Origin of the sequence: Ignatzschineria cameli (assembly GCF_003121895.1) — a bacterium.
Classification (GTDB): domain Bacteria; phylum Pseudomonadota; class Gammaproteobacteria; order Cardiobacteriales; family Wohlfahrtiimonadaceae; genus Ignatzschineria; species Ignatzschineria cameli.
The window spans coordinates 1-57,671 of the sequence record NZ_QEWW01000007.1 but is presented as its reverse complement, the minus strand read 5'-3'; the positions used below and the strand labels follow the sequence as shown (position 1 = coordinate 57,671).

The 57,671-nt window shown below is 41.4% G+C and carries 44 protein-coding genes, 6 tRNA genes and 1 pseudogene (1 of these 51 running past the window's edge); 42 read left to right on the top strand and 9 right to left on the bottom strand.

What is annotated here, in order from left to right:
* A protein-coding gene (locus tag DC077_RS08695; protein WP_109217967.1) for an AAA family ATPase crosses the window boundary here: on the bottom strand, positions 1–483 show its start. Its footprint begins 2,763 nt before the window's first position; the window shows 483 of its 3,246 coding nt (coding positions 1–483); the start codon lies at positions 481–483; the stop codon falls past the left edge of the window.
* A 12-nt stretch (positions 484–495) separates the two neighbouring features.
* A complete protein-coding gene (locus tag DC077_RS08690; RefSeq protein ID WP_109217966.1) occupies positions 496–1,641 on the bottom strand; it encodes an exonuclease SbcCD subunit D in 1,146 nt (381 codons plus the stop codon).
* Between the two features lie 413 nt (positions 1,642–2,054).
* Here DC077_RS08690 and DC077_RS08685 point away from each other — a divergent pair, with 413 nt between their 5' ends.
* Together DC077_RS08685 and DC077_RS08680 are read left to right on the top strand one after the other, a co-directional pair.
* Entirely contained in the window at positions 2,055–2,600 is a 546-nt protein-coding gene (locus DC077_RS08685; protein ID WP_109202065.1) for a hypothetical protein, read from the top strand.
* 259 nt (positions 2,601–2,859) lie between these two features.
* The gene (locus DC077_RS08680; RefSeq protein WP_109217965.1) at positions 2,860–3,357 is read left to right on the top strand and encodes a GNAT family N-acetyltransferase; all 498 of its coding nucleotides are present in this window, start codon (positions 2,860–2,862) and stop codon (positions 3,355–3,357) included.
* 62 nt (positions 3,358–3,419) lie between these two features.
* On the opposite strand, the gene DC077_RS08675 is transcribed toward DC077_RS08680, so the two are convergent.
* The gene (locus DC077_RS08675; RefSeq protein WP_109202067.1) at positions 3,420–3,977 is read right to left on the bottom strand and encodes a MarR family winged helix-turn-helix transcriptional regulator; all 558 of its coding nucleotides are present in this window, start codon (positions 3,975–3,977) and stop codon (positions 3,420–3,422) included.
* 330 nt (positions 3,978–4,307) lie between these two features.
* On the opposite strand from DC077_RS08675, the gene guaD reads away from it, so the two are divergent.
* From guaD to DC077_RS08575, 22 genes are all read left to right on the top strand, one after another.
* Positions 4,308–5,633, top strand: a complete 1,326-nt coding sequence (gene guaD, locus DC077_RS08670; protein WP_109202100.1) for a guanine deaminase — start codon at positions 4,308–4,310, stop codon at positions 5,631–5,633.
* A 169-nt stretch (positions 5,634–5,802) separates the two neighbouring features.
* Positions 5,803–5,961 carry a hypothetical protein gene (locus DC077_RS10885; RefSeq protein WP_157953522.1) on the top strand — a complete coding sequence of 53 codons (159 nt, stop codon included), beginning with the start codon at positions 5,803–5,805 and terminating at the stop codon, positions 5,959–5,961.
* A 491-nt stretch (positions 5,962–6,452) separates the two neighbouring features.
* Positions 6,453–7,742: an O-acetylhomoserine aminocarboxypropyltransferase/cysteine synthase family protein gene (locus tag DC077_RS08665; RefSeq protein ID WP_109202068.1), complete on the top strand. Its 1,290-nt coding sequence runs from the start codon at positions 6,453–6,455 to the stop codon at positions 7,740–7,742.
* 237 nt (positions 7,743–7,979) lie between these two features.
* Positions 7,980–8,909, top strand: coding sequence for a homoserine O-acetyltransferase MetA (gene metA, locus DC077_RS08660; protein WP_109202069.1), 930 nt, complete (start codon positions 7,980–7,982; stop codon positions 8,907–8,909).
* Positions 8,910–9,179: 270 nt separating this feature from the next.
* Entirely contained in the window at positions 9,180–11,123 is a 1,944-nt protein-coding gene (locus tag DC077_RS08655) for a L,D-transpeptidase family protein (protein ID WP_109217964.1), read from the top strand.
* 132 nt (positions 11,124–11,255) lie between these two features.
* Positions 11,256–11,340, top strand: a tRNA-Tyr gene (locus tag DC077_RS08650).
* Between the two features lie 25 nt (positions 11,341–11,365).
* Positions 11,366–11,439 (top strand) — tRNA-Gly (locus tag DC077_RS08645).
* A gap of 5 nt (positions 11,440–11,444) precedes the next feature.
* Positions 11,445–11,520 (top strand) — tRNA-Thr (locus DC077_RS08640).
* Between the two features lie 43 nt (positions 11,521–11,563).
* Positions 11,564–12,754, top strand: a complete 1,191-nt coding sequence (tuf, locus tag DC077_RS08635; RefSeq protein WP_109202071.1) for an elongation factor Tu — start codon at positions 11,564–11,566, stop codon at positions 12,752–12,754.
* A gap of 18 nt (positions 12,755–12,772) precedes the next feature.
* Positions 12,773–12,848, top strand: a tRNA-Trp gene (locus DC077_RS08630).
* A gap of 102 nt (positions 12,849–12,950) precedes the next feature.
* Positions 12,951–13,379 (top strand): preprotein translocase subunit SecE, encoded by a 429-nt coding sequence (gene secE / locus DC077_RS10965; protein ID WP_109202072.1) that lies wholly within the window; start codon positions 12,951–12,953, stop codon positions 13,377–13,379.
* Positions 13,380–13,388: 9 nt separating this feature from the next.
* On the top strand, positions 13,389–13,916 hold the full coding sequence (gene nusG, locus DC077_RS10960) for a transcription termination/antitermination protein NusG (protein ID WP_109202073.1): 528 nt from the start codon (positions 13,389–13,391) through the stop codon (positions 13,914–13,916).
* A 375-nt stretch (positions 13,917–14,291) separates the two neighbouring features.
* On the top strand, positions 14,292–14,723 hold the full coding sequence (gene rplK / locus DC077_RS08620) for a 50S ribosomal protein L11 (protein ID WP_109202074.1): 432 nt from the start codon (positions 14,292–14,294) through the stop codon (positions 14,721–14,723).
* Between the two features lies 1 nt (position 14,724).
* Positions 14,725–15,414, top strand: coding sequence for a 50S ribosomal protein L1 (gene rplA / locus DC077_RS08615; protein ID WP_109202075.1), 690 nt, complete (start codon positions 14,725–14,727; stop codon positions 15,412–15,414).
* Between the two features lie 307 nt (positions 15,415–15,721).
* Positions 15,722–16,231 carry a 50S ribosomal protein L10 gene (gene rplJ, locus DC077_RS08610; RefSeq protein WP_109202076.1) on the top strand — a complete coding sequence of 170 codons (510 nt, stop codon included), beginning with the start codon at positions 15,722–15,724 and terminating at the stop codon, positions 16,229–16,231.
* Positions 16,232–16,304: 73 nt separating this feature from the next.
* The gene (rplL, locus tag DC077_RS08605) at positions 16,305–16,676 is read left to right on the top strand and encodes a 50S ribosomal protein L7/L12 (RefSeq protein ID WP_109202077.1); all 372 of its coding nucleotides are present in this window, start codon (positions 16,305–16,307) and stop codon (positions 16,674–16,676) included.
* Between the two features lie 205 nt (positions 16,677–16,881).
* Positions 16,882–21,012 (top strand): DNA-directed RNA polymerase subunit beta, encoded by a 4,131-nt coding sequence (gene rpoB / locus DC077_RS08600; RefSeq protein ID WP_109217963.1) that lies wholly within the window; start codon positions 16,882–16,884, stop codon positions 21,010–21,012.
* Positions 21,013–21,078: 66 nt separating this feature from the next.
* On the top strand, positions 21,079–25,188 hold the full coding sequence (gene rpoC / locus DC077_RS08595; RefSeq protein WP_109202079.1) for a DNA-directed RNA polymerase subunit beta': 4,110 nt from the start codon (positions 21,079–21,081) through the stop codon (positions 25,186–25,188).
* An 85-nt stretch (positions 25,189–25,273) separates the two neighbouring features.
* The gene (gene nusB, locus DC077_RS08590; protein WP_109202080.1) at positions 25,274–25,720 is read left to right on the top strand and encodes a transcription antitermination factor NusB; all 447 of its coding nucleotides are present in this window, start codon (positions 25,274–25,276) and stop codon (positions 25,718–25,720) included.
* A 422-nt stretch (positions 25,721–26,142) separates the two neighbouring features.
* Complete coding sequence (locus DC077_RS08585; RefSeq protein ID WP_109202081.1) at positions 26,143–26,721, top strand: superoxide dismutase; 579 nt, start codon at positions 26,143–26,145, stop codon at positions 26,719–26,721.
* 158 nt (positions 26,722–26,879) lie between these two features.
* A complete protein-coding gene (locus DC077_RS08580; protein ID WP_109217962.1) occupies positions 26,880–27,629 on the top strand; it encodes a tRNA threonylcarbamoyladenosine dehydratase in 750 nt (249 codons plus the stop codon).
* Positions 27,630–27,754: 125 nt separating this feature from the next.
* On the top strand, positions 27,755–28,267 hold the full coding sequence (locus DC077_RS08575) for a chorismate--pyruvate lyase family protein (RefSeq protein WP_109202083.1): 513 nt from the start codon (positions 27,755–27,757) through the stop codon (positions 28,265–28,267).
* Positions 28,268–28,443: 176 nt separating this feature from the next.
* Here DC077_RS08575 and DC077_RS08570 read toward each other — a convergent pair whose 3' ends face one another.
* Together DC077_RS08570 and DC077_RS08565 are read right to left on the bottom strand one after the other, a co-directional pair.
* Positions 28,444–29,163, bottom strand: a complete 720-nt coding sequence (locus DC077_RS08570; protein WP_109217961.1) for a hypothetical protein — start codon at positions 29,161–29,163, stop codon at positions 28,444–28,446.
* Between the two features lie 144 nt (positions 29,164–29,307).
* Positions 29,308–29,859, bottom strand: a complete 552-nt coding sequence (locus DC077_RS08565; RefSeq protein ID WP_109202085.1) for an adenylate kinase — start codon at positions 29,857–29,859, stop codon at positions 29,308–29,310.
* Between the two features lie 461 nt (positions 29,860–30,320).
* Here DC077_RS08565 and DC077_RS08560 point away from each other — a divergent pair, with 461 nt between their 5' ends.
* Entirely contained in the window at positions 30,321–30,860 is a 540-nt protein-coding gene (locus tag DC077_RS08560) for a carboxymuconolactone decarboxylase family protein (protein ID WP_109202086.1), read from the top strand.
* Positions 30,861–31,273: 413 nt separating this feature from the next.
* Here DC077_RS08560 and guaA read toward each other — a convergent pair whose 3' ends face one another.
* Entirely contained in the window at positions 31,274–32,518 is a 1,245-nt protein-coding gene (guaA, locus tag DC077_RS08555) for a glutamine-hydrolyzing GMP synthase (RefSeq protein WP_109202087.1), read from the bottom strand.
* A 163-nt stretch (positions 32,519–32,681) separates the two neighbouring features.
* On the opposite strand from guaA, the gene DC077_RS08550 reads away from it, so the two are divergent.
* The 6 genes from DC077_RS08550 to rph all read left to right on the top strand — a co-directional run bounded on the left by DC077_RS08550 (position 32,682) and on the right by rph (position 36,772).
* The gene (locus tag DC077_RS08550; RefSeq protein ID WP_162297645.1) at positions 32,682–33,155 is read left to right on the top strand and encodes a C40 family peptidase; all 474 of its coding nucleotides are present in this window, start codon (positions 32,682–32,684) and stop codon (positions 33,153–33,155) included.
* A gap of 152 nt (positions 33,156–33,307) precedes the next feature.
* The gene (locus DC077_RS11095; RefSeq protein WP_275663932.1) at positions 33,308–33,430 is read left to right on the top strand and encodes a hypothetical protein; all 123 of its coding nucleotides are present in this window, start codon (positions 33,308–33,310) and stop codon (positions 33,428–33,430) included.
* Between the two features lie 73 nt (positions 33,431–33,503).
* A complete protein-coding gene (locus tag DC077_RS08545; protein ID WP_109217959.1) occupies positions 33,504–35,087 on the top strand; it encodes an efflux transporter outer membrane subunit in 1,584 nt (527 codons plus the stop codon).
* Positions 35,088–35,200: 113 nt separating this feature from the next.
* A tRNA-Pro gene (locus tag DC077_RS08540) sits at positions 35,201–35,277 on the top strand.
* A gap of 26 nt (positions 35,278–35,303) precedes the next feature.
* Entirely contained in the window at positions 35,304–35,522 is a 219-nt protein-coding gene (gene infA / locus DC077_RS08535; protein ID WP_094567422.1) for a translation initiation factor IF-1, read from the top strand.
* A 521-nt stretch (positions 35,523–36,043) separates the two neighbouring features.
* On the top strand, positions 36,044–36,772 hold the full coding sequence (rph, locus tag DC077_RS08530; protein WP_109202089.1) for a ribonuclease PH: 729 nt from the start codon (positions 36,044–36,046) through the stop codon (positions 36,770–36,772).
* Between the two features lie 245 nt (positions 36,773–37,017).
* On the opposite strand, the gene dxs is transcribed toward rph, so the two are convergent.
* From dxs to xseB, 3 genes are all read right to left on the bottom strand, one after another.
* Positions 37,018–38,946, bottom strand: coding sequence for a 1-deoxy-D-xylulose-5-phosphate synthase (gene dxs, locus DC077_RS08525; protein WP_109202090.1), 1,929 nt, complete (start codon positions 38,944–38,946; stop codon positions 37,018–37,020).
* 9 nt (positions 38,947–38,955) lie between these two features.
* Positions 38,956–39,831: a polyprenyl synthetase family protein gene (locus DC077_RS08520; protein WP_109202091.1), complete on the bottom strand. Its 876-nt coding sequence runs from the start codon at positions 39,829–39,831 to the stop codon at positions 38,956–38,958.
* A gap of 84 nt (positions 39,832–39,915) precedes the next feature.
* The gene (gene xseB, locus DC077_RS08515; protein ID WP_239990271.1) at positions 39,916–40,140 is read right to left on the bottom strand and encodes an exodeoxyribonuclease VII small subunit; all 225 of its coding nucleotides are present in this window, start codon (positions 40,138–40,140) and stop codon (positions 39,916–39,918) included.
* A gap of 261 nt (positions 40,141–40,401) precedes the next feature.
* Here xseB and DC077_RS08510 point away from each other — a divergent pair, with 261 nt between their 5' ends.
* From DC077_RS08510 to DC077_RS10955, 11 genes and pseudogenes are all read left to right on the top strand, one after another.
* Entirely contained in the window at positions 40,402–42,687 is a 2,286-nt protein-coding gene (locus DC077_RS08510; protein WP_109202092.1) for a mechanosensitive ion channel domain-containing protein, read from the top strand.
* A gap of 201 nt (positions 42,688–42,888) precedes the next feature.
* Positions 42,889–43,785 carry a glycine--tRNA ligase subunit alpha gene (gene glyQ / locus DC077_RS08505; RefSeq protein WP_109202093.1) on the top strand — a complete coding sequence of 299 codons (897 nt, stop codon included), beginning with the start codon at positions 42,889–42,891 and terminating at the stop codon, positions 43,783–43,785.
* A 292-nt stretch (positions 43,786–44,077) separates the two neighbouring features.
* Positions 44,078–44,863 carry an inositol monophosphatase family protein gene (locus DC077_RS08500; RefSeq protein WP_239990365.1) on the top strand — a complete coding sequence of 262 codons (786 nt, stop codon included), beginning with the start codon at positions 44,078–44,080 and terminating at the stop codon, positions 44,861–44,863.
* A gap of 19 nt (positions 44,864–44,882) precedes the next feature.
* A complete protein-coding gene (locus tag DC077_RS08495; protein ID WP_109202094.1) occupies positions 44,883–45,611 on the top strand; it encodes a L,D-transpeptidase family protein in 729 nt (242 codons plus the stop codon).
* A 70-nt stretch (positions 45,612–45,681) separates the two neighbouring features.
* Positions 45,682–45,772: transfer RNA gene (locus tag DC077_RS08490), tRNA-Ser, on the top strand.
* A 419-nt stretch (positions 45,773–46,191) separates the two neighbouring features.
* Positions 46,192–46,416: a hypothetical protein gene (locus DC077_RS08485; RefSeq protein ID WP_109202095.1), complete on the top strand. Its 225-nt coding sequence runs from the start codon at positions 46,192–46,194 to the stop codon at positions 46,414–46,416.
* A 235-nt stretch (positions 46,417–46,651) separates the two neighbouring features.
* Positions 46,652–48,328, top strand: coding sequence for a Mur ligase (locus DC077_RS08480; RefSeq protein WP_109202096.1), 1,677 nt, complete (start codon positions 46,652–46,654; stop codon positions 48,326–48,328).
* A 384-nt stretch (positions 48,329–48,712) separates the two neighbouring features.
* Positions 48,713–51,859 (top strand): CapA family protein, encoded by a 3,147-nt coding sequence (locus DC077_RS08475; protein WP_133243434.1) that lies wholly within the window; start codon positions 48,713–48,715, stop codon positions 51,857–51,859.
* Positions 51,860–52,257: 398 nt separating this feature from the next.
* Positions 52,258–53,661: an ATP-grasp domain-containing protein gene (locus DC077_RS08470; protein WP_109217958.1), complete on the top strand. Its 1,404-nt coding sequence runs from the start codon at positions 52,258–52,260 to the stop codon at positions 53,659–53,661.
* 151 nt (positions 53,662–53,812) lie between these two features.
* Positions 53,813–54,546, top strand: a pseudogene (locus tag DC077_RS08465) (transposase).
* A 259-nt stretch (positions 54,547–54,805) separates the two neighbouring features.
* On the top strand, positions 54,806–57,671 hold a 2,866-nt coding region (locus DC077_RS10955), incomplete at its 3' end, for a BapA/Bap/LapF family prefix-like domain-containing protein (protein ID WP_193450582.1).

The window sequence follows — 57,671 nt, the reverse complement described above, 5'->3', positions numbered from 1 at the left end:
CACAAGTTGATTGAATTGATCCCGATTGAGCCCTAAGAGCTCTTCGATTTTGGGGTTAACCATATTGGGAATCTGCCGTTCAACAAGCGGCGTCTCTGCAAAGAGATCAGCTTGAAGTGCATCATCATTGAGCTGATAGAGCTCCGCTTTCCCCGGTGTTTGTGTCTTATTACCCCTTTTTAGGTAGGGAAGCTGCCGGAAGATACGATAGCGCTGACCCCGTAATTCAAAGATCAGCTCCGCGGTTGTCGGCTGATCATCGGTTACAAAATCACTGCGAAGTGAAGAGACCGCCTCTTTCCGATCGGTTCCGCTAGGTTCTCCATAGAGCGCATAGGCGATGCCATCAAAGATCGTTGTTTTGCCGGCACCTGTTTTTCCTGAGATCACAAAGAGGTTATGTGGCGCAAGTTGACGAAAATCGATCACTTCTGTTTGATGATAGGGGCCAAATGCGGTGAGGGTTAATTGAATAGGGCGCATCGTGATTCTCCTTTATTCTCTCTCTGCTTGCTCGATGGCATCGGTAAATATTTTTAAGGTCTCGGCATCGGGCTCTCTATTAAGTAGAGTGCGATAGAAGCCGGTAAAGAGCGAAAGATCATCCTCCTGCTTCTTTTTAGGGGTGCTTAAATGTTCCTTGTGAAACATTGGCGTATTGAGAGGTAAGCGCTGAACATGCATCGCATTGGGGAAAACAGTGCGGATCTGCGCCATCGGCTGCAAAACGGGGGTCTCATCTAGGAGGGTGACAAAGCAGTAATCTTCACTCTGTGGCATCTGGAGAATCTCTTTTAAGTATCCTTTAACCTCCCGGAGATCTCGCCTTGGAGTAAAGTGGATCTTCTCAATAGAGAGCTCCCCTTTAGGGCCTAACTCAATCTCTAAAATCGCTTTCCGATGATTTGCCTCCGATTGGGAGTACTTGAGGAGAGAGCCAGAGTATTGAATACGCTCATCTTTAATATAGTGCGCTTGATGGAGGTGTCCTAGGGCGACATAATCGAAGATCTCAAAATGTTCGGCAGAGACATATTCACTTCCACCAATGGAGAGGGGGCGCTCAGAATCGGAGGTGAGTTTTTCGCTCGAAGAGGAGTGGGTCACAAAAGCATGGAGAATCAAAATATTGCGCACATCGGGGTTATATCGTTTTTCGATCCGCTGAATGATCGCCTTTAGGGCGCTATCGTGATCGGTGATCTGCTCATCTTGCAAGAGATAGCGCACCATAGAGGGCTCAAGATAGGGAATAGGGTAGCAGTGAACCTCGCCCCATGAATCAGAGAGCACAATCGGCGTAAAGGTTGGATCTAATTCAGTGACTAAGTAGCATGCTTGGCTCTGGAGAAATTCATTGCCAAATTGAAGACGCTTAGGACTATCGTGATTCCCGGTAATTGCGATAATGGGAATCCCCGCTTTGAGCGCAATCTCTCGGAGAAATTGATCAAGGAGCTCAATCGCTTCAACAGGGGGAATCGCTCGATCATAGAGATCGCCGGCAATGATGATAAGATCCGGGCGCTCTTGCTCGATGTAAGCGGTTAGTTGCTCCAAAATAACGCGCTGATCTTCTGTCATATAGATGCCGTGAATCAGCTTTCCAAGATGCCAATCGGCAGTATGTAAAATTTTCATATAACTCCTAATGGATACGCCTAATCGCTGAAATCTTCTTTGATCTTGTGGTAACTCCTCTTTTAGTCGCTCATTTTGAGGATCAGTTTGAGCTCTCCATCTTAAAAAACCATTTGTAAGAATCGTCATCAATTAGATTATCAGTTTGATTATAAAAATTGAGACTAAATTTGATTATAACGATCTTAATAATGGGTCAATATGTTAGAATGATTCCATTGAAATTAAATCATTATCGATACATTATCGGCTGGCAGGTTTTTGTAAGTATGCTCTTTTGCAAGAATCTTTCGCTTAATGGTATCGGTCATCTCTATCGGTTATCGCGATTAGGGTGAACAATGGGATTGTGCTTCTATTGACGCTCTATGGCAATGACTCAAGCTTAGCATATTTGTGGGAAGGAGTTTGTTATGACAACACGGCCGGATCAAGTCTATCAGCAGAATCAGAGTGGTAGAATTACCTTAACCTTTTTTTTCATCTTTAATCTATTTGCATTAATCTCCTATATTCTCGGCTTTACCATTCTCAATAAGTTGGTAGCTGATGGCAATAATGCGGCGATGGAGCTGAGTAAGATCGTTCCCTTCTCAACTATCACCTTCTCTGCGATTTTACCATTGGGACTGATCTTAGGATTTTGGATGAGCAGCTTTGCGAAACAGGATCTCGGAGGGCTTTTCCGCCTGACAGCCTTAAAGCGTGGATTTATCTTAAGCTTCTTCTATCTCCTAGTGATCGTAGGTATTATCTTCTTTATCGATGAGCCGATTGCGCAGATGTTGGGAATTAGCTCCTTCTCCTATCGGATCTTTATCATTGTTCCGATCGGTGCAGTTTTAGGGGCGATCTTTGCCTATATCTGTGCGGTTGTGGCAATTAAATTCTCTAAAGTGGCAAAAGCCTATGATGAGAATCCTAACCGTAAGCCAGGTCGTATTGAGGAGCCTAATTAAGCAATCTCATACAGGTCAAGTGATTAAGGGTAGGAAGGGCAAGATCCTACCTAATCAGTAATAGTAATCAGTAATAGGCAATAGTAACAGCAATAGCAATAGCAATAGTAATAGAGCTGCCCACCAATTAAAGGTGGCATTTTTTTGTCTATGATGGTTTATGGTCATCAAGATTTGTGTAAGATAGGCGCCGTAGTGCTGAATCAGACGGGTGAGTTCAGCCAGTTTAGTTAGTTTAATGAGATAAAGGGAGCGCGTGATGAATGTTGTAAAAAATGGTGAAGAAGAGCGTAATAAAGTGGATAAGGAATCTTTCTCATATCGTATTGCGCCGGTGCCGGAAAAAGAGATAGCCTCTGCGGCAACACTGCTTTATCAGCGATTAGAGGAGATCAATAACGCGGTTCAAAAGCCGCTCTATCCTGCAACTGAGGCAGAGACAATCGCGCTTTTGAGTGAAATATCCATATTACTAGGCGCCTATTGTGATGGTGAATTAATTGGCGTTGTCGCTATCGAAGAGGATGCTGTTGAGCGTATTGCGGTGGATAAAGAGTGGATTCGATTAGGTGTTGGTACTGCTTTGATGCAAGCGGCAGAAGCAAAGGGCGCAAGTTATATCGATCTCTATCGTGAGAATAAGGGCGCGGTGCAATTTATCGAGGCGCTAGGATATGGCATCTATGATATTACAGAGCCAGAAGCTGGGGATCTCTTAGCGAAAGATCCCGCTCCATTGCTTCATTTTAAGAAGTAGAGAGTCGAAAATAGAGAAAAGAGGGTGAGGTATTATTCGGTCTTTTTGAAGATTGATCGTTATTAACTCATCTTCTCTGCATGATATAGGGTCTTTTTAAGAAGCTTAATAAAGATATGGCGCTCTTCATCGGAGAGATGAGTGATTAGAGAGTTCTCTAGCGCAATATGGGTCGGGGCGACCTTTTCAATAAGCGCTTTTCCCTCTTCGGTGAGGGTTACGATTACGCCACGGCGATCTTTGGGATCCGTTGAGCGTTTAATAAGACCCTTTGCTTCTAAGCGAATCATGCGATTAGAGAGGCCGCCAGAGGAGACAAAGATCAGCTCTTGGATCCGCCCCGGCGTAAGTTGATGATTCTCCTCTCTTAGAAGAACCGCTAAGATATTGAAATCCCCAAAATTGATGCGATAGCGCGATAAGTTTTCATCGATCATCTTGCTGATAAATGAGTCCATTCTGACAATTCGACCAATGATCTCAGTCCCGGTAAAGTCGAGATCGCGGAGCGGCGTTGCTTGCCACTTCTCAATTACTTGATCTACAAGATCAGGCGCTAGAGAGGTATCACTTTCGATCAGTATGCCGTCATCGGCAGGCTTTTGGGTTTCGTTGGGCATTATTCCGCTCCTTATATAACTGTTATAGTTGCTAATTATAACGCTTTTTTCCCACTTTTAGCAGAGGGATGGCTAAGAGGGTGCATTATCGCTCGAAGATTATTCGAGCGCTGTTGCAATCCTATTGCGTGACTGCGTTTTATCGTTCTACTGTTTAAGATATCGTTTTTTGTAAAAATATGGTATCTTTCTACAAAGATTCTTCCGACAAAGAGATTTGCGGAAGTTTTTTTATGATTGTAGATGATGCACAGATCATGATGCAGAGATCATTTGCAAGGAAATTGAGCGAGGGTAGATAAGATGAGTCGAGTGGTAGAAGCGGCAGCAATGCAGCAGGCAGATCAACGTAGTGGTGAAAAACGTGCGATTCGTGGCGCGTTATTAACATTCCATCAAGATCCTTTTCTCTTACCTATTGCTGAGTGTTACAGCTATCTAGCAGATGCGATCATTGTGATGGAAGAGGGAATCATTACGGCAGTAGGCCCCGCTGATCAATTGCTTCCCACTTTAGAAAATATCGCTATTACCCACTATCGAGATCATCTTATTTTGCCAGGTTTTATCGATAGCCATGTTCACTATCCTCAGACAGAGATTATCGCTTCTTATGGAGAGCAACTGATCGATTGGCTCAATCAATATACCTTTATTGCCGAGCAGAAATTTAGAGATCGCAGTTATGCCGATCAAGTGGCAAAGCGCTTTTTAAAAGAGCAACATCGAAATGGAGTAACCGCTTCAACTATCTTCTGTACCGTTTTTCCTGAATCGGTTGAGGCGATCTTTACCGAGGCAGCACGTCACAATATGCGCATTATGGCGGGGAAGGTCTGTATGGATCGCAATGCCCCGGAAGCTCTCTTAGATACAGCGCAAAGCGCCTATGATGAGTCAAAAGCATTGATTGAGAAGTGGCATGGAAAAGGGCGTGCGGAGTATGTGATTACTCCTCGATTTGCACCAACTTCAACCGTTGAGCAGTTAGAGATGGTGGGAGCTTTAGCGGCAGAGTATCCCGATACATTGATTCAATCCCACATTTCAGAGAATCTTGATGAGATTGAGTGGGTTCGTAGCCTCTTTCCAAAAGCGCGTGATTATGCTGATGTCTATGATCAATATGGTCTTTTGCGTGATCGGGCGATCTATGGCCATGGGGTTCATTTAACAGAGCGGGAGCTCTCAATCCTTCATGAGCGCGGGGCTGCTGTTGCCCATTGCCCAACTTCCAACTTCTTCTTAGGAAGTGGCGCGTTTAATCTGCAAGCAGCGAAAGGGGAGGGGCGAGCGATCAAGGTCGGATTAGGAACTGACCTAGGTGCCGGCACAAGTTTCTCTATTTTGCAGACAATGAATGAAGCGTATAAAGCAGCACAGCTCAATGGAGCGCCTTACTCCTCACTACATGCCTTCTATCTAGCAACGCGAGGCACAGCTGAAGCACTCAACCTTGAGACAAAAATAGGGGCTGTTGCGGTGGGAATGGAGGCTGATTTAGCTATTCTTGATCTCAAATCAACCCCTATTATTGAATACCGTATGCAATATGCCGACTCTTTAGAGGAGGCGCTCTTTATCCAGATGATGATGGGAGATGATCGAGCGATTGCGGCAACCTATATTGCGGGAGAACCAGTTTACACTGCCTAATCTCTTATTGAGGTGCGATGATCTCTCTCCAAAATTGAATCGACACCTCTTTCGAAAGTGGGCTGTAAAGTGCCGGTAGTTTATGATTAGCTACCGGCTTTTTTTGTGGGGCTATTTTCTGTTCTGTATTTTTATCCTTAAATTATCCCCCAATTATCCCTAGAAGAGAATGAGTAGGGAGAGAAGAGAAGGTAAAGAAAGGGGGAAGAAAGAAGGAAGAAAAGGCAAAAAAGGAGAAGAAAAAGGGAGAAGAAAAAGATTGTCTATTTTTCGCTCGCTTCTTTTAAAAAGAAGATATTGCTCACTCTTTTTTAAAAATATATTTTGAGCAAGCTGAAGGAGGTATCCGCAAGATATCGCTTAGATCTATCTCTCTTTATAAAAGAGGGAAGGATCAGTTTTTAGTTTTTGTCATATCTCTGTGATAGTGGGAGAGAATCAAGGGATTAGCGCCAATCTCTTTTAGTGATGACTCTTCTATTTTTAGGGGAGAGCGAGGAGGGTCTCCTATTTTTATAGCGGTTTAATAGCAGTTTAATAGTGGTTTGATAGCGGAGATGATCTCGCTTTTCGATATAAGGAAGAGCGGCTTGAAAAGACGCTGAGGAAGCATTGAGAAAAAACATTTTAGTTGCATTCTCTTTTTCTGTGCGATATAGCTATCTCTTAAGCGCCTAAGTTTATGTTTCTAATTTTTTGGACTTAGCGTGATTACTTTTTCATATATCGATCCTGTGATTTGTGCGCTTCTACCTATAAGAGAGCGCTTTTTTAGAGCGGATCGAATATGCAACCAATAAAATTTAGGAGTTCTTTTAAATGACTACCCAAAACTGGAGTTTCGATACTCTACAAGTTCATGCCGGCCAAGTGGTTGATGAAACCAAATCAAGAGCCGTTCCGATCTACCAAACCTCAAGTTATGTCTTTGATGATTCGCAACATGCGGCGGATCTTTTCGGGCTTGCAAAGCCGGGGAATATCTATACGCGGATTATGAATCCTACGACGGATGTGCTCGAAAAGCGCGTTGCGGCGTTAGAAGGAGGAGTGGGAGCATTAGCAACAAGCTCGGGCATGGCAGCTATTCTTTATGCTGTTTTGAATGTGGCAACCCCGGGTGATGAAATTATCACTCTCAGCACCATCTATGGGGGAACCTACACCCTCTTTAATAATCGCTTGCAATCTCAATTTGGAATTAAAGTGCATTTTGTTGCGCCTGAAGATTTTGAGGGATTAGAGCGTTTAATCAATGAGAAGACGAAAGCGATCTTCTTTGAGAGTATCGGTAACCCAGATATCAATATTCCTAATATTGAGAAGATTGTTGAGATCGCAGAGAAGCATCAGATTGTCACCATTGTGGATAATACCTTTGGGACCCCTTATCTCATCAATCTTAAGTCGTATGGGATCAATGTCGTTGTGCATTCATTGACAAAATATATTGGGGGGCATGGCACCTCAATTGGGGGCGCAATTGTTGATAATGGTAACTTTATCTTTAAGGATAATCCCCGTTATCCCGGCTTTAACACCCCAGATGCAGCCTATCATGGTTTGCAATATGCCGATCTTGGTGAGCAGGCTTATATCTTAAAAGCGCGTGTTGAGTTATTGCGAGACACCGGGGCTTGTATCAGTCCCTTTAATGCTTTCTTAATTCTTTTAGGGGCAGAGACCTTAAGTCTTCGTGTTGAGCGCATGACAGAATCTGCCTTAAAGATTGCCAAGCATCTTGAGAAGCATCCTGCTGTTGCGTGGGTGAAGCATCCAGGTCTCCCTTCGAGCGAATATTATGAGCGTGCGCAGCGCTACTTCCCGAAAGGGGTAGGCGCGATCTTTACCTTTGGCGTTAAAGGGGGAAAAGAGGCGAGTATCAAATTTATCGATAACTTGCAGATCTTCTCACTGCTTGCCAATGTTGCTGATGCTAAGAGCTTAGTGATTCATCCTGCAGGGACTACTCACTCACAGCTCGATGAAGAGGGATTAAAGTTAGCAGGCGTCTTGCCGGAGCTGATCCGTCTTTCGATCGGTTTAGAAGATGTTGATGATCTTATTGCCGATATCGATCAAGCTTTAGAGAAATCGCAGCAATCATAAGCAGAGAGCGACGTTGATGATCGATTGTTTTACTCTTTACCGATAGATTGTTAGAGGCGATACGATCGTTAAGAGCGACAGACAATTAATCGATCAACCGTCAAAATAAAAAGAGCTGTTTATCACTATTAAGCAGCTCTTTTCTCATTGGTAAAAATGATGTTATTGAGATGCTATTGAGATTATTAAGATGTTATCCCATCGCTCAAGCATCGATATGGAATAGAAGGAGGCGAAATGCCGGTTAAAATTCCCAACATGCTACCTGCTTATCAGGTATTGAAAAATGAGAATATCTTCGTCATGGATGAAGATCGTGCAGTAGCACAAGATATTCGACCCTTAAAAATTGCAATTTTAAATTTAATGCCGCTCAAAGAGGTGACGGAGACACAATTGCTTCGAGTCTTAGGGAATACGCCTCTACAGATCGATCCCGTCTTTATTGCGACAGAGAGCTATCAGCCTAAAAATACAGATAAGGCCTATCTCGATACTTTCTATCGGACATTCGATGATATTAAAGAGGATGCCTTTGATGGCTTTATCATTACCGGGGCACCAGTTGAGACACTTCCATTTGAAGAGGTGCAATATTGGCAGGAGTTGACGGAGATTATGGAATGGGCGGATAAAAATGTCTTCTCCACGCTCTATATCTGTTGGGGTGCACAAGCAGGGCTCTACTACCGTTATGGAGTCAATAAGCACCCCTTAGCGGAGAAATGTTTTGGTGTCTTCTCCCACGAAGTAACGGCGCAAAATGTGAAGCTCTTAAGAGGTTTTGATGATCAATTTTATGCGCCCCATAGCCGACATACAGAGGTGCGTCGTGAGGAGATCTTAGCGCATGATGATCTGATGATTTTAGCGGAATCGGAAGAGGCGGGAGTGCATATTGTCGCTAATAGAGATCTGCGTCATGTCTATGTGATGGGGCATGGAGAGTATGATCATGACACATTAGATCGTGAATATCGTCGTGATTTAGAGCGTGGTGATAAGATTGCTCCACCTCAAAATTACTATCGTCATAATGATCCGGCTGAATCACCGGTAGTCACCTGGCGCTCCCACGGTAATCTTCTCTTTGCTAATTGGTTAAATTACTGCGTCTATCAGGAGACCCCATTTGATCTGCTCTCTCTTAAAAAGCGAGAAGCGTAATAGTGGTGTTATCAACTCATCAGCCGATTCATCAATGAATCAATAGACGTTGCTCGATAAGGTGGCAAAAGAGCTAGAGCCGCGCTCTATTAGCACCGAGATTCTTAGAGATAACCTACTAAAATAGGTTATCTCTTCTATTATGGGGCGGAGTAAGGCAGGGTTATCACTATTATGACTATAAAATATTTTATAAATTAGTGTATTATAACGCTCTCTTATTAATAAATTTTTGTAAATAAATACCTATAGTGGTGAGGTAAAATCAAGATGAAAAAACATCTTATTGCAGCGGGGATCTGGATGGCACTCTTTCCGGGAGCAGTTTCAGCCATGGAAGAGGAGTCAGTCGCGATTCGTGTTGATCTTAATAATGTCGATGCGATCGGCGCTCTTTTTGAAGGTGGGGCAATTTCAGAGCTTCCTTTAGCGGTGCCGGCGGCAGTAGAGCTTTTTTCAGAATCAGTGGAGAGCATCCAAAAACCTGCAGGTCTATCGACACCCTCTACAGCAAAGAGAGATGAGTCACCATTAGAGGTAGAGACAACAACTGCGATAACCACTACTTCGCCAGAACTTCTATTAGAGGATCTTGATGAAGCGAACGATGAAGTCTCACTTCTTGCGGAAAATTTCCAGCGATTTACTATGCCAACTGCCGCGATTGATTATCAAGCGCGCGCTAATTATTGGGCAGAGAGAGCGGCTAAAGCGGGAGAAGTTTACACCTATCAGGTGCGTGTTGGTAATCCCATATTAAATCGTTTTCAACAGCGCTTTAATGAGCAGTTTAAGAGCTCTGCATCAGATTCTTCGCTTCTTGTGGATCAGAAAGGGTTGACGCCGAAAGGGGAGGAACTCTATCAGATTCTCTTAGCAAGTGAAGAGGAGGGGCTTTTACCACAGCTCTACCATGTCGGGCGAATTCAGAATCTTCTTCAGAGCGATCCTAAGGCACATCGTGCAGAGATCAATCAATTACTACAAGAGGGGATGCTTGCCTATATTCGCGATATGGTTGTTGGTATGCCGGAGCTTAAGAAGCGAGATCCCGATTGGCTCTTAGAGGGACGTAAAGTTGATCCTGCTGAGCAATTGGTAACAATAATCGCGAGTGATAATCCTGAGGTTGAGGTTGCAAAACTGCAACCGAACTATCCTGAGTATCGTAATTTAAAGCGTGCGCTTCGGGCTTTTAAGGCAAAAGAGTTTGAGCAAGAACCTCCATTAATTGCCAAAGGACCCACTATTAAGCCGGGAATGAGTGGTGAGCGGGTGATCCAGATGCGAGATCGCCTCAACTATCAAGGGTATGATGCGGGAGATGCGAATTACTATGATGCCAAGATGGGGCAGGCGGTAAAAGCTTTCCAGAAAACTCATCTATTAGAACCTGATGGCGCAGCAGGTACAAAGACCATTACGGAATTGAATCGCTCTAATCGTGATCGTATCGAGCAGATTCAGATCAATATGGAGCGCTGGCGCTGGATGCCGGAGACAATGGGGAATCACTATGTTGCTGTTGATATTCCTGGATTTCGCTACTCGGTTATGAAAGAGGGGCGGGAGGTACTCAATGCTCGGACGGTTGTAGGGAGAGGCGCACGGAAGACTCCTGTCTTTATGTCGCCGATGAGCTATATAGTCTTTAGTCCCTACTGGCATGTTCCGCGCTCGATGGCGGTCAATGATTTTCTTCCAAGATTGAAGCAGAATCCCTATGCTTTAAATCGCTCAAAAATTAGAATTTTTCGTAATGGGGTAGAGATCGATCCTGGAAGTGTTGATTGGTCACAATATAGCCGAAATAACTTCCCTTTCCAGCTTCGACAAGATCCTGGTGATCATAACTCTTTAGGGCGTGTTAAATTTATGTTCCCCAATGAACATGCAATCTATCTACACGATACGCCGTCGAAGTATCTTTTCGATAGAACATCGCGAGATTTTAGCTCTGGTTGTGTTCGGATTGAGAATCCAGAAGAACTTGCTGAGTATTTTTTAGGCGAAGCGGGTTGGGACCAGAAGCGGATAAAGGCAGCATTTAAGCGATCTTCGGAGGCTCATGTTAATTTAGATCGAGATAAAAAGATACCTGTCTATACTTTATACATGACAACGAGAGTAGAGAATGATAGTATCTCATTCCGTGCTGACATCTACAGCAAAGACAAAGTGCTCCTGGAGTCACTCAGTAATCTTTCGAAATGATGTTTACACAGTTAGCCAAAGTTCAATTTAATTGTTTTAAAATCGGTTTAAAAAGTTTTTAAATAGTGATAAAAAAATAATCAAAAATTAAATTGACACATTGAAATCACAATGTATAATGATGGCTTCTCAGGTGGAGTTCCCGAGTGGTTAAAGGGACTAGACTGTAAATCTGGCGGCTATGCCTTCGTAGGTTCGAATCCTACCTCCACCACCAAATTTTAGCTTCATAAATGAGTTTCGCGGGTGTAGTTCAATGGTAGAATCTCAGCCTTCCAAGCTGATTGTGTGGGTTCGATTCCCATCACCCGCTCCATTTCTGCTCATATAGCTCAGTTGGTAGAGCGCGTCCTTGGTAAGGACGAGGTCACCAGTTCAATTCCGGTTATGAGCACCATTCCCCTTCCGTGTAATTAAATCTAATCAAGAAGAGTGATATTATGTCAAAGGAAACTTTTAGTCGTAATAAGCCGCACGTCAATGTCGGTACAATTGGCCACGTTGACCATGGTAAAACTACATTGACAGCTGCTTTAACAAAAGTAGGTAATGAGTCTGTAGGTGCAAACGTTCGTGCATATGATCAGATCGATAATGCGCCGGAAGAGAGAGAGCGTGGTATCACGATTTCAACTTCACACGTTGAGTATGAGTCTGAGAACCGTCACTATGCGCACGTTGACTGCCCAGGGCACGCAGACTATGTTAAAAACATGATCACTGGTGCGGCACAGATGGATGGGGCAATCCTCGTTTGTTCAGCTGCTGATGGTCCAATGCCACAAACACGTGAGCACATCCTTTTATCTCGTCAAGTAGGTGTTCCATATATTCTTGTTTTCTTAAATAAGGCAGATATGGTTGATGATCCTGAGTTGATCGAGTTAGTTGAGATGGAAGTTCGTGAACTTTTAGATGCATACGATTTCCCAGGTGATGATACGCCAGTAATCGTAGGTTCAGCGCTTAAAGCAATCGAAGGGGATGAGTCAGAAATCGGTGTTCCTGCAATTAAAAAGCTTCTTGCAGCATTAGATGAGTGGATTCCTGAGCCAGTACGTGAAATCGATAAGCCATTCCTTATGCCTATCGAAGATGTATTCTCAATTTCAGGTCGTGGTACAGTAGTAACTGGTCGTATCGAGTCTGGTATTGTTAAGACTGGTGAAGAGCTTGAAATTGTTGGAATTCGTCCAACTCAAAAAACAACTTGTACGGGCGTTGAAATGTTCCGTAAACTTCTTGATCAAGGTCAAGCAGGTGATAACGTTGGTGTTCTTCTCCGTGGTACAAAGCGTGAAGATGTTGAGCGTGGTCAAGTATTAGCGAAACCAGGTTCAATTAAGCCACACACAAAATTTGAAGCAGAAGTATATGTGTTATCTAAAGAAGAAGGTGGTCGTCATACTCCATTCTTCAAAGGATACCGCCCACAATTCTACTTCCGTACAACTGATGTAACAGGTGCAGTTGAACTTCCGGAAGGCGTAGAAATGGTAATGCCTGGCGATAACATCAAGATGGTTGTTGAGTTAATCAACCCAATCGCGATGGATGAAGGTTTGCGTTTCGCAATCCGCGAAGGTGGACGTACAGTTGGTGCAGGTGTTGTATCTAAAGTTATTGCATAATTACTGCTAGCAGTATTTGGGTCAATAGCTCAATTGGCAGAGCGACGGTCTCCAAAACCGTAGGTTGAGGGTTCGATTCCTTCTTGGCCCGCCAAAATATAAAGCAGTCAGTTTTGTTTCTGACTGCTTTTATTTTATCTAATCAAAATTATCTAGTATAATGCCGGTTTAATGTGCATGAATGAGAAGTAATAAGATGAAAACAAAGAAAAAGCCTGTAAAGGTGAATGAGCAACCCGCAGTTGCAAAGAGAGCCTCACAAACTAAAGGGCAAGAAGTTAAGAGTAGTAAAGGTTTAGTCTGGCTTGCGGTATTAGTGGTATTGGCAGGGATCTTTGTCTATTACTACTTTGAGGGCGTTAATATGCTCTACTCTTTTGGTGCGCTGATCGCAGGATTAGTGGTTGGTGTCGGAATCTTCTTCACCTCTCCGACGGGAAAGAATTTAATCGTCTTTTTTAAAGAGTCTCGTATGGAGTTGCGTCGCGTAGTGTGGCCAACGATGGATGAAACTCGTAAAATGACACTTCTTGTGATTGTAGTCATGGTGATAACGCTACTCTTTTTGATGTTTGTTGATTTTATTATTAAAAACATCATCTCATTTATATTGTCATTTTCGTAGGAGAGAAAGATGCATTGGTATGTGATACAGGCTTATTCTGGGTACGAAGGACAGGTAGTTCGTGCACTGCATGAATATATTGCAAGAGAAGGTCTTGAGTCGAAATTTGGCGAGATCTTAGTGCCGACCGAAGAGGTCGTAGAAGTTAAAGATGGTAAACGCCGTAAGAGCGAGCGTAAATTCTTCCCAGGATATGTGCTTGTGCAGGCGGATATGGATGAAGAGGTTTGGCACTTAGTTAATAGTGTTCCTCGTGTCATTGGATTCGTTGGTGGTAAGAGTGACCGTCCTAGCCCGATCTCTGAGCGTGAAGCAAATCAGATCTTAAATCGTATTGCTCAGGCAGAAGAGGGGCCAAGATTGAAGGTTCTCTATGAGATTGGTGAAGAGGTTCGTGTTATTGATGGACCTTTCAATGAGTTTAATGGTACCGTTACAGAGGTAGACTCTGATAAAGGGCGTATTAAAGTCTCTGTTATGATCTTTGGTCGAGCAACTCCGGTTGATTTAGAGTTTAGCCAAGTTGAGAAGATCTAGTCGCTAAAAGTTAACCTATCGTTTCATTTCTGATGAAAGAAGGGTAGGCGGAAGTTATCGCGAAAATTGAATAAAAAGTGAAAGCTTTAGGAGAGCGTTGAAGTCAAGGTGTTAATTGTAATTTCTTGATTTTAACGCTCTTTTCTATTTCTATCTTTAAGGCTATTTCTAATACTATCTTTAATGCTATCTCCGTTTGCTCTCTTGTTCTGTGGGTCCAATGGGAATGTGATTTTAGTGATGTTAGGATGACAGCGGGGAATACTTTACAAGATTAAAGGTTGTGCTCTTTCTGAAAGGGTGTTACAATACCGAGTCTTTTAAAACTTGGGGAGCTGGAAAGCGTTTGACCCATACTATTAGGAGTATCGCCAAATGGCAAAGAAAGTAATGTCTTATATTAACCTGCAAGTAGCTGCAGGGAAAGCGAACCCATCGCCACCAATTGGTCCGGCGTTAGGTCAGCACGGTGTGAATATTATGGAATTCTGTAAGGCGTTTAACGCTGCAACACAACAGATGGAACCCGGTATGCCGATTCCTGTTGTGATTACAGTCTATAATGACCGTTCATTCACATTTATCACAAAAACTCCACCAGCAGCATATCTTTTAAAGAAAGCGGCAGGTATCAAATCAGGTAGTCCAAAACCTAATACGCAAAAAGTCGGTAAAGTGACTCGTGCGCAATTAGAAGAGATTGCGAAGACTAAAGAGCCAGATTTAACTTCAGCAGACTTAGACGCTGCAGTGAAAATCATCGCAGGAAGTGCACGCTCAATGGGTATCGAAGTGGAGGGTGTGTAAGATGGCGAAGTTAACTAAAAAGAAAAAAGCAATTTTAGAGTTAGTTGATTCTGAAAAAGTTTATACCCTTGAAGAAGCGGTAGAGACTCTTAAAAAAGTTCCAGCTGCAAAATTTGAAGAGTCATTCGAAGTTGCTATTAACTTAGGTGTTGATCCTCGTAAATCGGACCAAGTTGTTCGTGGTGCGACGGTAATGCCTAATGGAACAGGTAAAGATGTTCGCGTTGCTGTATTTGCACAAGGTGCAAACGCAGAGGCTGCTAAAGAAGCGGGCGCGGATGTTGTTGGTTTTGAAGACCTCGCTGAAAGCATGAAAGGTGGCGATCTTAACTATGATGTAGTTATCGCAACTCCAGATGCAATGCGTGTTGTAGGTCAATTAGGTCAAATCTTAGGTCCAAGAGGCCTTATGCCTAACCCTCGCGTAGGAACTGTAACGCCAGACGTGGTTACTGCAGTTAAAAATGCAAAATCAGGTCAAGTTCGTTTCCGTACTGATAAAGCAGGGATCATCCACGCTGCAATTGGTAAAGTGAACTTTGATGCGAATGCAATCAGAGAAAACCTTAAAGCGCTTATCGCAGAGTTGACTCGCTTAAAGCCAGCTTCAGCAAAAGGTGTCTATCTTAAAAAATTAACAGTATCAACGACTATGGGTCCTGGTATTACTGTTGATTTAGCATCAGTATAATTTAAGATAAAGAATGTGAACTTATCTTTTAATTTTGAATAACAGTTATCATAATTATCTTAAAAATTTATCCACAAGATATATCCACAAGGTTGTTATGAAGTGTTAGCCTAAATTAAAGGTGAGTCGAAGACCGTAGATTCCCTTAGGGTTTAATTGTCAAAGTTGAGTTAAAGGATTGATCCTTTAACTCAATGAAGATGGTCTACGTAGACGGTGGTTCTAGATTAGGGTTACCGTAGGGCCAAACGTCATTGTTTGGGTGTTGTAACAGGTAAGTAATTACCGAAATATGTAAAGGTGAAAAATGAGTTCTTTGCAAAGTAAACAAGTAGTGGTGGAAGAGGTTAGTGGGTTAGCAAATAATGCACACTCTCTAGTTCTTTCCGAATACCACGGGCTTACGGTAGCTCAGATTACATCTCTTCGTAATGCGGCAAGATCAGCTGATGTTGATATCCGTGTTGTGAAAAATACATTAGCAAGACTTGCATTGAAAGATACTCAATTTGAAAATGCAATCCCAAGTCTTGTTGGTCCGATCATCATGGCTTTCTCTATGAACGAGGAAGATCCTGTTGCCGGAGCACGTGTTATTCACAATTTCCTTAAGGAAAAAGAGAATGAGAAGTTAGTCGTTAAAGCAATTGCCCATGATGGTGAAGTCCATGATGGTTCTGCACTGAAAGCAATCGCGTCACTCCCAACGAAGGAAGAAGCGATTTCAATGTTCTTAGCAGTATTGAAAGCACCAGTTCAGAAACTTGCAGCAACTTTAGCTTCTGTAAGAGACAAGAAAGAAGCAGAAGCAGCTTAATCGCTCTGCTAACAATTCTTAATTTAGAATCGTTAACTAATCAAAATTTTAAGATAATTTTAGGAGTTATATTATGGCAATCTCACACGAAGATATCCTTAATGCAATTGAAGAGATGAAAACCGCAGAAGTTATGGAATTAATCTCTGCAATCGAAGAAAAATTTGGCGTTACAGCAGCAGTTGCAGTAGCAGCTGGTCCTGCAGGTGATGCTGGCGCAGCAGCAGAAGCTCAAACTGAGTTTGATGTTGTAATGACAGCTGTCGGCGACAAGAAAATCAACGTGATCAAAGTGGTACGTGGTATCACAGGTCTTGGTCTTGGTGATGCTAAAGCACTCGTTGAAGGTGCACCTGCAACAGTTAAAGAGCAAGTATCTAAAGAAGAAGCAGATAAGATCAAAGCTGAGCTTGAAGAAGCGGGCGCAACTGTTGAACTTAAATAATCAGGCTATAATTAAAAGAGATGTACAATTATCTGCCTGATATTAACAGGTACTCTTTTAATTGAGAATGAAACATAAAGGCTAGGGTTACGACTCTAGCCTTTACTAGCTTCTAAAAAATATTTTTCAAGCGTATAAATTAGGCCTTTTGGCCAAAGGATTAATTTATATGTTTACACTCCCCATCTCATGAGGAATACATTGCATGGTCTATTCGTTTACAGAAAAAAAACGCATCCGTAAAGACTTCGGACAGCAGATTGAAGTTCAAGAAGTCCCCTTTCTTCTCGCGACACAGATTGACTCTTACGAGAATTTCTTGCAAGAGCATACCCCTCGACGTGAGCGCAAAGATCAAGGATTACACGCTGCGTTTAAGTCGATTTTCCCCATTGAAGCGATTAAAGCTAAAACAGCGACCTCTAACGGTTTCCGCCTCTCGTTAGAGTATGTGGATTACCATATTGGTGAGCCTGAGTTTGATGTTCGCGAATGCCAAATGCGCGGAACGACCTATGCAGCGTCGTTACGTATTGGGATGCGCTTAAAGATTTCTGATTTAGAAACCGGCGAAATTAAAGAGATCCGTGAAGCGGATATCGATCAATTTGGTCGTGGTGGTGTCTATTTAGGTGAAATTCCTTTAATGACTGAAAATGGAACATTCGTGATCAATGGTACTGAGCGAGTAATTGTCTCTCAGCTTCATCGTTCACCGGGTGTCTTCTTCGATCATGATAAAGGAAAAGGGCACTCATCTGGTAAATTACTCTTCTCCGCAAGAATTATCCCTTATCGTGGTTCTTGGATGGATTTTGAATTTGATGCTAAAGATCTAGTTTATGCTCGTATCGATCGCCGTAGAAAGCTCCATGCGACCATTATCTTAAAAGCACTCGGTCTTTCTGATGCTGAGATCTTAGCTGAGTTTTTTGAGACCAATAAATTCTTAATTAAAGGGAAGAAACTCTTCCTTGAGTTAGTTCCTGCTCGTCTTCGTGGTGAGATGGCTGCTTTTGACATTATTCTTGATGGTGATGTCTTAGTTGAGAAGGGACGTCGTGTAACTGCTCGCCATATTAAACGTCTTGAAGAGGCGGGAATTGAGGAGTTAGAAGTACCATTTGAATATCTTGTTGGTAAAGTAATATCGCAAGATATTATGGATGAGTCGACCGGTGAATTATTAGCATTAGCAAATGATGTTATTACTGCAGAGACATTAGAGAAGTTTGTGGCATATGGTATCAATGAGATCCCCGTTCTCTTCACGAATGATGTTGATTGCGGTGCTTATATCTCAGATACCTTACGTGCTGATACAACAAAAAGTCAGTTAGAAGCGCAGATCGAAATCTATCGAATGATGCGTCCTGGCGAACCACCTACAAAAGAAGCGGCAGAGAATCTCTTTGCTAGCCTCTTCTTCACAAGTGATCGTTATGATCTCTCTGCTGTAGGTCGAATGAAGTTTAATCGCCGCCTCGGCCGTGATACCGATACTGGAGAAGGGACACTCTCTAATCAAGATATTTTAGATGTCTTAAAAGAGCTAGTTGCAATCCGTAATGGTCATGGTCAGGTTGATGATGTTGACCATTTAGGAAACCGTCGTATTCGTTCTGTTGGTGAGATGGTTGAAAACGTCTACCGTATCGGCTTAGTTCGTATCGAAAGAGCCGTTAAAGATCGTCTTCTTTTAGCAGAAGCGGAAGGATTAACACCTCACGATTTAATCAATGCGAAACCTGTTGGTGCGGCAATTAAGGAGTTCTTTGGATCTTCACAATTATCGCAATTTATGGACCAGAACAACCCATTGTCTGAGGTGACTCATAAGCGTCGTATCTCTGCATTAGGTCCTGGTGGTTTAACTCGTGAGCGTGCTGGCTTTGAAGTTCGTGACGTTCATGTTACTCACTATGGTCGCGTCTGTCCTATCGAAACACCTGAAGGACCTAACATCGGTCTTATCAACTCACTTGCAAGTTATGCTCGTACTAATAGCTATGGCTTCTTAGAGACCCCTTATCGTAAAGTGGTTGATGGTCGTGTAACCGATCAGGTTGATTACCTCTCAGCTTATGAAGAGGCTAATTATGGTATCGCTCAGGCAAATGCGCAATTAGATGAAAATGGTGCTTTCGTTGAAGAGTTAATCGCTGCTCGTTCAGGTGGGGAATTTACCCTTCTTACAAAAGAGCAGATTAGCTATATCGATATCTCACCAAAACAGATTGTTTCCGTAGCTGCTGCACTTATCCCCTTCCTGGAACATGATGACGCGAACCGTGCACTCATGGGATCGAACATGCAACGTCAAGCTGTTCCAACCCTCAATGCGGATAAGCCACTTGTAGGTACCGGAATGGAGCGTATTGTTGCGCGCGACTCGGGCGTCTGTGTGGTGGCAAAACGTGGTGGTGTTGTCGATTATGTCGATGCAACTCGAATCATTATTCGCGTCAATGATGATGAAACGGTTGTTGGACAATCAGGGGTTGATATCTATAACCTCACTAAATATCAGCGCTCTAATGCTAATACTTGTGTTAACCAAAAGGTATTAGTGAAAGAGGGGGATATTGTATCGCGCCAAGATATCTTAGCGGATGGTCCTTCTACTGACCTAGGGGAGCTTGCGTTAGGGCAAAATATGTTAGTGGCGTTTATGCCATGGAATGGTTACAACTACGAAGACTCCATCTTAATCTCGGAGCGCGTGGTGAAAGAGGAACGCTTTACAACGATTCATATCGAAGAGTTAACCTGTGTTGCTCGTGATACAAAGTTAGGACCTGAAGAGATTACCTCAGATATTCCTAACGTCTCTGAATCTGCACTCTCAAAACTTGATGAAGCAGGTATTGCTTATATTGGTGCTGAAGTGAAATCAGGCGATATCTTAGTTGGTAAAGTATCACCGAAAGGGGAGACAACCTTAACGCCTGAGGAGAAGTTACTCCGTGCAATTTTTGGTGAGAAAGCCTCTGATGTAAAAGATAACTCACTTCGTGTTCCTTCCGGAATGGATGGTACCGTTATCGATGTTCGTGTCTTTACGCGTGATGGTATTGAGAAAGATAGTCGTGCAAAAGAGATTGAAGACCGCGAATTACGTGGTGTTCGTAAAGACTTAAATGACCAATTACGTATTCTTGAAGATGACCTTTTCGAGCGTGTTAGTAAAAGCTTAATTGGTGCTGAAGTTGCTGCTGGCAATAAAGGTATTAAGGCGGGCGATAAGATCACTGAAGAGTATCTTCAAGGAATTGAGCGTGAAAAATGGCTCGATCTTAAAGTGAAATCGGAAGAGCTTGCAGAAGAATTTGTAAAATTGAAAGCGCTTTTAGATCAGCAACGTAAAGAATCGAATAAGAAATTTGAAGAGTTACGTGCAAAATTAACCCAAGGAGATGAGTTAGCACCAGGCGTCTTGAAGATGGTTAAGGTCTACCTTGCGGTTAAACGTCGTATTCAGCCAGGTGATAAAATGGCAGGTCGTCACGGAAATAAAGGGGTTATCTCCATGATTGTTCCGGAAGAAGATATGCCTTATATGGAAGATGGAACACCTGTAGATATCTGTCTTAACCCACTTGGGGTACCTTCCCGTATGAATATCGGGCAGATCCTTGAGACTCACTTAGGTTGGGCGGCACATGGTTTAGGTTTGAAGATCGATAAGATGCTCAAATCCCATGCACAGATCCAAGAGCTTCGCAGCTTCTTAGATGAGATCTACAATAAAGATGAGAGTGCTCAAAATGTTGATCTTGATAAGTTCAGTGATGATGAGATCTTAGAGCTTTGTGGCAACCTCCGTAAAGGGGTTCCGATGGCAAGCCCAGTATTTGATGGGGCATCAGAAGAAGAGATGCGCCGTATGCTTCGCCTTGCAGATCTACCAGAGTCTGGTCAAATCACACTCTATGATGGTCGTACCGGAGATGCATTTGATCGACCTGTTACGGTAGGATTTATGTATATGCTCAAGCTCAACCACTTAGTGGATGACAAGATGCATGCTCGTTCAACGGGACCTTATTCACTTGTAACGCAACAGCCATTAGGGGGTAAAGCTCAATTTGGTGGTCAGCGTTTCGGAGAGATGGAGGTGTGGGCACTTGAGGCATATGGTGCTGCCTATACTCTACAAGAGATGTTGACAGTAAAATCGGATGATGTTGCCGGCCGTACCGCGGTCTATAAAAATATCGTCAATGGTGAGCATAGCATTGAAGTAGGAATGCCTGAGTCATTTAACGTACTGATTAAAGAGATCCGTTCTCTAGGTATCGATATTGACACAGTCAATGATGAGGATGATGAGTAATCATCATCCCTTATCGAGGATTGCGTCGTAGAGACATTTCTTTAAATATACATTGGAAGATAACGAATGAACTTATTAAATTTATTTAAGACGGAAGATAAAGGTGGCTTTGATGCGATCAAGATCGGTTTAGCATCGCCAGAGAAAATTCTTAGTTGGTCTTATGGTGAAGTTAAAAAACCAGAAACCATCAACTATCGAACCTTTAAACCAGAGCGTGATGGTCTCTTCTGTGCGAAAATTTTCGGGCCAGTTAAAGATTATGAGTGCTTATGTGGAAAGTATAAGCGTCTTAAGCATCGCGGTGTTGTGTGTGAGAAGTGTGGCGTTGAAGTAACACTCTCAAATGTTCGTCGTGAGCGTATGGGGCATATCAGCCTTGCATCACCGGTGGCACATATCTGGTATCTTAAATCATTACCGAGCCGTATCGGTCTTCTTCTTGATATGACTCTTCGTGATATTGAGAAAATCCTTTACTTTGAATCATTTGTAGTTATTGAACCTGGTATGACTCCTTTTGAGCATGGACAAGTTCTAACTGATGAAGAGTTCTTAGATGCGATTGAAGAGTATGGTGATGAGTTTGATGCACGAATGGGTGCAGAAGCGATCTTAGAATTACTAAAAGCGATCGATCTTGAAGAGGAAGCATCACGTCTTCGTGAAGAGCTACAAGAGACTCGTTCAGAAACAAAATTTAAGCGTCTCTCAAATCGCCTTAAATTAGTTGAATCATTTATTGCTTCAGGTAACCGTCCTGAGTGGATGATCTTAACAAACTTACCGGTATTACCGCCGGATCTACGTCCATTAGTTCCACTCGATGGTGGACGTTTTGCGACATCGGATCTCAATGATCTCTATCGTCGTGTGATTAACCGTAACAATCGTCTACAGCGTCTTCTTGAGTTAGAAGCGCCCGATATTATTGTTCGTAACGAGAAGCGTATGCTTCAAGAGTCTGTAGACTCCCTTCTTGATAATGGTCGTCGTGGCCGTGCAATCTCTGGTGCGAATAAGCGTCCATTGAAATCACTTGCCGATATGATCAAAGGTAAGCAGGGTCGTTTCCGTCAAAACTTGCTCGGTAAGCGTGTTGACTACTCTGGTCGTTCGGTCATCGTAGTAGGACCAACACTTCGTCTACATCAGTGTGGTTTACCGAAGCAGATGGCATTAGAGCTCTTTAAGCCATTTATCTTCTCACAATTGATTCAACGCGGTATTGCAACAACAATTAAAGCTGCAAAACGAATGGTTGAACGTGAAGTACCAGAAGTTTGGGATATCTTAGAGCATGTTATTACTGAGCATCCAATCCTTCTTAACCGTGCGCCGACCCTTCATAGACTTGGTATTCAAGCGTTTGAACCTGTCTTAATTGAAGGTAAAGCGATTCAGCTTCATCCTCTCGTTTGTACTGCGTTTAACGCCGACTTCGACGGTGACCAGATGGCGGTTCACGTGCCACTCTCAATTGAGTCACAATTAGAAGCACGTGCATTGATGATGTCATCAAATAACATTCTTTCACCGGCAAATGGTGAGCCGATCATCGTTCCTTCTCAGGACGTTGTTTTAGGCCTCTACTATATGACTCGTGAGCGAATCAATGCTAAAGGGGAAGGTCGAGTCTTTACCGATACTGCAGAAGTACATCGTGCTTATGTCTTAAAAGAGCTTGATGTTCATGCAAAAGTTTCGGTTCGTCTCCCAATCTCAATGTTTGAAGATGCTAAAGAGGGCGAAACCTATCGTCGCGTTGAATCGACAGTAGGACGTATTCTCTTAACAGATCTTCTTCCAGAAGGATTGCCTTTCTCCTTGATCGATAAGGTGCTCACTAAGCGTGAAATCTCTAACTTGATCAATAGCTGTTATCGCCGTTTAGGATTGAAAGATACAGTAATTTTTGCCGATAAATTGATGTATACCGGCTTCTACTATGCGATGCGTTCAGGATCTTCAATTAGCTATGAAGATATGGTGATTCCACCGCAGAAGCAGGAGATTATCGAGCGTGCAGAAGCGGAAGTAAAAGAAGTTCAGATGCAATACTCACAAGGTTTAGTGACCAATGGTGAGCGCTATAACAAGGTTATCGATATCTGGTCACGCACCAATGAAGAAGTTGCGAAGACGATGATGAATAACCTTGGTAAAGATGAAGTTGTTGATGAGAAGACCGGCGAGAAAGTTGAGCAGACTTCATTTAACTCAATTTTTATGATGGCTGACTCAGGAGCGCGTGGTAGTGCTGCGCAGATTCGTCAGCTTGCGGGGATGCGTGGATTGATGGCAAAACCAGATGGTTCAATCATCGAGACACCAATTACGGCAAACTTCCGTGAAGGGTTAGACGTTCTTCAGTACTTCGTATCAACGCATGGTGCTCGTAAAGGTCTTGCAGATACGGCATTGAAGACAGCAAACTCAGGTTACTTAACGCGTCGTCTTGTGGATGTTGCACAAGATTTAGTTATCGTTAATGAAGATTGTGGTACAACCGATGGTCTCTTAATGACTCCGATCGTTGAAGGTGGTGATATTGTTGAACCATTACGTGATCGTGTATTAGGACTTGTTGTCGCAGAGGATGTCTATATTCCAGGAACGGATGAGATTCTTTTCCCAGCAGGTACATTATTAGATGAAGCAGCAGTAGATCTTCTTGATGAGAAAGGTGTTGATGAGTTAATTGCTCGTTCACCTATCACCTGTGAGAATCGCTATGGATTGTGTGCAAAATGTTATGGTCGCGACTTAGGTCGTGGTCACCTTGTAAATCCTGGTGAAGCAGTCGGTGTTATTGCGGCTCAGTCGATCGGGGAACCTGGAACACAGTTAACGATGCGTACGTTCCATATCGGGGGTGCGGCATCGGGATCGGCAGCGGTCTCTAATGTCCAAGTGAAGACAAAAGGTACCTTGAAGCTTGTTCGCATGAAGACAGTTCGTAATAAGGATAATAACCTTGTATCGATCTCTCGTTCGGGTGAGTTGATCATCATGGATGAATTTGGTCGTAACCGTGAGCGCTATAAAGTGCCTTATGGTGCAACGATTGTGGTTGATGAAGGTGGTAGTGTTGAGATCGGTGATGTTGTTGCAACATGGGATCCGCATACTATTCCTGTTATCGTTGAAGTATCAGGCTTTATTAAGTTTGTTGATTTTGAAGAGAATATCAACGTTCAGAAACAGACAGATGATATTACCGGACTTTCAAACTTGATCGTTCTTGACTCTAAGCAGCGTAATACTGGTGGTAAACGTCCATCAATCTACGTTGTAGATGAGGCGGGTAATGAGCTCAATATTCCAGGAACAGATGTAACAGCGATGTATACACTTCCTGTTGGTGCGATTCTTAACCTAAATGATGGAGATGCTGTCTCGATCGGGGATGCGTTAGCACGTATTCCACAAGAATCTTCAAAAACACGGGATATCACCGGGGGTCTTCCACGAGTAGCTGACCTCTTTGAAGCGCGTCGTCCTAAGGAAGCGGCTATTCTTGCAGAGACAACTGGTATTGTGAGCTTTGGTCGTGAGACAATGAGCAAACAACGTCTGATTATCACAGACTCTGCCGGTGTTGCACATGAAGAGTTAATTCCTAAATGGCGTCATGTAAACGTCTTCGAAGGGGAGACTGTTGAGAAGGGTGAGATCATTGTTGATGGTGAGTTAAGCGCACATGATATTCTTCGTCTCTTAGGGGTGAAAGAGCTTGCAGCTTACTTAGTAAAAGAGATTCAAGACGTTTATCGACTCCAAGGGGTTAAGATCTCTGATAAACATATTGAAGTTATTATTCGTCAAATGCTCCGTAAAGTGGAGATTCTTGAAGCGAATGATAGCTCCTTTATTAAGGGTGAGCAGGCAGAGTATGTCTCTGTTCTCGAAGAGAATGATCGCTTAGAAGCGGAAGGTAAAGTTCCAGCAACTTATCAACCTGTTCTTCTTGGTATCACAAAAGCATCATTAGCAACAGATAGCTTTATCTCAGCAGCATCGTTCCAGGAGACAACACGTGTCTTAACAGATGCATCGATTCGCGGCTTGAAAGATCATCTCCGTGGTCTTAAAGAGAACGTTATTGTGGGACGCTTAATTCCTGCAGGAACGGGTCTTATCTATCATCAAGAGCGTCGTAATGCAGCTAAATAGTTGTCAACTTGTTGATTAACTACTATTGATCGAGCGCTCCTTTAGGGGAGCGCTTTCTCATTCACAATATAAGAGGAAATATCGCGTGTCTGTTTCAAAGCGTAAATTGATAGCTTCAAGAAAATCGGCAAGATTCTTTTTAATTCAGGCGCTCTATGAGTGGCAGATTGCACAGAGCTCTCTCAATGAGATCAGCGCAAATCTAGCTGCCGATAATGAGAAGTTTGCTCAAGCTAATAGTGAGTACTTCCATGAGCTATTACAAAATATTGTTCAAAAGCGATCTGAACTAGATAGTACGATTGCACCATTTTTAGATCGTGATGTCTCACAAGTTGATCCGATTGAACATGCGATCTTATGGTTAGGAACTTATGAGTTGCAATATCAGCTCGATATTCCATATAAATCAGTGATCAATGAGGCAGTTGAACTTGCTAAACAGTTTGGTGCTGAAGGAAGTCATCGTTACGTAAATGGGATTTTAGATAAAATTGCTAAAACAGTCCCCTTACGAAATGGTGAGAAGTAGTTTCGACCCGCTATACTTCATGCTTGCACTTGAGTTAACAGGTGAAAAGGCATAAAATTGATCTACAGCAACTTTTATCAATTAATCTTTTCGATTCGTCGTTGAAGATTGGGTTGATCAATGGGTGCCTATCGATCAGAGCAGAGAGGGGAGATTGATATTAAAATATTAAAATCTTCCATCGGTCGATCTAATGAGGCTTAATAGTTTAGCTCTCTAAGATTAGATTGAAGCCCAAAGGCCCACTGCTTTTGGGCTTTTTTACAGCAACTATCGCTTAAGGTGTTTGAGATAAGCGGAAAGGCTCTAATCCTGTTATTATGTAAAGGGGTATTGAACCTCTCTTCGGTGGCGATAGCTTTCAGTGAGTAGTGATGAAGAGAGTCAATATCAGATTAAAATGAAAGAAAGGAGAATAAGAAATGGCATTTGAATTACCTAAGTTACCTTATGCATTAGATGCACTTGCACCCCATATCTCTAAAGAGACATTAGAGTATCACTATGGTAAGCATCACCAAACTTACGTGAATACTTTAAACACATTGATTGAAGGAACAGAGTTTGAGAATGCATCTTTAGAAGAGATCATCTTAAAATCATCAGGTCCTATCTTCAATAACGCGGCACAAGTATGGAACCATACTTTCTATTGGGAATCTTTAAAACCACAAGGTGGTGGCGCTGCAACAGGTAAAATTGCAGAAGAGATCAACAAGAAGTGGGGTTCTTTCGAAGAGTTCCAAAAAGCTTTTGATAAATGTGCGGTCGGAACATTTGGTTCAGGTTGGGCTTGGCTTGTGAAAAACAAAGATGGTTCAATTGAATTAGTTTCTACTTCAAATGCAGCAACCCCTTTAACAGAAGGTCAAACACCACTTTTAACATGTGACGTTTGGGAGCATGCATACTATATCGACTACCGTAACAGCCGTCCTAACTACTTAGAAAACTTCTGGGCATTAGTGAACTGGGACAAAGTGAACGAGCGTTTAGGTTAATCGCAATTTCGATCATTTACACTATTTGAGAAGTGGAGATATCATATCGATATCTCCTCTTTTTTTATCATCACTTTTTAAGCGATGATCTTTTCTATTTTGTGTAGAATAGAGCATTCATTAGCTTTTCGTTACAAGCAGATATAGCAGGAATTTTTATGTTTGAGCAAGATTATCAGCGTCGATTTTCAACTTTAGAACGGCTCTATGAGGCGGAGGGATTAAAGCGTCTTGCCGACAGTCATGTCGTGGTTGTCGGGATTGGTGGAGTAGGTTCTTGGGCTGCCGAAGCTTTAGCTCGAAGTGGCGTTGGAAAGTTAACTTTAATCGATCTTGATAATATTGCAGAGAGTAATATCAACCGGCAGATTCATGCATTAAGTTCAACGATTGGGGCCTCAAAGGTCGCTGAGATGGCGCGCCGTATTGCTGAGATCAATCAAGCGTGTGAGGTAGAGGTGATTGAAGATTTCTTAACTGAAGAGAATCTTGCGCAATATCTGCAACTTGATCGAAAAAATGCCTGGATTTTAGATGCAATTGATGAGGTTAGAGTGAAAGCTGCGCTGATTGCCTATGCAAAACGCAATCGTTATAAGATTATTTCAACGGGGGCTGCCGGCGGAAAGCGTCGTGCTGATGCTCTCTTAATTGATGATCTTAATGCGACATTTCATGATCCGCTCTGTGCCCGTCTCAAATCAATTTTGCGAAAGGAGTATCATTTTCCTGATCACACGAAACGAGCTGGGGTGCCGATTGTTTTTAGTCGTGAGAATAGTCAGGCGAAGAAGAGTGCAAGTGGTGGGCTTAATTGCCAAGGATATGGCTCTATTATGACGGTCACAGCAACGATGGGAATCATGGCAGCTGGTTATATTATCAATAAGATTACAAAGGTTCTCTAAGGATTTTCTCTAAGGATCTTTTAGGTTATTCGAGATCATCTAGCATCATCTAGAGTTTTAAAGATGTTCTAAAAAAATTAAATATATTTTGAAGACATTTTGAAGACATTTTGAAGGAATTTTGAATGGGTAAGTGGCATCCGCAATCGGCTCTTAAATCGCTCCTTATGGAAGCTGGTTTTGATCTTGAGCTCTATCTCCCTCTTTTAACGATTCAATCCTTAACGCAAGGGTTAGAAGGGCTCAATCCAGCATTTGATGTGGATCTACTCTACCTAGGTCCGTTGATGGTTGATAATCGTGCGCTCTTTAGTCGCCGGGTGAAATTAAGGTTAGAGGGACGGGCGGTAATTGCCGCTGAAAGCCTCTGTGATGAGCATTCCCAATTTTGGCAAACCTATCTCAACTGCGGAACACAATCTCTTGGACGACGTCTTTTCAATGGTGAGAATATGATAGAGCGAACCTCTTTCGAGTATGCGCTGATTCCTGCTTTTTTACTGCCCGATTTTGCTCAAGAGGGGTTAGAGGTGGATGAACTGATTATTGCTCGGCGCTCTCTCTTCTTTAAAGAGGCAGAATCGCTCTCGCTGATTGAGTACTATCTTCCTTCATTAAATCATTATCAATCGAAGTAGATCAATTGTGTCAGATTTTATACATCAGATTCTACGAATCAGTTTCTATTAGAGTGATTAACGGCTCTATCACAGTTATAGGATGAGTTAGACCCAAAAAAGGGGCTCAATCAATATTGAACCCCTTTCTTTTTGTACGTTTTATTTTCTAATCTCCATTCTCTATTCTTTTCGATCTACTCCTCACCTAAGAGTGGGCGCTCTTCTGCGCCATTTTCAATGAGGGGTTGCATAATCTTCTCCTCAAACTCTGCCGGTGTAATATATTGCACAATGGCTCGATACTCCCCTTTTGCATCTAATGAGATATCAACCCCTTTCTCAGGATAGAGATAGTGGAAAGGACCATTATTAGCCTCTTGTAATTTAATAGGTTGATCGCCAAAGCGGCCAAGAATAACTGTTTCATCGAGGTTGACCGCCATAGGGATAAAAGCGATATTCTCAATTTTATTCTGCTGGAATCGACCATGATACTCTTCCGGAATCTCATAGATCTGCCGTTTTGAGGTGGACATTTTACTTCGGGTTAAAAAGGGCATTAGAGATTCAATCTCCGCTTCATCTAATTGCAGCGTAAAGGGGATGCGGGCAGTCAACCCTCCGATATGGGTTTCACGAATATAACCTTCAAGGCTCTTCTGATCTCCTTCAACAAAGAGCGAGAGGCTGAGACGATTGCCTAAGATGTAGATCAGATCCTGAAGAGACGATTCATTTAAGGTAATCTCAAAGACCTTCAGATAATCGGGATTTTGTGGTGATGTCTCCACGACCCAGAAGGGATCTGTCTCAATATTTCCCTGCTTAGGGGGTTTAAAGAGTGGGACAGCGAAGTAGGCGAAGACGGCGATAAAGAGAACCGTCGCTAAGATCCAGTAGATATTTCGTTTCATATGTAACCTTGAGAGATATAAAAGGCTACGAAGCGATGCTTGTAGCCTTATTACAATCTTATTCCCTTCTATTAAGAGCTGACTGAGGGGATTACCGCGCTAAGTCAGTCTCTTATGCATAGTAAAGAGATAGAGATATGACGCTTAGAGTGATGGATCAAGCACTTTAAAGATCTCTTGAGAGATCTCATTAACATCACCATAACCATTGATGGTTTTAAGCTTGCCTTGAAGGATAAAGTAGTCGACTAATGGGAAAGTCTCCTCTTCAAAGACTTTGCGGCGTTTAAGAATCGTCTCTTCGGTATCATCAGAACGACCACGTGCTTTAAGACGCTCTTTGATCACTTCAAAAGGAACATCAAAGTAGATCACCTTATCGATCGGCATATTGATCTCATCGAGAAGTTTATCAAGTTGCTCTGCCTGATTGATGTTGCGAGGAAAGCCATCTAAAAGAAAGCCATTCTCTGCTTTAAGGATATGATTTTTAACCATGCCAAGCACGATCTCATCAGAGACAAGTTTACCCTCATCCATAATTTTTTTCGCTTCGAGACCTAACGGCGTTCCTTCACTTACTTCCGCACGAAGCATATCCCCTGTAGAGAGGTGGGTAATTCCAAATTTTTTAACAATATTTTCAGCCTGAGTGCCTTTTCCAGACCCAGGTGCGCCAAGCAGGACAATACGCATAGATAACTCTCTCCTTAAATTATAAAATCTGTTCAGTACAGATTGCCTAATAATCTCTTCATAATACACGCTAAGCAGAGTGCGCTCAATTATGAACTGCTATTTTAGCTTATAAATTAGACAAAAGGGGGATAAAGAGATAAAGGCTTCTGGCTGATCCTATTTAAGGGATCAAAATAGTAGCAAAATATGGGCAAATGTCGGCAACAAATTGTAAAATTATATAATGTAAGTTAGTATATAGAAGGTTCATTAATAAGTTTTTTTAAATGAATTGTTTCTGCCACACATTTTAATCAAGTTTTAATCAACTTGAGCGCTCAATACTGAAATCGCTCAAATTGAGTCTAGAAACTAAATCTAGAAATTGAATCTAGATCGATAGAGGCTAAGAAACAAGACGAACAAGATAAATGAGATAGAGATTACTCTAGGAATTGAAGATTAGGAGCCATTAAGAAATGACACAATTTACATTAGTTACGCCTGAGACAGCAGATGAGATTGCAAAGCCGATTTTAACGCAATTGAAAGGAAAGTTTGGCATGTTACCTAACTTCTTTGGTGCGTTAGGAATTGATGGAATGAGCTTAGATGCGTTTTTAGCGTTACAAGCAAAATTGGAAAACTCTAAATTCTCAAAAAGAGATCAAGAGTTATTAGCATTAGCAGTCGCTAATTACAATGGTTGTCACTACTGCGTTAGCGCTCATACTTTTACCGCAAAGAGAATGGCGGGTATGAGTGAAGAGGAGTGTCTCGAAGCGCAACATGGTCGTGCGGCAGATGCTCGTGAGCAGTTAATTATCGATATTGCGTTAGGGGTTCTCAAAAATAGAGGGAATTTAGATGATGCCTTAGTAGAGCGCGCAAAAGCAGCAGGTTTTACTGAAGCTGATATTGTGCAATTGACACTCTTTACGGCACTCAATAGCTTTACAAATTGGCTCAATAATATTGTTGATCCAAAACTCGACTTTCCAGAAGTGCCATTAGTTTAATCTCTATGGATAACGATAGTAAATTAGCTCTATTGAATCTTGACCATTATCGAAATATCGTTAAAAGGTGTTGATATAGGATGCTATTGATTAAAATTTGAGTCTTATTAGAAAGAGAGTTATCCCCTAAATGCGCTCTTGAAGATGAGTTCTAATAGAGATTATAGATCCTTCAATAGAGGTTTATGAAGATCCTTAACCATTATTGGTTAAGGATTTTTTTATTGTATCTTGAAAGAAGAGGAGTGATAAAAAAGGCCCAACACACGAATGATGTTGGGCACTCTATAGAAAGATTCGAAGTGATTCAATTGGATCTAGGCCCCTTGACTTGCTGATCAAGGGATAGATATCGAAAATTTTATATCTTCTCGATCTTTAATATCTCTTCGAAAGCTCTTTTATCTCTTCTATTATTCCCACTCAATTGTTGCAGGCGGTTTGTTAGAGACATCATAAGTGACGCGTGAAACTCCATCGACTTCTAAGATGATGCGATTAGAGACATGCTCAATGAAGTCCCAAGGAAGATGCGCTGCGCGTGCCGTCATAAAGTCAATGGTCTCAATAGCGCGTAGGGCAATAACGTAATCATAAACTCGCTTATCATTAGAGACACCTACCGATTTTACCGGGACAAATACCGCAAAGGCTTGTGATACTTTGTCGTAAAGATCAGCTTTGATGAGCTCTTCAATAAAGATATCATCGGCAAGACGAAGGATATCGGCATACTCTTTTTTAATCTCCCCCAAAATACGAACACCTAAGCCCGGTCCGGGGAAAGGATGGCGATAGACCATCTCTCTTGGAAGCCCTAAAGCAACGCCTAACTCACGAACTTCATGCTTAAAGAGTGAGCTGATAGGTTCTAATAATTTGAGATCCATATCTTCCGGCAAGCCACCAACATTATGGTGGGATTTAACAGCAACGCCATCTTTAGTATTGATCGATTCTAAAATATCAGGATAGATGGTGCCCTGTGCTAGCCACTTCGCATTAGGGAGCTTACGCGCTTCCTCTTCAAAGATACGAACAAAGAGTTCTCCAATAATTTTACGCTTCTTCTCCGGATCATTCTCCCCTTTGAGCGCCTCTAAAAAGCGAGCTTCAGCATCGACACGAATAATATGGATTCCCATATTGTCTGCAAAGGTTCGCATCACTTTATCCCCTTCATTGAGACGAAGAAGACCTGTATCGACAAAGACGCAAGTGAGCTGTTGGCCGATCGCTTTATGGATCAGTGCCGCCACCACAGAGGAATCCACACCACCAGAGAGCCCTAAGATCACCTCATCATTTTGTACGCTATTTTGAATCGCTTTAGTGTGATGCTCAATAAATGCATCAACGCTCCAGACCGCTTCTGCCCCTGTTCCCTTAATAAAGTCGATCACCGCTTCCGCTGAGCTATCCTCTGCTAAGGCAAAGAGAGGTGTTGTGAAAGATTCACGCTCTAAAAGCGCTTCGATCGCTGTAACTTGGTCACTTAAGATCGCTTTTGTTGGGCCATTTTTGAGGGCTTCGGCAAGATCTTTTAGGGTAACAATTTCTGAGTAAAATTGAGCATCACGTAGAAGACGTGCAATTTTTTGAGCTTCTTGTTGATTTGCGTGTACAATTAATATTCTATTATTTAAGTGCTGTGGCATAAAATATGTATCCTTGATGCAATTCTAGGGATTGATTAAGGGGTAAAGTATAGCAAAAATGTCTATCAACACCCCAATTTATCGAGGGATTTCTGCCATAGCGGTGGCTTTTAACAATTTGTAGATCGATTGATTGTAGATTAATTCATTTATGGGAGAGATGATGCAGAACCGCTTAACCGATCAGCTCAAACGTTTTCTTTTTGTAGCGGCACTATTGACCCCTATTTCACTAGCCGTTGCCGATAGTGATGTGAAGCAGGAGAATCTGCTCGGGGCAAAGTTTTCAGCCATTTATCATGCAAAGGGACAGATTGGACGTCCCTACCTCTTTGGGGGGACCGATCCTAAACGGGGATTTGATTGCAGTGGGTTGATTCAATATGCTTATAAAAATGCCGGCATTTCATTACCGCGAGATACTCGAAGCCAATATCGTTACGCGAAACGTACCGATAAACCGGAGCCGGGTGATCTCGTTTTTTTTATCACCAATGGTAAGAGTATCTCCCATGCGGGAATCTATATCGGCGATAATCAGATGATTCATGCGCCAAGTTCTGGCAAACGGGTTGAGATTACCCGGTTTGATACGCCCTATTGGCAACAGCGTTTCTATGGTTACGGTAAGCTCTAAAGCGAGCGCCGGCATACTTGAAGAGATTCAAGATAGAAGTATCTGATAAAAATGTTTGATAGAAATCCCTGATAGCAATGCCTGATAGAAATTTTTAATAGAGATGCTAGAGGTCGAGTGAAGATCTAGGCAGAGAGAGGGGTGATTTGATAATGACAACATTGTTGTCACTTGGTACAATATCACCCATCTTTCAATCCATTATTGCTGTTGAGACTATTCGTGATGATATTGATCTTAGCGCGATATTTCGAATCGATAGTGGGAATGGATAACTTAAAATATAATACTTTGTCAGTTTTACAGAACTGTTATTGCCCCAAACTCAACTAGAGGTTGATCATAGATATGAAAAAATCACTGTTACTCGTCGGTGCTCCCTTTATTTTAGCCGCTTGTTCCATGGCGCCTACATATGAGCGTCCTGCACTTCCCGTTATTGATAGTTTCCCAGTCTCATCGGGTGCTCAAGCAGGAACATTAGCAGATCAAACCTTTGCTTATCAAATTAGTTGGGAGAACTACTTTAAAGATCCTCGTCTGAAAAAGCTGATCGCTTTAGCGTTAGAGAATAATAAGGATCTGCAATTGGCAACCTTAAATCTTGAAGCAGCGCGAATTGCTTATGGGATCTCTGTAGCGGATCAATTACCAGGATTTAATGCGGCAGGCGGGTATTCAAGAACTAAGGCCGGTCGTGAAAATACAATGCCAGGTCAACCTTCTGTAGCAGAAGGATCCTCTCTTAATTTCGGGGTTAGTAGCTTCGAGATTGACTTCTTCGGAAAAGCAGCCTCTTTGAGCGACGCTGCATTTGCTAAATACCTTGCAACGGAAGAGGGGAAACGAGCAGCTGAGATTGCACTTGTCTCCGGTGTTGCGCGTGCCTACTTAACAGAGGTATTAGCACAAGAGCAGCTCCGCGTTGCAAAAGAGACTTTAAATTCCAATAGAGCCTCTTACAATCTTGTCCAGCAGCAGGTTGAAGCAGGAATTGCTAATGATCTCGATCTAGCGCAAGCAAAAGGGCAGGTCTTCTCTGCACAGGCGCAAGTTGCCAACATTGAAGGGCAGTTAGGTAAGGCGCGTAACGCTCTCTATACCTTAGTGGGTGCCGTTGCCACAGATCTCCCGAAAGGGCTCTCTCTACGTGCAAAACAGTTCTCAGAAGAGTTGCCGGTCGGTCTTCCTTCACAAGTTCTCTTAGTCCGTCCTGATGTGATTGAGGCAGAGTATCAACTCTTAGCGGCAAATGCTGATATTGGTGCCGCGAGAGCAGCCTTCTTCCCAAGCATCACCTTAACATCTACCTTTGGTAATGCTTCAGGAGAGCTTTCAGATCTCTTCAAATCAGGCCATAGTGGCTGGACTTTTGCACCACAGATCTCTATTCCAATCTTTAACTGGGGTAAAATTCAGAAGAATTTAGATCTTGCCTATGTCCGTAAGAATGTGGAAGTGGTCAAATATGAGAAGACGATTCAGACAGCCTTCCAAGAAGTTGCAGATGCATTAGTCTCGAAGAAACCATTAAGCGATCAACTGCGCGCACAACAAAATCTTGTGGCAACAACCTCTGAGCAATTACGTTTAGCTAATCTGCTCTATACCAATGGTATTGCCAGCTATCTCGATGTCTTAGATGCACAAAGAACACTCTTTAGTTCACGCCAAGAATTATTAACCACCTACTTTAATAAGCATATCAATGATGTGATGCTCTATGCAGCATTAGGGGGCGGAGCCCAAAATGTGGGGACAATAGATGCGGCCCATAGAACTGTCTATATGGATACAAAAGCGAAAGATAATCCTGTTGCTAAAGAAATCGTAGCGACACGTAAGGTGCAACATCTCTCTGAAGCAAGTTCCTCTGAGCCGTTATTTTCAGGATTAAAGCTAGAAGAGGTTAAAACAGTCGTTCAAGAGTAAAAATGGGGTTAAACCCCCTCTCTTTAAGCTTTCAAGAGAGGGGGAGATCGAGAGGTCTGGATAGGGGCTTGTCATAGTACTTTTTATTTGCTATTATTTAGATCTCATTTCGTCGGGGCATGGCGCAGCCTGGTAGCGCACTTGCATGGGGTGCAAGGGGTCGCAGGTTCAAATCCTGCTGTCCCGACCAATCTTACTAAGTTATTAAAGAGTTATATGTCAAAAGAAGATCATATCGAAATGGAAGGCACGGTTATTGAAACCCTTCCGTATACACAATTTAGAGTAGAGTTAGATAACGGTCATGTTATCACTGCTCACATCTCTGGTAAGATGCGTAAGAACTATATCCGTATTCTTATGGGAGATAGAGTAAAAGTAGAATTAACACCTTATGACCTCACAAAAGGTCGTATCGTTTATCGTGGTAAGTAACGTCAATAGCGCTTGTTAATCTCCTATTTTTAATCTCTTATTTTAACTTGATATTTTAAATTTATTGCAAGAGTGTTGTAAAAGCTAGCAGACATTCAATATTTAACAATGTTTAATATTAGTTAGATGTTAACAATCGTTAAAAGAGATAAGTTAAAGTAGATTAATTAAGAAGATTCAATTAAAAAAATTTAGTCGTTACTAACATTTACCACATAATTCATATTAAATGATGAATTAATACCGTCAGATTTCATTAGAAAAGCCCGTTATAAACGGGCTTTTTTATATTTGCTTATATGGTGTATTTTATTTTAATTTATTTTGATTTATTCAATCATATTTGCCATATATAGTCACTGATATTTACTGCAGATCTTGACCACACACATTGATTAGATTTTTGATATTTTAAGCGAGATCAGATCCTAAATTAGTTAAAGTGTTATGCTTAAGGAATGACTCAATTTTATAAAAATCCTAAGAAACAATCCCTATAAAAGAAACAGAAGAGAGAAACAATGATAAGACCTTCAAAAAGAGCTGCTGATGAGATGCGTTCTTTACAATTTATTCCTAACTTTACAATGCATGCTGCCGGTTCAGTTTTAGCGGTATTTGGTAATACAAAGGTATTGTGTACTGCTTCGATCGAGGAGCGGGTTCCCTCTTTTTTACGAGGAGAAGGAAAGGGGTGGATTACTGCCGAGTATGGCATGTTACCGGGATCGACCCACACACGTTCAAGCCGTGAAGCTGCCCGCGGTAAGCAGAGTGGAAGAACGCTTGAGATTCAGCGCTTAATCGGGCGTTCATTACGTGCTGCCGTTGATTTAGCGCTATTAGGTGAGCGGACAATCACTATCGATTGTGATGTTATACAAGCTGATGGTGGCACAAGAACCGCTTCAATCTCTGGGGGATATATTGCTCTAGTCTTAGCACTCCATCAATTGGTAGAGCAGGGATTGCTTGAAAAGACGCCGCTTGTGAGTCAAATTGCGGCGATCTCAGTTGGGATCTATCAAGGTGTTCCTGTTTTGGATCTCGATTATCTTGAGGATAGTGCTGCCGATACCGATATGAATGTCATTATGGATAATAAGGGGCAGATTATTGAAGTACAGGCAACAGCAGAGCAGGCGCCTTTCTCTAAAGCTGAGTTATTAGAGATGATCACACTTGCCGAAAAAGGTATCGCGCAGATCTCTGCGGCGCAAGTTGCGGTCTTAGCAGAAGAGATCAATTAAAGATTAATCAGAAATGAATAAACGGTTGATATTACGATGATGCTTATCGATCTTATCAATCTCGGATCTACAATCAAAAGAGCCTCACTTATTAATAAATAAGAAGGCTCTTCTTTTATCTTCAGTTTGATCCGGATTATCCGGATCACCCTAATTTTATGCTTTTTTTATTCCCTTTTCTCTATTTTGAGTTCAATCGATCTTTACAATCTACTTCGATAGCGTTGTGAAGATCAAGATCAAGATCAGGAGGCAGAGGGAACGAGATTAAGAAAATGGTCGATTTCCGAAATCATCTTCTCAGCAGTTAAACCATAATCTGCTAGAATCTCTTCCCGCTCGCCATGTTCTGGATAGTAATCTTTAATGCCAAAGTGTTTGATAGGCATAAAAATGCCGTTAGTAGCAAGAAGCTCATTAATCGCTGAACCAGCACCTCCCATAATGGCGCCATCTTCAATTGTGATAATCGCTTTGTGAGATTGTGCTAATTTTAATAGCATCTCCTGATCGAGCGGTTTTACAAAGCGTAGATCGAGGAGTGTTGCCCCAAAATGTTCCGCAACTGCTGTGGATTCTGTAATCAATGGCCCTACATTGATCACTAGGAGATTATCTCCTTTTTTGAGGAGTTGACTCTTCCCGATCTCAATGGTTGCAGTTGGTTGATCACTAATATGGCTTCCAATGCCTTTTCCGCGAGGATAGCGAACAGCCGCCGGCCCTGGATAGTGGTAAGCCGTTGTTAACATCTTGTAACACTCCTCCTCGCTAGAAGGCGCCATAATCACCATATTGGGAATCGTACGAAGATAAGCGATATCAAATGTTCCTGCATGTGTTGCGCCATCTGGACCGACAATACCGGCGCGATCGATAGCAAAGGTGACATCTAAATTTTGAATGGCAACATCATGAATCAGTTGATCATAGGCGCGTTGAAGGAAGGTAGAGTAGATCGCAACGACAGGCTTAATTCCGCCTAACGCCATTCCCGCACCTAAAGTGACAGCATGCTGCTCAGCAATTGCGGTGTCAAAAAAACGGTGAGGAAAGCGCTGACTAAATGTGACAAGGCCAGAGCCTTCACACATAGCGGGCGTGATTGCCATCAGATCGGGTTCAATTTCCGCCATATCGCAGAGCCATTGTGAGAAGACCTGGGTATAAGTTAATCCTGATGCTTTTTTTGATACCGCATTTTCAGCCTGTTTTGCAGATTGCGCTTTGTCAGTAGAGGTGACACCTTGAGGCGCCTTCTTCGCTGCAGAGACAGCATGAAACTTAACGGGTTCCGCTTCTGCTTTAGCATATCCTTTCCCCTTTTTGGTAGTGATATGGAGAAATCGAGGGCCGCTCTTCTGTTTTAAGTTTTTAAGGGTCGCGATCAGTGTCGGCAGATCGTGCCCATCGATAGGGCCAAAATATTGGAAGCCAAATTCTTCAAAGATAATGCTCTGTTCTGCCACGGCACTTTTAACACGCGTTTCGGCACGTTTTGCTAGATCGAGTGCTTGTGGGAAGGGCAAATTTTCTAAAAATTTTGCACCACTTTCACGAATCGATTGAATTGCCGGTTTAGAGAGGGTGCGCGTTAACATGGTGCTAAGAGCGCCCACATTTGGGGAGATCGACATATTATTGTCATTGAGGATCACTAAAAGATTCGCTTTTAGATCTCCAGCGTGATTGAGTGCTTCAAAAGCTTGCCCGGCAGTTAATGCGCCATCTCCAATTACCGCAATAAGCTGTTGAGTATTGTCATGATGATGTTTTGCGCCGATCGCCATTCCTAAAGCCGCACTGATTGAGGTAGAAGAGTGGCCAACACCAAAGGCATCATAATCGCTCTCACTAAGAGAAGGGAAGGGGCCTAATCCCCCTTTTTTTCGGATCGTATGAATGCGATCTTTACGGCCTGTTAATATCTTGTGAGGATAGGCTTGATGGCCGACATCCCAGATAATTTTATCATGAGGAGTGTTAAAGACATGGTGCAACGCCACTGTTAACTCAACAACCCCTAGCCCCGACGCAAAGTGACCACCTGAGTCGAGAACGGAGCCAATAAGAAATTGCCTAAGCTCTGTTGAGAGTGTCTCAAGATCGTTGAGGGAGAGGGATTTAAGGTCATCAGGTGACACAATTTGATCGAGAAGTGGAGTTGGATTCATGCTAAAACCTTAATGATTGCGCTTTTGGATATAGTGAGCCAGATCGATCAGTGGTTCGGCTTTTTTACCTAAAGAGGAGAGTAACTCGATTGCTTCATTGGTGAGTTCATCTAGTTTGCCGATCGAATCTTCTAAACCTAAAAGAGAGATATAGGTGGATTTCTCTTGGAGAAGGTCACTGCCGGGTTTTTTACCGAGCTCTTCTTGCGTTCCTGTAATGTCTAAAATGTCATCTTTAATCTGAAACGCAAGCCCGATATTATCGGCATAAACGGATAGTTTATCATAAGTTGATTGATTCGTATTGCCGGCAATTGCTCCTGCTAAAATAGAGGCTTTAATCAGTGCCCCTGTCTTTTTGCGGTGAAGTGTCTCTAATTCATGAAGAGAGATGGTTCTATTTTCAGATGAAAGATCAAGATATTGTCCGCCCACCATTCCGGCACTTCCCGCCGCGTGTGAGATGAGCTGAATCAGCTGTAATCTTTTCTCTGCAGAGAGAGTTTCGATATGACTTAAAAATTCAAAGCTTGCCGTTAAAAGCGCATCACCTGTGAGAATAGCAGTCGCTTCATCATATGCTTTATGGCAGGTTAATTTACCGCGGCGATACTCATCATCATCCATTGCCGGAAGATCATCATGAACTAATGAGTAGGCGTGGATCATCTCAATTGCTGATGCGATAGAGAGTGTCTCTTCGAGCTTTGCTCCACACAGTTCACCACTTGCGATGGTCAAGAGTGGTCGAAGTCGTTTTCCACCATTGAGTGTACTATAGAGTAGCGCCTCCTTAAGGCGTAGAGGGGCATCGATCTTCTCAAGCGCTTTCGTAAATGCGGCTTCAAAGGTATGAAGTTGCGTTGTAAACCAAGCGGTAGGCATCAGTGGCTAAGCTCCTTATAGGTCAATCTGTTATTTAAACGTCTCTGAATATTCTTATACTGTATTCTTTATACTGCTTATAGGTTATTCAGCACGTTCTGTTGAGAGGAGTTGAGAAATCTTCTTCTCCGAAGCTTCGAGCATTGCTTGGCAGCTCTTTGTCAACCGAATCCCTTCTTCAAATTTCTGTAAGGATTGATCAAGCGGAAGCTCATCACTCTCTAGCGCTTCTAAAATTTTACTCAGTTTCTCTAATTGCGCTTCAATACTTAAGCTCTCACTCTTATTTTCACTTATTTTTTCAGACACAATTATTTCCTTAAAATAATTAATAATTTGGTCTCATATTCTAGATTGAGTGGGCGCTATATGCAATAATATTAGACCGAAGTCTGACCGAATCGAAGCTGAGGGGTCCAATCCACTTTGGCGCTGATTTTAAGCGGTTTTAGATTTGGGGCTCGATCTTTGAGACCCAATATTTCAGATTTTTCCAGAATTTTTCTGTTAGTTTCCAGTTTACGATCTGTTTATTTTCTCTCCCCAAAAATCATCTAGAAAGAGGTGCCTGTGATCAAGATTAAGCGAGCTTCAACGCTACTATTGATAATGTTGATGAGTTTAAGTATCGCTTTTTCTCAGGTGCATCCTATCAGTTCGCTACTACAAAATGGTTTAGGCGCAGTTGAAAGTGGTCAAGAAGAGGAGTTGATGCTTCCTGATCCTATGTCGCTCAATACCGCTTGGTGGAACTACTTTGAGAGTAAAAAATCGGGAGACCTTCGGCAGGCAGTGATCGATTTTATCCAGCGAATTGATGATGAATCCCAAAAGCTCCCAGAAGAGTCGTTAAAGCGAGAGCTTCCTAAGATCTCCCATATTAGTGCGAACTTCTTTGCTTATGTTGCCCTGAAAGAGAAGAGCGTTACGAAAAAGCGCTTCAAATTTGAATTGAAGGAGCATTATAGTATTGGGGAGCTACTAACAATTATCCATCGTGAGCGGGAGCTGAGCACCGAACTTGTCAGTGTTCGAGAAGATATTCGTGATCAAGATGTTCAATATCGTGATATTACCCGAGATCTTAATAATCGCTTTGTCTCATATCTTGAGACCGCAGAGGGAAGTCATGCTCGTTTCTTAGCCTCATTGCAGGTGATTACACTGCAGACGGAGCAGGCATTATTGACAGAGCGCTTACGCTTATTGCGTGAAAACTTAAGTATTATTGAGTCGGAGTCTCGTGAGCTTCAGGATATCAAAAATGTCGCAATTACCCGCTTAACCTATACTAGCGATGAGCTCGATGAGCTCAATGATCGAATCGATAACACCATTATTCGTCTTCAAGAAGCAAATACTAAATTACTGCGCGAGCAATCACAGCTTCTACTACTACCTGATGAGACTGTAGAGGATCAAGCTGTTGCAAGATTACGCAATCAGCGTGTTGCAAAAGAGAAGATCAATGTAGCGATTTTAGAAGCGCGTCTCGATATGTATGAAAATGAGCGCGATATCTTAGCGATTCTCTCCGATGAGGAGGGACTTGATGTTGAACGTATTCAGAAAAATTATGCTGAGCGGCAACGAAATTTAGAGGAGATCTCCTTTAAAGCGAAAGATTGGTTTAATCAGAATGAGGTAGAGCGGAGTAATACCAATGCTCTCTTAGCAGATATTGAAATTCGCGGGGGAGTGAATGAAAATAGTTTTCTGGCCGGCATTGCAAATGATCGTTTAACCTTGATTCAAGAGACATCGGTAATGCTTCAGAAGCTGCAGACTGAAATTGCCGATAGCCAATTTATGGGGCGGATTTTAGAGAATCAGTTGCTGCAATTTCAGGGTGTGTTGATGAATACCATCAATCGCACGAAGAGTACACTCAGTTATGCTTGGCGCAATGTGAAGCAGCTTTTAAGAACGCCGCTCTTCACCGTGGGCGATACGCCGGTGACCTCCATTAGTTTCTTCCAATTTCTCTTAATTGTCCTTGTCTGTTGGTGGATTGCATTTTGGCTCAATCGCGTCTTTAACCGCATGGGAAATAAGCGTGGGGATGATAAGTTACCCGCCTACTATCTTGCAGGGCGTTTAACCTATTACGCCATAATCCTCTTTGGATTTCTCTATGGGTTGACTGCCGTCGGTATCGATTTTACCAACTTCGCTTTAGTTGCAGGGGCGCTCGCAATTGGACTGGGATTTGGATTACAGTCGATTGTTAATAACTTTGTTTCAGGGTTAATTCTACTCTTTGAGCGCTCGATTAAGGTCGGAGACTTTATTGAGCTCCAAGATCAAAAGAGTGGTAAACCTCTTTGGGGAGAGGTCAAAGAGATCAATGTCCGCGCTACGATTATTACCGATAATGATAATGTCGATATAGTGATTCCTAACTCTGAGTTTATCAATACCAAGATGCTCAACTGGACCCTCAAAGAGCCACAGCGCCGTATGCGTTACCCCTTTAGAGTCGCTTATGGAACCGATAAGGAGATTGTACGAGAAGTGGTGTTAGCGGCAGCAGAGGCTCTACCTCATACATTGAAGGGTATTCCAGGCCGTAATCCTGCCGTTTGGCTTGTGGATTTTAAAGATTATTACTACGAATTTGAATTGGTTGTTTGGCTTACCTCTCGTGCAGTGAAACGTCCTAATGGTATTCGTGCTGCTTATATGTGGGCGATCGACAGTGCATTAAGAGATAATAATATCGAGATTCCAGTTCCTCAGCGTGAACATCGTTTTCGTCAGGGAGAAGTTCTTCCTATTGAGCGTGTCGAGCAAGAGATCCTCGATGATGAGACCTTTTTAGAGGAAGCAGAGGGTGAGCCGCGCAATCGACAATAATTGGGGTATAATAGCCAAAATAAATTTATCAAAACAGATGTGATTAGAGGATCTGTCAGCGCATGATCAACTTCCGATGGATCTTCAGTAAGATAGAAGCCACATAAAGATCAAACGAAGATCAAACGAAGATCAAGTGAAGATACAACAAGATACACAATAAAAGACACAATAAGATAGAGCTTAATAAAGATATTGAATATGAAAAAAATGACCTTTCAAGAGATGATTTTTACGCTGCAAACCTATTGGGCAGAGCAGGGATGTGCATTACTCCAGCCTTATGATATTGAGGTAGGTGCGGGAACATTCCATACGGCAACCTTTCTCCGAGCATTAGGGCCTGAGCCATGGGCAGCTGCTTATGTTCAACCTTCTCGGCGTCCAACGGATGGTCGTTATGGGGAGAATCCTAATCGTCTTCAGCACTACTACCAATTTCAAGTGGCGATTAAACCCTCTCCCGAGAATATGCAAGAGCTCTATCTCGGTTCATTAGAGGCGTTAGGGATCGATGTCACAAAGCATGATATCCGTTTTGTAGAAGATGACTGGGAGTCGCCAACTTTAGGTGCTTGGGGCTTAGGTTGGGAAGTCTGGCTCAATGGTATGGAAGTTACACAATTTACCTACTTCCAGCAGGCGGGCGGTTTAGAGTGTAAACCTGTTTTAGGGGAAATTACCTACGGTTTAGAGCGTTTTGCGATGTATGTTCAGGAAGTTGAGAGTGTCTATGATCTTGTCTGGTCTGATGGCCCTTTTGGGAAGATCACTTATGGAGATGTTTTCCATCAAAATGAGGTAGAGCAATCACACTATAACTTCTCTCATGCGGATGTTGAGTTTCTTCTCAACTCCTTCAACTTTTATGAAAAAGAGGTGACACGTCTTCTTGCTGCAGATCTAGCATTGCCGGCATATGAGATGGTTCTGAAAGCATCCCATGCTTTTAACCTACTCGATGCGCGTAAAGCGATCTCTGTGACAGAACGTCAAGGCTATATTCTGCGCGTGCGGAAGATGGCCGGAATGGTGGCAAAGAGTTACTACGAGTCGCGTGAAAAATTGGGTTTCCCAATGTTAAAGCGTGATTCATAAAAAAAGAGTGTAGAAGATGATGGTTTTTCCATCATCTTTTTTATGAGATAAAGTAGGCAGACAGCGCTCGATTATTGTGATCGTGATGATTGCTATCAAATTGCTATCAAATTGCTATCAAATTGCTATCAAATTGCTATCAATATTAGTCATCACAGTCTAGTCATCAATATCAATATCTATGTCGAGGTTGATGAAGATGTTGATGGAGATGTTGGTCGGGACCTTGATGAGCGATGTCGCTGATGCGTTTCAATAACCAGATAGATTGAGAGAGAAAGAGTAGATAGAGATGGATATGCAAAAATATTTAGATTGTGCGTTAGAGGCTTCAGAGATTGCAAGAGAGCTGATCGCAACAGCTTATGATGAGAATGCCTTTAAGATTGAGATTAAAGCTGATGCAACGCCGGTAACAGAGGTGGATATTGCGGTAGAGAAAGCAATCTATGACCATATCTCTCAAGCTTTCCCTGATCATGGATTCTATGGGGAAGAGAGCGGTCAGAAAAATATGAACTCAGACTTTATCTGGTTGATCGATCCGATCGATGGTACAAAAGCATTTGTGCGTCGTCGTCCTCTCTTCTCCTGTCAAATTGCGTTGATGTATAAAGGGGAGATTGTATTAGGGGTCTCTACTGCGCCCTGTTTCAATGGGGGTGAGCGTATCTATGCCCTAAAAGGGAAAGGGGCATTTTTAGAGGGTAAAAAGATCTCTGTGAGCGATATCGATCAACTCTCGCAAGCAGTCTTCTCTTCTGGAAATCTTAAGCGCTTAACACAAAACCCTGAAAATTGGCGCAATTATGGCAAATTGGTTGGGCAGATGAACTCAACACGAGGGTTTGGCGATTTCTTGCAATATCACTTCTTAGCGACAGGTAAGGTGGATATTATTGTGGAATCGGATGTTAATATTCTCGACATTGCCGCACTCTCTATTATTGTCAATGAAGCAGGTGGCGTGATGACGACGCTCGATGGTCAAGCGATCGATCTAGATGTTACGACGATTCTTGCCGCAACGCCGGGGCTTCATCAGCAAGTATTAGATCTTCTTCAATATTCCGCTTAGAGTTGAGAGGCGCGTGCCGATGAAGGTTAAGACAACGCTTAAATTGAAGATCAGAGCGCTAATCAAAGTGATAGGAGTGATGTTGATCCTATCGGCTTGTAGTGCCTACTCAAATGCTCCCTCACCCTCCTATATTTCAGGAGGGCCATTGACGGAGCGACTAAAAAATTATGGCTTAAAACCGGGAGATGAGGTCTTAATTCGCATCTTTAAAGAGGAAGCGATGCTTGAGGTTTGGATGAAACCAAAGGGGAAGAAAGAGTTTATCCATTTCTCCAATTATCCAATCTGTAACTATTCCGGAACCTTAGGGCCTAAGATCTATGAAGGGGATTATCAAGCGCCGGAGGGATTTTATCGTGTTGATCGAAAGGCGCTTAATCCCCATAGCCGCTTCTATAAATCTTTTAACCTCGGCTTCCCGAATAGTTTCGATCGAGCATTAGGGCGGACAGGAAGCTATCTGATGGTGCATGGAAAATGTGATTCAGTCGGTTGTTACGCGATGACAGATCCGCAAATTGAGGAGATCTATGGGCTTGTTGAGCTTGCGCTAAAAAATGGCCAACCCTATGTTGAAGTGCAGGCTTATCCCTTTAAAATGGATAAGTCTAGACTCAATCGGGAGAAGCAATCACTTCACTATGAGTTTTGGGATAACCTGCAAGAGGGATATCAACAATTTGAGCGCTCACGGAGACCGCTCGACTATCGTGTCAGTGGTGGACGCTATCTATTTAAGGGATAGACTTGTCAATTGTGAAAATATTTAGTATCTTATCTGCCTCAACTGAAAAAGAATCGGTTGAGAGAAATTAGGAAAAGTGGCCGAGTGGTTGAAGGCGTTCGCCTGGAAAGCGGATATACGTTAGTAGCGTATCGAGGGTTCGAATCCCTCCTTTTCCGCCATTTTAAGAGTATAAAGCCCTGATTTTTCAGGGCTTTTTCATATGTGGGGTTTTCAGTACCCCCATCATCCTAATATTGAGTATCTTTAAGATTCGTAGAAAGAGCTAACAGCAAAAAAAGCAATGCTGTATAGCTCTTTTTTATGCCTATCATTAAGGTTTATTCTCTTTTTAGTTTTATCTCTTTCAAATCTCTCTATGATACTGTAGAGAATGAGCTGGTAATGGAGGAATCGAAAATATTCTCTATTAAATCTTTACAATTCTCTATCAAAAGGATCTCCATAAAATGAAGAGAATAGAATCTGTTCATACTATTTAATTCATATTCTGGATTAGATTGGTTTAGTAGAAGCGCCATTTAGATAATCAGATAACTAGATTATTTTTAATAAGTTACAAAAATAGGAAGAGCATTCCATGGAAGAATATTTGGCAGACCTTTTTTTCTTTGCCTTTTTTTATTGGCCAATCTATCTCATCGTTGCGATTCTATTTCTCTTCTTTGTCTATAAGTTTTGGAGAAAAAAAGCAACAATCATGAAGCTTTTACTTGTTGTCTGTGGATTGATCGGTGTGATGATTCTACTCCCGGCGCTCTATGTACTTTTTATGACGATATATGGAGCAATTATCAATATTTAGTATAATAAGTTAATTTTTTGAAAAACTTAGTAAGCTCGATCTCTAGAGTGGTTTAATGGTTTGCATTAAATAATATTTTTCATTTTTCATTTTTCATTTTTTATATTTTGTCTTTAGTTGCTTTAGGATTATGCCAATTTTTGATTGATTATTTGCTCTTATGTAAATATATATTGATATAATCTTTGTCGTATCTAAAATACCCAATGTAAATCACAACTTATAGGAATAGCGCATGGCATTGAAAAGCTTGTTAGATAACGCTAAAGAGAAGATGTTAACTGTTTTGGAAAAGTCACCTCAAATAGATCTTCCAGAAAGTCATCCTCCTACGATTCTATTTTTTGCTATATCGGATAGTAAAGAGCGAGCAAATGTTGAAATTGCTACAGGAGATGATTTTGAAGATGCTTGGCAGAAAGGGGTAGAAGCTTTAAAGCGTTGGCGCCTTAAAAATTGGTTAAAGCCTGCTTGGTTGCGTGTTGAGATAGTTCGGGAAGTTGAAGCACTTCAATGGGATGAATTTCAAAAAAGATTAGCAAGAACGAAAAGAAGTTATTTTCGTTATGGAATATCTTTAACAGAAGATTTCAAAACAGCACTTTTAGAGCATGAGCTTTATGGAAATGCGATCTTATATCACTCAGATAGTTCTGTTGCAGTTGCGAATGAGAGAAATTTAAAAAACTATTCTCGAAGACGCTTTAGGAGAGAACTTAGCTGGCCACAATCAGAGGGTGAATTAATCTATCGTTTTAAGACATATGCAGTTTTTACTGATGGATTAGAAAGTTATGAGATAGAGTCTGAAGGGCGCAACAGTGGCTATCGTATTATCGATCAGTGGAATCAAGAAACAGTTACAGAAATTGTTCATAAAAGTACGGAATATTTAGCAAAACAGGTTAAGTCGAATGGTTTTTATCATTATGGATGGTTCCCTTGTTTTGATCGCCCCATTCCGACCTACAACGCGCTGCGACATGCTAGTTCTACCTACGCATTATTGGAAGGATGGGAGGTTTGCCAAAAGCCCGAGCAGAAGCAGGCAATTGATCGAGCTTTAGATTATTTAGAAAAAGAACTTATTAAAATTGAAGTATTACCTAGTGGAGAAAAAGCAGCATTTCTTGTTGATGTTGGAGATGAGATTAAGCTTGGCGGAAATGCGGTTTCCATTTTAGCTTATGCAAAATATACAGAGATTACCGGCGATAAGCGCTACTTAGAATTAATGGAGCATTTAGCAAATGGTATTCTCTTTATGCAACAAGAGGGTGGTCGCTATATTCATGTGCTTAATTATCCTGATTTAAGTATCAAGGCAGAAAATAGAACCATCTATTATGATGGAGAAGCTGCTTTTGGCTTAATGCGTCTTTATGGTATTACGAAAGATCCCCGTTGGTTAGCATCGGTGGAGAAGGCGTTTGATTATTTTATTGCGAATAAGCATTGGGAAGCACATGATCATTGGCAAAGTTACTGTGTCAATGAATTAACGCTTTATAATCCTGATCCTAAGTATTATCAATTTGGATTAGATAATGTTCGGGATCATCTCGATTTTGTATTAAATCGTATTACAACATTCCCTACGCTTTTAGAGTTAATGATGGCAGCTGAGCGAATGATATCGCGTATGCAGGAAGATAAAAAAGTATCACACCTTTTAGAAGGGTTTGATATTGATAAGTTTTATCGGGCATTGGAGTATCGTGCACGTTATTTAATGAATGGTTTTTTCTATCCAGAAGTTGCGATGTTCTTTAAAAATCCACGCAGGATTCTCGATGGCTTCTTTATTCGCCATCATGCTTTCCGTGTTCGGATCGATGACGTGGAACATTATCTCTCAGGATTTGTAGCGTACCGGAAGTATTTGGAGAGAGTAGAAAAAAGCCAAAGTTAGGTATGGTGTTAAGTTATAACTTATGCGTTATAAAGTATTCGAAAACTAAAATCGATAAATTAGAGGAAATTCTTAATTAGGAATTTATAGTTACCAATTAATCACTGGAAAGGTACAAACCATCAAAGTTAATTAGCCAATATGTTTATTGCTTCTGTATTAGATAGTTATAAGTGAGAAAAAGCTATTATTTCAAGTCATTATAAATAATAGAGCTATTTTAAAGATGGTTATGTTCTATAAAAAATCAAATATAACCTAATATGGTCGCTTGATTTATCACCATTTTTTTAGAGTGTACATAAGTTGATGTTCAGCATCATCTATGCGAAGGATAAGTAACCATAATTCTTTTTTTAGGTGGAAGACAATATAAAATTTACAATGAATACTATTACAGATAATAAAGAAAGTAAGAAAGATCAAAATATACGTAAAATAGTTTGGGGTGGAGATGTTAATTTAGGTCGACGTCAACATTATGTTACTGAACAAATAGGTTTAAAAAATGTTATACAAAGTAATATTTTGAAGGAAGCAGATTTAAGCATTGTAAATCTTGAATGTGTCGTATCTGTACTGGGTGAACAAGGGGCTGAAAAAGGAGAGGGCGGGCCCTATTATTATCGAGCGAGACCTGAAATGGTAAAAATACTGACAGCGTCAGGTATCGATGTTGTAACTTGTGCCAACAATCATAGCGTTGATTATGGAGTAGGTGCTTTAATGCAACAAGATAGGTTACTAAAAAAAATTGGTATTGAATGTGTTGGTGTTGGACAGACTTTAGCAGAAGCTCTTCTTCCTAAATATATCGATTTAGATGGCGTTAAAGTTGCTATTTTTGCTGCTGATACAACAATGAGGTACTTTGCTGCATCTGATGAGACTGGAGGTATCAGTTTTATATCTGTAACAGATGTTTCTACCTGGACTCAAAGATATAGAAAATTATTTATAGAGGCTAAATCTATTTCTGACATTATTCTTTTTGCAATTCATTGGGGGGCTAATGAAAAAGAAGAACCAACAGAAGATGAGAGGAATTTGGGTCGACTCTTGATAGACCTTGGGGTTGATGCTGTATTGGGAGCTTCAGCCCATAGACTTCAAGGAACCGAAATATATCAGGGAAAACCTATTATTTATGATGCAGGTGATTTACTTCTAGATTCTATTGGGAGAGTTAGGGATACAGGTTTATTTGAATTAAGGGTCTCTAAAAAAGGAGTGCATTCAGTCATTTTTCATCCTTTAATACAAAAATTTGGGCATACGATTACTCCTAGTTTAGAATCAAAAATTGATATATCTGAAAGATATGCAGATAAGTGTATAAAGTTAAATAACAAAGTTGTCATTAATACTCAAAATGGCAGTTGTACTTTGTTAGAAGCAGATTTACCATCAGGTAAAAACTTACTACCATTACAAAAGACTGCGTATAATTTAAATGTATTAAAACAACCTGAGTTTAATACATTGCCAAGAGAATTAGTTGTTAAAGAAGTTCCGGATGATGCCCGAATATCACCTATTTTATTTGGTGGAATAAAATTAGTTGGTGTGCGAGTTCATCCTAGAGTTATTACACAAAGAACAATGTTGTGGGTTGAGTCATATTGGGAGTGTGTAGATTCAATTGATAGTAACTTATGTATTGATTTTCAAGCAGAGCCAATATGCAAGTCTAAAATGACCTCTTGGGGAAGAGGCATGCATCATGAGCTATGCGACTGGCAAGTGCCAATGACACGATGTCAAGTTGGAAAAATTTATCGTGATTATTATGGCTTGCGACCTTCTTATATGGGGAACTGGGATAATGTGCCGTTAAAACTAAAGGTGCGAGTAATATCAACAGAAAATAATAATTATAAAAATATTAGTTTTATTGATCTTCCTATAGAGATTAAATTAGATCATCCGAATAAAGCGCCGTTTAATATTAAAAGAATTCAGAAAGAAAATAGTTTTGAGGCAGTTAAAATGAATATAGTTAATAAACTTACAGTACACGCCGAACCTAAAAATCAATATTTTGTTTTTTTTAACAATAATCTTAGTGAAAATTATTCAGGCATTGAAAGTGCGGCACTCAAAAGAAGCAAATTGTTTATTGAAAAATTGAGAATTACACCCGTGTTTTTAACTATGGCCTATAACTTAGGTATAGACGCAACAATTGAAGATCTAAAAAATCTAAATAAGATACCTGAATCTTTTCAGCACATAAATCTTTATCGATTTTATCAAGTTAAAAGTTCTACTAAGTCATCAATAGATGTGCAACATGTTGTAAATAACCCTATTAAGCAAAAGATTGAAGTAGTTAGGGATGGGAAGAAATATATCACAAAATTTTATGACTTAAAGACAGGACTTATTTCATACATACATTATCATGATGATAATGGTGAGCGTTATAGATTAGATAATTTTGACCCAGATGGATTTTTGTCAAGAGTTTGTGTTTTTAAACCTGATACTAAAGAAAGAATATCAGAATTTTTTTACCGTGCTGATGGCACATTGTGTTTTCAGAAATTCTTTATACAAAAAGAAGGAAAAAATGTAGTAAATAAAATTATCATTCATGATGAAGCGGGCATTCCAATAGAGTTTTATGATAGACATGAAGACTTTATTAAATACCTACTAGAGTATTACTTTAATACATTTGATAAAGATGATCAGGTTAATGTTATTGTAGATAGAAATGTACGTTTAATTGATAGGATAAGAAATACCGTTGTCCCAAATTTAAAAATGATTCCAGTATCACACACGTCACATTTAAAAGACCCATCAGATATGCAAAGTAATTTTAGGAGTTACTATTTTAGAGATATAAAAAATCTTGATGGTTTGATTATTCTCACCGAGCAGCAAAGAAAAGATGTTATAGCAAGATGTGGGGAATTTAATAACGTATATTGTATTCCTCATGTAGTGGATGCTTTTCCAAAACAGGTGGAGTTTAATAGTCGGATAGCAAATAAAGTAATAGCAGTTGGACGTTATCGACCAGAAAAAAATCACTTATTAATGATTAACATTTTTGCAAAAGTAGTTGAACAGATACCAACAGCAACGCTAGATTTATATGGTTATGGCCCTTTAGAAGGTAAACTGAAACAGCTTATTCGGAAGCTTGGTATGGAGAAAAATATTACTGTTAATCCTTTTACAAAAGATATTTATGATAAATTCTCAAAGGCAAGAATATCCCTATTAACAAGCCAATATGAAGCATTTCCACTTGTTGTTATGGAAAGCTTAGCTTGTGGCTGCCCTGTGATATCTAATGATATCCAATATGGGCCATCTGCCATGATAGAAAATGGTGAAAATGGTTATTTGATAGAGAAAGATAATGAATCTATTTTTGTAAGAAAAATTATCAAAGTATTAAAGGATGAGGATCTAAATGCTGAACTTTCAAATAATGCTTATAAAAGTTCGCAACGCTTTAGTGAAGATAACGTTGCTCCTATATGGAAACATTTTATTGAGAAAATAACTAAATAAAATTATGATACATTAATTAAATTGTACTTTCAGTCAAAATGTATCTCCAAATAATTAGAAAAGGTTTGTATTTGAAAGTTAATCTTGATCTTGGTTTAGTTCTTATTTGGCTCGGCATTTTTAAAGATATAAGTGCTTGTTTTATTTAATGGTTTAAACTTATTTGTGGGGCTAGGGGAGAGGTAAAATTTGGAATGATGAGAGCAGAAAATATATTATAAAAGCAATCAGTTAGGGGAATGTTTTATCACAGAGATTTTTCATTATCTTAGATTAGTTCTAAAAGAGCTGTAGTACACGATGTTCTTTTAAAAGAAGTAGAGAGAATTCCTTATGGAAAATACAAACCTGCTCAATACTTTTAAAGTTTTAATTAATACCTACGGGATAATTGTGAAATGAATCAAAAACTAAATATAGCCCTTAACTCTCTACTAGAGAAGTCGGTAAAAAATAGAGATTATAATGAGGCCTTTGAAGTAGGGAGTTACCTGTTACAGCATAGAATTTTGGTAGAAAAAAACTTAAAGTCGTTGATGACGGCAGCTATGCATACAGGAAATCGCAAAACTCTTCTTGATCTTTTTTTATCTAAAGAGAAAAGTGAGGGGCTTATTTCTTTAGAGAAAGGACTTGTGGCTAGCCTTTTCTATCAGTTGAAAGATGAAGAGAAATGTTCTGAATACGCACTTCAATATTCGAGAGAGAACGTGATTTCAAAGAGTAGAGAAGGAAAGTTAAAAGTCCTTATTTTGCAGACATTTGCTTCAGGCGCTTTTAATTTTAATGCAAAGCGTCAATCTTTTCATATGCCCGATGGACACAATAATCTTATGTCTGTCCTCGATAGAGACATTCAAAAAATTATTTTGCGCGTTGATGATATTGATGTAGCTCTAAAAGAGTTAAAAAGACAGAATATTTCTGTTGATATTATCTATAATTCGATCACAGATCCAGAGCGATGTGAAGTTGCGCTCTGTAAGGCTGCTGCGATATGTGCAGCATTTCCAAATGTACCTGTTGTGAATCATCCCAGTGATATTTTAGCGACTTCAAGAGATAATAATTATCGGCGGTTTAATGATATGCCCCATATTGTTTATCCTAAAAATATCAGACTAGAGAATGTTAATAAAAATTGTCATGCCCTTATTAGGGAAGCGGTAGAAAAGCACCAATTGAAGTTTCCACTGATTGTTCGTTTATCGGGATACCATGTGGGCAAGAATATGCATCTGATAGAGTCAATGGATCAACATAATTTTGCTGATTTTGAAACGATAGTTTCTCAGACACCAAAGGACATTTATCTTATTGAATATGTTGATGTCTCCTTTAAAGATAATCGCTTGCCTGGTGCAAGGCTTTATCCTAAATATCGTGCATTATTTACAGGAGGAAAGTTATTTCCTATCCATCTTTTTGTTGCTGACAATGACTTCAATGTCCATTTATCTAATTCTGAAAAATTAATGGCGGCTAATCCTTGGCTAACGGAGATGGGAGTTAGTTATTGCCGTTCTCCTGAAGAAAGTATTGGGGCAGATAATTGGAAAGCTTTAGAGCAAATTATGCGGCAAACAGGTCTAGAGTATGTTGGGATAGATTTTGCTTTAAGCCAAGAAGAACGTCGGAAGGGTGTCGTTATTTTTGAAATTAATGCTGCTATGAGAAATTCAATGAGATCTAAAAATATGCCTGTTTATGTTAAAAACTGTTGGAAGCAAGTAACAGATAGAATACATCATTATCTGTGCGATCAGGCAAAAGTACCCACATGGAGCTTTGACTTATCTTAAAGTATGATTTGGTTTATTTCTACTCTTTAGCAATCTAAAGGGAGTTCCAAGAAAATCTTGTTTCGTTTTAATCAATGAGCGTAAACTTACCCTAAAAAGACACAAGCCAAAACTATAGATTTCTGTCATCATAATTTAGATGGAGGAAATCATGAAACGATCAAAATTCACAGAAACACAAATTGTAAACATTTTAAAACTGGCAGAAAAAGGCGTTAAAGTGACCGATATCTGCCGAGAGCACGGCATTAGTAGTGCTACGTACTATCAATGGAAAAGTAAATATGGAGGCTTAGAAGCCTCAGATTTGAAGCGATTACGGGAAATTGAAGCTGAAAATGCCAAGCTCAAAAAAATGTATGCTGAGTTAGCTTTAGAAAATGCAGCAATTAAGGATTTATTGGGAAAGCTGTAACGCCGGAACGACGCAGAGAAGCGACTCAACACTTGGTATATCAAGGATTACTTTCGATAGCTAAGGCTTGTCATTGATACCTCACTACCGGCCACTAGAGTTGTGAGAGTTTTAGAGCAACTTAAAGAAGAAAGAGGTGTTCCTAGAATGATCCGTGTTGATAATGGCAGTGGAATGACATCTCCAGCTTTTACAAAATGGTGTGAAAATAATCATATTAAAATCTATTATGTTGTGAGTCAGGAAAGCCAAATCAAAATGCTTATATCGAGCGTTTTAATCGTAGCTATCGAACTGAAGTATTAAACCCCCATCTATTCTCCTCCTTAACTCAGGTGCGAGAACTCAGTTAGGCTTTGATGTTAAGTTATAACGAAGAAAGACCTCATGAGTCACTGGGAAATTTACCTCCCAGTGAATTTAAAAAACAATTAACCGAAAAAGTCTCTAGTTATGAACTGTGCGCTTGACGGTAAGTTTACGTTATCATTAAAAGAGTACACTATCTTTTATATCATTTTATATATTAAAACCACTATACATAATGAGTAAATATTGACTTTTATTGATATTTGGCGATAATTAATTTAAATTGTTTACCTATTTTTAATAAAAATACTCAACTGCAATCGAATAATTAGTTGTAGTTGGGTTTGTCGTGTCTACAGGCAGATAGTGTGTAGGCGCGAGTTGTACCTAGCATTTCTGTAAAATAGAGAGAGATAACTTATGTCAATGATGGTTGTAACGCGTGCAGAGAGTGATGCAAAGCCGGTAGAAGTACCTTTGGCAGATTACTCAATTTTGGCACCACAGTTGATTAAAATAAAAGGGAGTTTAGAGGATATTGAGAGTGCAGAGCGAGTAGGGCAAAATTTAGTTTTGACCTTCAAGTCTGGTAAAACAATTATCCTCTATGGGTTCTATAATGAAAACGAAGAGGGGGAGCATAGTGAGTTAATCTTAGAAGATGACTGCGAGCTCTACTGGCTTAACGGAGATAAAGAATTTGTTGATATTGATGTTGATTCTCTCTTAGCAAATGAGGTGTCAGATGCAGGGCTATCAGCAAGTTGCATTCCTCCATATTGGGTGTTAGGTGTTTTAGCCGGTGGTTTAGCAGGTCTTGTTGCTGCAGGAGGCGGATCATCTTCCGGAGGTAGTGATTCATCATTAACGACTCCCATAGGTCCAACAGATCCTGAGAATCCAGATGACTCCGACAGCGATTCAGACTCCGATAGCGACTCAGATTCCGACAGTGACTCCGATTCGGACAGTGATTCAGACTCGGATAGTGACTCCGATTCCGACAGTGATTCAGATTCAGATAGTGATTCAGATTCGGACAGCGACTCCGATTCGGACAGTGATTCAGACTCGGATAGTGACTCCGATTCCGATAGCGATTCTGATTCTGACAGTGACTCAGATTCCGATAGCGATTCTGATTCGGACAGCGACTCTGATTCCGATAGCGATTCTGACTCCGATAGCGACTCAGACTCTGACAGTGATTCTGACTCGGATAGCGATTCCGATTCCGACAGTGACTCTGATTCGGATAGCGATTCTGACTCCGACAGTGACTCCGATTCCGACTCTGACAGTGACTCTGATTCAGACAGTGACTCTGACTCCGACAGTGATTCTGACTCGGATAGCGATTCCGATTCCGATAGCGACTCCGATTCCGACAGTGACTCAGATAGTGATTCAGACTCGGATAGCGATTCCGATTCCGACAGTGACTCTGATTCGGACAGCGATTCAGATTCCGATAGTGACTCTGATTCGGATAGTGACTCTGACTCAGATAGTGATTCTGATTCGGATAGTGACTCAGATTCCGACAGTGACTCCGATTCGGATAGTGATTCAGACTCCGACTCAGATAGTGACTCTGATTCTGACAGTGACTCAGATAGCGATTCAGATTCTGATAGCGACTCTGACTCAGATAGTGATTCTGATTCGGACAGCGACTCCGATTCCGACAGTGACTCCGATTCTGACAGCGACTCAGATTCCGATAGTGATTCAGACTCCGACAGTGACTCAGACTCAGATAGTGATTCAGATTCCGACAGTGACTCTGATTCGGACAGCGACTCCGATTCCGACAGCGACTCTGACTCGGATAGTGATTCAGATTCCGACAGCGACTCTGACTCAGATAGTGATTCAGATTCCGACAGCGACTCTGACTCAGATAGTGATTCAGATTCGGATAGCGATTCAGACTCGGACAGCGATTCAGACTCCGACAGTGATTCTGATTCCGACAGTGATTCAGATTCCGATAGTGACTCTGATTCCGATAGTGACTCAGACTCGGACAGCGACTCTGATTCGGACAGTGACTCCGATTCCGACAGTGACTCTGATTCAGACAGTGACTCAGACTCCGACAGTGATTCTGACTCGGATAGCGATTCCGATTCCGACAGTGACTCTGATTCGGATAGCGATTCAGATAGCGACTCTGATTCCGATAGTGACTCCGACAGTGACTCTGACTCGGATAGTGACTCTGATTCGGATAGTGATTCCGACTCCGACAGTGATTCTGACTCTGACAGCGACTCCGATTCCGACAGCGATTCAGATTCCGACAGCGATTCAGATTCAGACAGTGACTCAGATTCCGACAGTGACTCAGATTCCGATAGCGACTCTGACTCGGATAGCGATTCAGATTCAGACAGCGACTCAGACTCCGACAGTGACTCTGATTCCGACAGTGACTCTGATTCCGACAGTGACTCTGATTCGGATAGTGACTCCGATTCCGACAGTGACTCGGATAGCGATTCCGATTCCGACAGTGACTCTGATTCGGACAGCGATTCAGATTCCGATAGTGACTCTGATTCGGATAGTGACTCTGACTCAGATAGTGATTCTGATTCGGATAGTGACTCCGATTCCGATAGCGACTCAGATTCCGACAGTGACTCCGATTCCGACAGTGACTCAGACTCCGATAGTGACTCAGATTCCGATAGTGACTCTGACTCGGATAGCGATTCAGACTCGGACAGTGACTCCGATTCCGACAGTGACTCAGATAGTGATTCAGACTCGGATAGCGATTCCGATTCCGACAGTGACTCTGATTCGGACAGTGATTCAGACTCAGACAGCGACTCCGACTCCGACAGTGACTCAGATTCCGATAGTGATTCTGACTCCGACAGTGACTCTGACTCGGATAGTGACTCAGACTCCGACAGTGACTCAGACTCCGACAGTGACTCCGATTCCGACAGTGATTCTGATTCGGACAGCGACTCCGATTCTGACAGTGACTCTGATTCGGACAGCGATTCCGATTCCGATAGTGACTCAGACTCCGACAGTGATTCTGATTCGGACAGTGACTCCGATTCCGATAGTGACTCAGACTCCGACAGTGACTCTGATTCCGACAGCGACTCCGATTCCGATAGTGACTCTGATTCCGATAGTGACTCTGATTCCGACAGCGACTCCGATTCCGATAGTGACTCTGATTCGGACAGCGATTCCGATTCCGACAGTGACTCAGACTCCGACAGTGATTCTGATTCCGACAGCGACTCCGATTCCGATA

Excerpts from the sequence above, each read along its gene's own strand:
- DC077_RS08690 (WP_109217966.1), bottom strand. The coding sequence starts at position 1,641 with ATGAAAATTTTACATACTGCCGATTGGCATCTTGGAAAGCTGATTCAC.
- DC077_RS08685 (WP_109202065.1), top strand. The coding sequence starts at position 2,055 with ATGACAACACGGCCGGATCAAGTCTATCAGCAGAATCAGAGTGGTAGA.
- DC077_RS08680 (WP_109217965.1), top strand. The coding sequence starts at position 2,860 with ATGAATGTTGTAAAAAATGGTGAAGAAGAGCGTAATAAAGTGGATAAG.
- DC077_RS08675 (WP_109202067.1), bottom strand. The coding sequence starts at position 3,977 with ATGCCCAACGAAACCCAAAAGCCTGCCGATGACGGCATACTGATCGAA.
- guaD (WP_109202100.1), top strand. The coding sequence starts at position 4,308 with ATGCAGCAGGCAGATCAACGTAGTGGTGAAAAACGTGCGATTCGTGGC.
- DC077_RS10885 (WP_157953522.1), top strand. The coding sequence starts at position 5,803 with ATGAGTAGGGAGAGAAGAGAAGGTAAAGAAAGGGGGAAGAAAGAAGGA.
- DC077_RS08665 (WP_109202068.1), top strand. The coding sequence starts at position 6,453 with ATGACTACCCAAAACTGGAGTTTCGATACTCTACAAGTTCATGCCGGC.
- metA (WP_109202069.1), top strand. The coding sequence starts at position 7,980 with ATGCCGGTTAAAATTCCCAACATGCTACCTGCTTATCAGGTATTGAAA.
- DC077_RS08655 (WP_109217964.1), top strand. The coding sequence starts at position 9,180 with ATGAAAAAACATCTTATTGCAGCGGGGATCTGGATGGCACTCTTTCCG.
- tuf (WP_109202071.1), top strand. The coding sequence starts at position 11,564 with ATGTCAAAGGAAACTTTTAGTCGTAATAAGCCGCACGTCAATGTCGGT.
- secE (WP_109202072.1), top strand. The coding sequence starts at position 12,951 with ATGAAAACAAAGAAAAAGCCTGTAAAGGTGAATGAGCAACCCGCAGTT.
- nusG (WP_109202073.1), top strand. The coding sequence starts at position 13,389 with ATGCATTGGTATGTGATACAGGCTTATTCTGGGTACGAAGGACAGGTA.
- rplK (WP_109202074.1), top strand. The coding sequence starts at position 14,292 with ATGGCAAAGAAAGTAATGTCTTATATTAACCTGCAAGTAGCTGCAGGG.
- rplA (WP_109202075.1), top strand. The coding sequence starts at position 14,725 with ATGGCGAAGTTAACTAAAAAGAAAAAAGCAATTTTAGAGTTAGTTGAT.
- rplJ (WP_109202076.1), top strand. The coding sequence starts at position 15,722 with ATGAGTTCTTTGCAAAGTAAACAAGTAGTGGTGGAAGAGGTTAGTGGG.
- rplL (WP_109202077.1), top strand. The coding sequence starts at position 16,305 with ATGGCAATCTCACACGAAGATATCCTTAATGCAATTGAAGAGATGAAA.
- rpoB (WP_109217963.1), top strand. The coding sequence starts at position 16,882 with ATGGTCTATTCGTTTACAGAAAAAAAACGCATCCGTAAAGACTTCGGA.
- rpoC (WP_109202079.1), top strand. The coding sequence starts at position 21,079 with ATGAACTTATTAAATTTATTTAAGACGGAAGATAAAGGTGGCTTTGAT.
- DC077_RS08585 (WP_109202081.1), top strand. The coding sequence starts at position 26,143 with ATGGCATTTGAATTACCTAAGTTACCTTATGCATTAGATGCACTTGCA.
- DC077_RS08580 (WP_109217962.1), top strand. The coding sequence starts at position 26,880 with ATGTTTGAGCAAGATTATCAGCGTCGATTTTCAACTTTAGAACGGCTC.
- DC077_RS08575 (WP_109202083.1), top strand. The coding sequence starts at position 27,755 with ATGGGTAAGTGGCATCCGCAATCGGCTCTTAAATCGCTCCTTATGGAA.
- DC077_RS08570 (WP_109217961.1), bottom strand. The coding sequence starts at position 29,163 with ATGAAACGAAATATCTACTGGATCTTAGCGACGGTTCTCTTTATCGCC.
- DC077_RS08565 (WP_109202085.1), bottom strand. The coding sequence starts at position 29,859 with ATGCGTATTGTCCTGCTTGGCGCACCTGGGTCTGGAAAAGGCACTCAG.
- DC077_RS08560 (WP_109202086.1), top strand. The coding sequence starts at position 30,321 with ATGACACAATTTACATTAGTTACGCCTGAGACAGCAGATGAGATTGCA.
- guaA (WP_109202087.1), bottom strand. The coding sequence starts at position 32,518 with ATGCCACAGCACTTAAATAATAGAATATTAATTGTACACGCAAATCAA.
- DC077_RS08550 (WP_162297645.1), top strand. The coding sequence starts at position 32,682 with ATGCAGAACCGCTTAACCGATCAGCTCAAACGTTTTCTTTTTGTAGCG.
- DC077_RS11095 (WP_275663932.1), top strand. The coding sequence starts at position 33,308 with ATGACAACATTGTTGTCACTTGGTACAATATCACCCATCTTTCAATCC.
- DC077_RS08545 (WP_109217959.1), top strand. The coding sequence starts at position 33,504 with ATGAAAAAATCACTGTTACTCGTCGGTGCTCCCTTTATTTTAGCCGCT.
- infA (WP_094567422.1), top strand. The coding sequence starts at position 35,304 with ATGTCAAAAGAAGATCATATCGAAATGGAAGGCACGGTTATTGAAACC.
- rph (WP_109202089.1), top strand. The coding sequence starts at position 36,044 with ATGATAAGACCTTCAAAAAGAGCTGCTGATGAGATGCGTTCTTTACAA.
- dxs (WP_109202090.1), bottom strand. The coding sequence starts at position 38,946 with ATGAATCCAACTCCACTTCTCGATCAAATTGTGTCACCTGATGACCTT.
- DC077_RS08520 (WP_109202091.1), bottom strand. The coding sequence starts at position 39,831 with ATGCCTACCGCTTGGTTTACAACGCAACTTCATACCTTTGAAGCCGCA.
- glyQ (WP_109202093.1), top strand. The coding sequence starts at position 42,889 with ATGAAAAAAATGACCTTTCAAGAGATGATTTTTACGCTGCAAACCTAT.
- DC077_RS08500 (WP_239990365.1), top strand. The coding sequence starts at position 44,078 with ATGGATATGCAAAAATATTTAGATTGTGCGTTAGAGGCTTCAGAGATT.
- DC077_RS08495 (WP_109202094.1), top strand. The coding sequence starts at position 44,883 with ATGAAGGTTAAGACAACGCTTAAATTGAAGATCAGAGCGCTAATCAAA.
- DC077_RS08485 (WP_109202095.1), top strand. The coding sequence starts at position 46,192 with ATGGAAGAATATTTGGCAGACCTTTTTTTCTTTGCCTTTTTTTATTGG.
- DC077_RS08480 (WP_109202096.1), top strand. The coding sequence starts at position 46,652 with ATGGCATTGAAAAGCTTGTTAGATAACGCTAAAGAGAAGATGTTAACT.
- DC077_RS08475 (WP_133243434.1), top strand. The coding sequence starts at position 48,713 with ATGAATACTATTACAGATAATAAAGAAAGTAAGAAAGATCAAAATATA.
- DC077_RS08470 (WP_109217958.1), top strand. The coding sequence starts at position 52,258 with ATGAATCAAAAACTAAATATAGCCCTTAACTCTCTACTAGAGAAGTCG.